This window comes from Terrabacter koreensis (genome assembly GCF_054783315.1).
The window spans coordinates 675,931-732,566 of record NZ_BAAGQU010000004.1 but is presented as its reverse complement, the minus strand read 5'-3'; the positions used below and the strand labels follow the sequence as shown (position 1 = coordinate 732,566).

The 56,636-nt window shown below is 70.4% G+C and carries 51 protein-coding genes, 1 tRNA gene and 2 pseudogenes (2 of these 54 only partly in view); 12 read left to right on the top strand and 42 right to left on the bottom strand.

Translation table 11 applies throughout. From position 1 onward, the window contains the following. The 5 genes from rplD to ACYVNR_RS06130 form a co-directional block, all read right to left on the bottom strand. Positions 1-64, bottom strand: the 5' end (the start) of a protein-coding gene (gene rplD / locus ACYVNR_RS06150) for a 50S ribosomal protein L4 (RefSeq protein WP_045191906.1). Its footprint begins 572 nt before the window's first position; the window shows 64 of its 636 coding nt (coding positions 1-64); the start codon lies at positions 62-64; its stop codon lies beyond the left edge, outside the window. Beyond that, a complete protein-coding gene (rplC, locus tag ACYVNR_RS06145; protein WP_386050631.1) occupies positions 61-714 on the bottom strand; it encodes a 50S ribosomal protein L3 in 654 nt (217 codons plus the stop codon). The genes rplD and rplC overlap by 4 nt, the downstream gene beginning before the upstream one ends. A 13-nt stretch (positions 715-727) precedes the next feature. Further along, positions 728-1,036, bottom strand: coding sequence for a 30S ribosomal protein S10 (rpsJ, locus tag ACYVNR_RS06140; protein WP_009775966.1), 309 nt, complete (start codon positions 1,034-1,036; stop codon positions 728-730). Positions 1,037-1,404: 368 nt separating this feature from the next. Next, positions 1,405-1,818, bottom strand: coding sequence for a thiol-disulfide oxidoreductase DCC family protein (locus tag ACYVNR_RS06135; RefSeq protein WP_458798555.1), 414 nt, complete (start codon positions 1,816-1,818; stop codon positions 1,405-1,407). Positions 1,819-1,905: 87 nt separating this feature from the next. Continuing rightward, the gene (locus tag ACYVNR_RS06130) at positions 1,906-3,210 is read right to left on the bottom strand and encodes a M18 family aminopeptidase (protein ID WP_461047280.1); all 1,305 of its coding nucleotides are present in this window, start codon (positions 3,208-3,210) and stop codon (positions 1,906-1,908) included. Between the two features lie 300 nt (positions 3,211-3,510). On the opposite strand from ACYVNR_RS06130, the gene ACYVNR_RS06125 reads away from it, so the two are divergent. The 3 genes from ACYVNR_RS06125 to ACYVNR_RS06115 are packed head-to-tail and all read left to right on the top strand — an operon-like array spanning position 3,511 to position 6,090. Further along, positions 3,511-4,665: a WXG100 family type VII secretion target gene (locus ACYVNR_RS06125; protein ID WP_461047278.1), complete on the top strand. Its 1,155-nt coding sequence runs from the start codon at positions 3,511-3,513 to the stop codon at positions 4,663-4,665. Further along, on the top strand, positions 4,662-5,165 hold the full coding sequence (locus tag ACYVNR_RS06120; protein ID WP_045191910.1) for a hypothetical protein: 504 nt from the start codon (positions 4,662-4,664) through the stop codon (positions 5,163-5,165). The genes ACYVNR_RS06125 and ACYVNR_RS06120 overlap by 4 nt, the downstream gene beginning before the upstream one ends. Before the next feature lie 4 nt (positions 5,166-5,169). After that, positions 5,170-6,090, top strand: a complete 921-nt coding sequence (locus ACYVNR_RS06115; protein ID WP_461047275.1) for an LLM class flavin-dependent oxidoreductase — start codon at positions 5,170-5,172, stop codon at positions 6,088-6,090. A 165-nt stretch (positions 6,091-6,255) separates the two neighbouring features. On the opposite strand, the gene tuf is transcribed toward ACYVNR_RS06115, so the two are convergent. The 8 genes from tuf to rpoB form a co-directional block, all read right to left on the bottom strand. Continuing rightward, complete coding sequence (gene tuf / locus ACYVNR_RS06110; protein ID WP_045191911.1) at positions 6,256-7,452, bottom strand: elongation factor Tu; 1,197 nt, start codon at positions 7,450-7,452, stop codon at positions 6,256-6,258. A gap of 103 nt (positions 7,453-7,555) precedes the next feature. Beyond that, positions 7,556-9,673 carry an elongation factor G gene (fusA, locus tag ACYVNR_RS06105; protein WP_045191912.1) on the bottom strand — a complete coding sequence of 706 codons (2,118 nt, stop codon included), beginning with the start codon at positions 9,671-9,673 and terminating at the stop codon, positions 7,556-7,558. Positions 9,674-9,806: 133 nt separating this feature from the next. Then, positions 9,807-10,277 carry a 30S ribosomal protein S7 gene (rpsG, locus tag ACYVNR_RS06100; RefSeq protein WP_045191913.1) on the bottom strand — a complete coding sequence of 157 codons (471 nt, stop codon included), beginning with the start codon at positions 10,275-10,277 and terminating at the stop codon, positions 9,807-9,809. Continuing rightward, entirely contained in the window at positions 10,277-10,651 is a 375-nt protein-coding gene (gene rpsL / locus ACYVNR_RS06095) for a 30S ribosomal protein S12 (RefSeq protein ID WP_020143255.1), read from the bottom strand. The genes rpsG and rpsL overlap by 1 nt, the downstream gene beginning before the upstream one ends. A gap of 389 nt (positions 10,652-11,040) precedes the next feature. Beyond that, positions 11,041-11,625, bottom strand: a complete 585-nt coding sequence (locus ACYVNR_RS06090) for a hypothetical protein (protein WP_461047272.1) — start codon at positions 11,623-11,625, stop codon at positions 11,041-11,043. Between the two features lie 35 nt (positions 11,626-11,660). Next, a complete protein-coding gene (dacB, locus tag ACYVNR_RS06085) occupies positions 11,661-13,226 on the bottom strand; it encodes a D-alanyl-D-alanine carboxypeptidase/D-alanyl-D-alanine endopeptidase (RefSeq protein ID WP_461047270.1) in 1,566 nt (521 codons plus the stop codon). Between the two features lie 196 nt (positions 13,227-13,422). Continuing rightward, positions 13,423-17,322: a DNA-directed RNA polymerase subunit beta' gene (locus tag ACYVNR_RS06080; RefSeq protein WP_461047268.1), complete on the bottom strand. Its 3,900-nt coding sequence runs from the start codon at positions 17,320-17,322 to the stop codon at positions 13,423-13,425. Between the two features lie 123 nt (positions 17,323-17,445). After that, positions 17,446-20,928 (bottom strand): DNA-directed RNA polymerase subunit beta, encoded by a 3,483-nt coding sequence (gene rpoB / locus ACYVNR_RS06075; RefSeq protein WP_045191915.1) that lies wholly within the window; start codon positions 20,926-20,928, stop codon positions 17,446-17,448. 488 nt (positions 20,929-21,416) lie between these two features. On the opposite strand from rpoB, the gene ACYVNR_RS06070 reads away from it, so the two are divergent. Further along, positions 21,417-21,968, top strand: a complete 552-nt coding sequence (locus ACYVNR_RS06070) for a DUF4282 domain-containing protein (protein WP_461047266.1) — start codon at positions 21,417-21,419, stop codon at positions 21,966-21,968. An 80-nt stretch (positions 21,969-22,048) separates the two neighbouring features. Here the strand turns inward: ACYVNR_RS06070 and ACYVNR_RS06065 are convergent, their stop codons facing one another. The 13 genes from ACYVNR_RS06065 to ACYVNR_RS06005 all read right to left on the bottom strand — a co-directional run bounded on the left by ACYVNR_RS06065 (position 22,049) and on the right by ACYVNR_RS06005 (position 35,570). Next, positions 22,049-23,059, bottom strand: coding sequence for an agmatine deiminase family protein (locus tag ACYVNR_RS06065; RefSeq protein ID WP_461048286.1), 1,011 nt, complete (start codon positions 23,057-23,059; stop codon positions 22,049-22,051). A gap of 92 nt (positions 23,060-23,151) precedes the next feature. Continuing rightward, a complete protein-coding gene (locus ACYVNR_RS06060) occupies positions 23,152-24,114 on the bottom strand; it encodes a nitrilase-related carbon-nitrogen hydrolase (protein ID WP_045191916.1) in 963 nt (320 codons plus the stop codon). Positions 24,115-24,248: 134 nt separating this feature from the next. Further along, positions 24,249-25,049 (bottom strand): hypothetical protein, encoded by an 801-nt coding sequence (locus ACYVNR_RS06055; protein ID WP_461047264.1) that lies wholly within the window; start codon positions 25,047-25,049, stop codon positions 24,249-24,251. Next, complete coding sequence (locus ACYVNR_RS06050; protein WP_458798566.1) at positions 25,033-25,722, bottom strand: hypothetical protein; 690 nt, start codon at positions 25,720-25,722, stop codon at positions 25,033-25,035. Before ACYVNR_RS06050 ends, ACYVNR_RS06055 begins: the two co-directional genes overlap by 17 nt. Before the next feature lie 4 nt (positions 25,723-25,726). Further along, on the bottom strand, positions 25,727-27,025 hold the full coding sequence (locus ACYVNR_RS06045) for an MCE family protein (RefSeq protein ID WP_458798567.1): 1,299 nt from the start codon (positions 27,023-27,025) through the stop codon (positions 25,727-25,729). Next, the gene (locus ACYVNR_RS06040; protein WP_461047261.1) at positions 27,022-28,242 is read right to left on the bottom strand and encodes an MCE family protein; all 1,221 of its coding nucleotides are present in this window, start codon (positions 28,240-28,242) and stop codon (positions 27,022-27,024) included. Before ACYVNR_RS06040 ends, ACYVNR_RS06045 begins: the two co-directional genes overlap by 4 nt. Further along, entirely contained in the window at positions 28,239-29,453 is a 1,215-nt protein-coding gene (locus ACYVNR_RS06035; protein WP_461047259.1) for an MCE family protein, read from the bottom strand. Before ACYVNR_RS06035 ends, ACYVNR_RS06040 begins: the two co-directional genes overlap by 4 nt. Next, entirely contained in the window at positions 29,453-30,484 is a 1,032-nt protein-coding gene (locus ACYVNR_RS06030) for an MCE family protein (RefSeq protein ID WP_461047257.1), read from the bottom strand. The genes ACYVNR_RS06035 and ACYVNR_RS06030 overlap by 1 nt, the downstream gene beginning before the upstream one ends. Continuing rightward, complete coding sequence (locus ACYVNR_RS06025) at positions 30,481-31,512, bottom strand: MCE family protein (protein WP_461047255.1); 1,032 nt, start codon at positions 31,510-31,512, stop codon at positions 30,481-30,483. The genes ACYVNR_RS06030 and ACYVNR_RS06025 overlap by 4 nt, the downstream gene beginning before the upstream one ends. Continuing rightward, positions 31,509-32,888, bottom strand: a complete 1,380-nt coding sequence (locus tag ACYVNR_RS06020) for an MCE family protein (RefSeq protein WP_461047253.1) — start codon at positions 32,886-32,888, stop codon at positions 31,509-31,511. Before ACYVNR_RS06020 ends, ACYVNR_RS06025 begins: the two co-directional genes overlap by 4 nt. Continuing rightward, on the bottom strand, positions 32,885-33,763 hold the full coding sequence (locus tag ACYVNR_RS06015; RefSeq protein ID WP_045191923.1) for an MlaE family ABC transporter permease: 879 nt from the start codon (positions 33,761-33,763) through the stop codon (positions 32,885-32,887). The genes ACYVNR_RS06020 and ACYVNR_RS06015 overlap by 4 nt, the downstream gene beginning before the upstream one ends. 9 nt (positions 33,764-33,772) lie before the next feature. Next, a complete protein-coding gene (locus tag ACYVNR_RS06010) occupies positions 33,773-34,543 on the bottom strand; it encodes an MlaE family ABC transporter permease (protein ID WP_461047251.1) in 771 nt (256 codons plus the stop codon). A 1-nt stretch (position 34,544) separates the two neighbouring features. Next, positions 34,545-35,570 carry an ABC transporter ATP-binding protein gene (locus ACYVNR_RS06005; RefSeq protein ID WP_461047249.1) on the bottom strand — a complete coding sequence of 342 codons (1,026 nt, stop codon included), beginning with the start codon at positions 35,568-35,570 and terminating at the stop codon, positions 34,545-34,547. A 147-nt stretch (positions 35,571-35,717) separates the two neighbouring features. On the opposite strand from ACYVNR_RS06005, the gene ACYVNR_RS06000 reads away from it, so the two are divergent. Next, complete coding sequence (locus tag ACYVNR_RS06000; protein WP_461047247.1) at positions 35,718-36,188, top strand: DUF4178 domain-containing protein; 471 nt, start codon at positions 35,718-35,720, stop codon at positions 36,186-36,188. Between the two features lie 2 nt (positions 36,189-36,190). Here ACYVNR_RS06000 and ACYVNR_RS05995 read toward each other — a convergent pair whose 3' ends face one another. Next, on the bottom strand, positions 36,191-37,180 hold the full coding sequence (locus ACYVNR_RS05995; RefSeq protein WP_461047245.1) for a hypothetical protein: 990 nt from the start codon (positions 37,178-37,180) through the stop codon (positions 36,191-36,193). Between the two features lie 213 nt (positions 37,181-37,393). On the opposite strand from ACYVNR_RS05995, the gene ACYVNR_RS05990 reads away from it, so the two are divergent. Continuing rightward, on the top strand, positions 37,394-38,776 hold the full coding sequence (locus ACYVNR_RS05990; RefSeq protein WP_461048285.1) for an FAD-binding oxidoreductase: 1,383 nt from the start codon (positions 37,394-37,396) through the stop codon (positions 38,774-38,776). Continuing rightward, the gene (locus tag ACYVNR_RS05985) at positions 38,776-39,903 is read left to right on the top strand and encodes a pyridoxal-phosphate-dependent aminotransferase family protein (RefSeq protein WP_461047243.1); all 1,128 of its coding nucleotides are present in this window, start codon (positions 38,776-38,778) and stop codon (positions 39,901-39,903) included. The genes ACYVNR_RS05990 and ACYVNR_RS05985 overlap by 1 nt, the downstream gene beginning before the upstream one ends. 81 nt (positions 39,904-39,984) lie before the next feature. On the opposite strand, the gene ACYVNR_RS05980 is transcribed toward ACYVNR_RS05985, so the two are convergent. The 3 genes from ACYVNR_RS05980 to rplJ form a co-directional block, all read right to left on the bottom strand. Continuing rightward, positions 39,985-40,806 carry a hypothetical protein gene (locus ACYVNR_RS05980; RefSeq protein ID WP_461047241.1) on the bottom strand — a complete coding sequence of 274 codons (822 nt, stop codon included), beginning with the start codon at positions 40,804-40,806 and terminating at the stop codon, positions 39,985-39,987. A 187-nt stretch (positions 40,807-40,993) separates the two neighbouring features. Continuing rightward, complete coding sequence (gene rplL / locus ACYVNR_RS05975) at positions 40,994-41,380, bottom strand: 50S ribosomal protein L7/L12 (RefSeq protein WP_045191930.1); 387 nt, start codon at positions 41,378-41,380, stop codon at positions 40,994-40,996. Positions 41,381-41,449: 69 nt separating this feature from the next. Then, a complete protein-coding gene (gene rplJ / locus ACYVNR_RS05970; RefSeq protein ID WP_045191931.1) occupies positions 41,450-42,064 on the bottom strand; it encodes a 50S ribosomal protein L10 in 615 nt (204 codons plus the stop codon). 326 nt (positions 42,065-42,390) lie between these two features. Here rplJ and ACYVNR_RS05965 point away from each other — a divergent pair, with 326 nt between their 5' ends. Then, the gene (locus tag ACYVNR_RS05965) at positions 42,391-43,347 is read left to right on the top strand and encodes a DUF3152 domain-containing protein (RefSeq protein ID WP_461047239.1); all 957 of its coding nucleotides are present in this window, start codon (positions 42,391-42,393) and stop codon (positions 43,345-43,347) included. A gap of 117 nt (positions 43,348-43,464) precedes the next feature. Here the strand turns inward: ACYVNR_RS05965 and ACYVNR_RS05960 are convergent, their stop codons facing one another. From ACYVNR_RS05960 to ACYVNR_RS05930, 7 genes are all read right to left on the bottom strand, one after another. After that, complete coding sequence (locus ACYVNR_RS05960; RefSeq protein WP_461047237.1) at positions 43,465-44,718, bottom strand: choice-of-anchor P family protein; 1,254 nt, start codon at positions 44,716-44,718, stop codon at positions 43,465-43,467. Between the two features lie 192 nt (positions 44,719-44,910). Then, positions 44,911-46,791 carry a gamma-glutamyltransferase gene (gene ggt, locus ACYVNR_RS05955; protein ID WP_461047235.1) on the bottom strand — a complete coding sequence of 627 codons (1,881 nt, stop codon included), beginning with the start codon at positions 46,789-46,791 and terminating at the stop codon, positions 44,911-44,913. 249 nt (positions 46,792-47,040) lie between these two features. Further along, positions 47,041-47,757, bottom strand: coding sequence for a 50S ribosomal protein L1 (rplA, locus tag ACYVNR_RS05950; protein ID WP_045191934.1), 717 nt, complete (start codon positions 47,755-47,757; stop codon positions 47,041-47,043). A gap of 125 nt (positions 47,758-47,882) precedes the next feature. Beyond that, positions 47,883-48,314, bottom strand: a complete 432-nt coding sequence (rplK, locus tag ACYVNR_RS05945; protein WP_030194100.1) for a 50S ribosomal protein L11 — start codon at positions 48,312-48,314, stop codon at positions 47,883-47,885. Positions 48,315-48,409: 95 nt separating this feature from the next. Beyond that, positions 48,410-49,285: a transcription termination/antitermination protein NusG gene (gene nusG, locus ACYVNR_RS05940; RefSeq protein ID WP_461047232.1), complete on the bottom strand. Its 876-nt coding sequence runs from the start codon at positions 49,283-49,285 to the stop codon at positions 48,410-48,412. An 82-nt stretch (positions 49,286-49,367) separates the two neighbouring features. Continuing rightward, positions 49,368-49,637 carry a preprotein translocase subunit SecE gene (gene secE, locus ACYVNR_RS05935; RefSeq protein WP_045191936.1) on the bottom strand — a complete coding sequence of 90 codons (270 nt, stop codon included), beginning with the start codon at positions 49,635-49,637 and terminating at the stop codon, positions 49,368-49,370. 115 nt (positions 49,638-49,752) lie between these two features. After that, positions 49,753-49,825, bottom strand: a tRNA-Trp gene (locus ACYVNR_RS05930). A gap of 267 nt (positions 49,826-50,092) precedes the next feature. Here ACYVNR_RS05930 and ACYVNR_RS05925 point away from each other — a divergent pair. The 4 genes from ACYVNR_RS05925 (at position 50,093) to ACYVNR_RS05910 (ending at position 53,993) form a co-directional block, all read left to right on the top strand. Next, a complete protein-coding gene (locus tag ACYVNR_RS05925; protein ID WP_461047230.1) occupies positions 50,093-51,454 on the top strand; it encodes an aminotransferase class I/II-fold pyridoxal phosphate-dependent enzyme in 1,362 nt (453 codons plus the stop codon). Next, positions 51,451-51,966: a DUF5709 domain-containing protein gene (locus ACYVNR_RS05920; RefSeq protein ID WP_458798583.1), complete on the top strand. Its 516-nt coding sequence runs from the start codon at positions 51,451-51,453 to the stop codon at positions 51,964-51,966. The genes ACYVNR_RS05925 and ACYVNR_RS05920 overlap by 4 nt, the downstream gene beginning before the upstream one ends. Before the next feature lie 99 nt (positions 51,967-52,065). Then, positions 52,066-53,148, top strand: coding sequence for an adenosine deaminase (locus tag ACYVNR_RS05915; RefSeq protein WP_461047228.1), 1,083 nt, complete (start codon positions 52,066-52,068; stop codon positions 53,146-53,148). A gap of 512 nt (positions 53,149-53,660) precedes the next feature. After that, the gene (locus tag ACYVNR_RS05910) at positions 53,661-53,993 is read left to right on the top strand and encodes a hypothetical protein (protein WP_461047226.1); all 333 of its coding nucleotides are present in this window, start codon (positions 53,661-53,663) and stop codon (positions 53,991-53,993) included. A gap of 21 nt (positions 53,994-54,014) precedes the next feature. Here the strand turns inward: ACYVNR_RS05910 and ACYVNR_RS05905 are convergent. The 5 genes and pseudogenes from ACYVNR_RS05905 to ACYVNR_RS05885 form a co-directional block, all read right to left on the bottom strand. After that, a pseudogene (locus ACYVNR_RS05905) lies at positions 54,015-54,199 on the bottom strand (integrase core domain-containing protein); the annotation flags it as partial. 13 nt (positions 54,200-54,212) lie between these two features. Then, positions 54,213-55,172 (bottom strand): IS110 family RNA-guided transposase, encoded by a 960-nt coding sequence (locus tag ACYVNR_RS05900; RefSeq protein WP_461048284.1) that lies wholly within the window; start codon positions 55,170-55,172, stop codon positions 54,213-54,215. Between the two features lie 14 nt (positions 55,173-55,186). Further along, positions 55,187-55,342: a hypothetical protein gene (locus ACYVNR_RS05895; protein ID WP_461047224.1), complete on the bottom strand. Its 156-nt coding sequence runs from the start codon at positions 55,340-55,342 to the stop codon at positions 55,187-55,189. 231 nt (positions 55,343-55,573) lie between these two features. Next, positions 55,574-56,382 (bottom strand): annotated as a pseudogene (locus ACYVNR_RS05890) (IS481 family transposase); the annotation flags it as partial. 136 nt (positions 56,383-56,518) lie between these two features. Then, positions 56,519-56,636, bottom strand: the 3' end of a protein-coding gene (locus ACYVNR_RS05885; protein WP_461047222.1) for a UDP-N-acetylmuramate dehydrogenase. It continues 956 nt past the right edge of the window; 118 of the gene's 1,074 nt are visible here — the last part of the coding sequence; its start codon lies beyond the right edge, outside the window; its stop codon occupies positions 56,519-56,521.

The following is a 56,636-nucleotide window of genomic DNA, read 5'->3' as shown; positions in this document are numbered from 1 at the left end:
CGTTCGTCTGCACGTCGAAGATCTCGGCGGGCAGGTTCGGGGTCTTGGTTGCCATGTCGATCATGCACCCTTCGCAGCCGTGCGGATCAGGACGATGCCACCGCGGGGGCCGGGAACGGCACCCTTGATGAGCAGCAGGCCCTTCTCGGCGTCAACGGCGTGGATCTGGAGGTTCTGGGTCGTCTGGCGAACGCCACCCATGCGACCGGCCATGCGCATGCCCTTGAAGACACGGCCCGGGGTCGAGCAGCCGCCGATGGAGCCCGGCTTGCGGTGGTTGCGGTGGGCACCGTGCGAGGACGAGACGCCGGCGAAGCCGTGACGCTTCATGACACCCGCGAAGCCCTTGCCCTTGGTCGTGCCGGTCGCGTCGACGCGCTGGCCCGCCTCGAAGGACTCGGCCGTGATCTCCTGGCCGAGCTCGTAGTCGGCGGCGTCGCTCGTGCGGAGCTCGACGAGGTGACGGCGCGGCGTGACGCCGGCCTTCTCGAAGTGGCCCGACATCGGCTTGTTCACCTTGCGCGGGTCGATCGCGCCGAAGGCGATCTGGACCGCGGAGTAGCCGTCGGTCTCGTCGGCGCGCACCTGCGTGACGACGCAGGGGCCGGCCTTGACGACGGTCACGGGGACGAGCTTGTTGTCGGCGTCCCACACCTGGGTCATGCCGAGCTTCTCGCCGAGCACGCCCTTGACGTTCTTCTGAGCAACAGTCATGTCAGCAACCGCCTCAGAGCTTGATCTCGATGTTGACGTCCGCCGGCAGGTCGAGACGCATCAGCGAGTCGACGGCCTTGGGCGTCGGGTCGATGATGTCGATGAGGCGCTTGTGCGTGCGCATCTCGAAGTGCTCGCGGCTGTCCTTGTACTTGTGCGGCGACCGGATGACGACGAAGACGTTCTTCTCCGTCGGCAGCGGGACGGGGCCCACCACGGTCGCGCCGGCGCGCGTCACTGTGTCAACGATCTTCCGGGCCGAGTTGTCGATGACCTCGTGGTCGTACGACTTCAGCCGGATGCGGATCTTCTGTCCCGCCATCTGATGAACGTCTCTCTCTCGCTTCTGACTTCCGGTTCCCTTGGCATCCGACCCCCGAGGTCGGGCGTGTCGCGCCCGCTTCGCGGCGAAAGTGACGCACTTCCGTGCTACTTCCGGTGTGGATTGCCCGGCCGAACCGGGTGGCTTGCGCTTCCCTCGGGCCTCCGAGAGGAGTCCGGGCGAGTCCCCGTCAGGAGGCTCTCAAGGGGCGGCGCCACCGACATGGGTCAGCGACGCGCGTCAAGCAACCTGAACAGTGTGCCAGAGGCGGCGACGCACTATCAAATCGAGGACGGGCGTCGTCGCAGGCCAGGGGTCCGTGGCGCGTCGGGCGTGCCGACCGAGCCATGCACGCAGGACCCTCGGGGTCACTCCCCCGCCGTCGACGCCGGCCGCGAGCACGCCGGCGTGCCTCCCGGCAGCCGGTGACGGTGCTCGGCGACCCAGCCGTACGCTCGGGAGGCCACCCGTGAGATGCCCGGAGCCATGAGCAGGTAGCCGACCGGTCGCCAGGCCGGCGCCCCGTGGGTGGCCGCGCTCGCGATGGCCCGGTGTCCCGAGCGGATCGAGCCGTCGGCGGTCACGAACTGGGCCGCCTCGTCGCAGTCCTCCGCCGAGAGGCCGACGGACGCGAGGTCGAGCTCCTGCCACGGTCGCACGGCGAAGCGGTCGCGTCGGTCGACCCAGCGCTTGGCGAAGAGGGCGCTGCGCGTGCAGAAGCCGCAGTCCGCGTCGTAGACGAGCGTCGGCCGGTCGGGCACGTCGAGCGCTGGGGCGTCCACGGGCCCATCCTCCCACGCCCGTCCACCCGCCGGCCGTATGCCGTCCCGCCACCCGGGCGGGTGAGCACGCGTGGTGCCGGTCGGCTCTCAGGCGGGGGCGAGGAAGGCGCTCAGCGCGCCGGCATACATGGCCGGGTCGTCGGCGCCCATCAGCTCACGGGTGCTGTGCATCGACAGGGCCGCCGCCCCGAAGTCGACGGTCGTGGCGCCGGTGAGGGACGAGGTGACCGGTCCGACCGTCGAGCCGCAGGGCAGGTCGCTGCGCGTGACGAACGTCTGCATCGGCACCCCGGCCTGCTCGCAGGCCAGCCGGAACGCCGCCGCGCCGACCGAGTCGGTGGCGTAGCGCAGGTTGGTGTTGACCTTGAGCACCGGGCCGCCGTTGACCCTGATCGTGTGCATCGGCTCGTGCCGCTCGGCGTAGTTGGGGTGGGTCGCGTGGCCCATGTCGCCCGAGGCGATGACGGTGGAGGCGAGGGCGCGCCAGTAGTCGTCGCGGGTGCCACCGCCGGCCGCGACGATGCGCTCGAGCACCGACGGCAGCAGGGTCGAGGTGGCGCCGCGCTCGGACGTGCTGCCGATCTCCTCGTGGTCGAAGAGGACGAGCACCGGCACGTGGGTGGGCTCGGTGGCCACGGCGTCGAGCAGGGCCCGCACGCCGGCATACGAGGTGGCGAGGTTGTCGAGGCGGGGCGCCGCGATGAGCTCGCGCGAGCGGCCGAGGCGCGTCGACGGCTGGACCGGGTGGGCCATGACGTCCCACGACAGGACGTCCTCGCGGTCGACGCCGACCTGCTCGGCGAGGTAGCCCACGAAGTCGCCGGGCTCGTCGCCGACGCCCCACAGCGGCTCCATGTGCGCCTGCTTGTTGAGGCTGAGGGCCTCGTTCTGGGTGCGGTCGAGGTGGATCGCGAGCTGGGCGACGCGGAGCAGCGCGTCATGGCCGTGGAAGGTGCGCGACTCGACGCCGTCGCGGCCCCGCACGGCGACCCGGCCGGCGAGGCCGAGGTCGCGGTCGAGCCACGAGCTGAGGATGAGGCCGCCGTAGGGCTCGACGCCGAGCAGCTGCCAGCCGGCCCGGCTGTGGTCGGGGTTCGGCTTGATGCGCAGGTTGGGGCTGTCGGTGTGCGCCCCGACGACGCGGAAGCCCGCCGCGGGACCGGCGCCGGCGCCGTGGGCACCCGTGGTGTCCCAGGCGATGAGCGAGCCCCCACGCACGAGGTAGTGGCGGCCGGGCTCGGTCGGCCACGCGGCACGCTCGTCGACCTCGGAGAAGCCCTCCGCCGAGAGCCTCCGGGCCGCCTGCTCGCACGCGTGGAACGGCGTCGGGCTGGCGTCGACGTAGTCGATGAGCCCCTGGGCTTCGGTGTCGGTGTCGAACGAGTGCGCCATGGCTCCCGACCCTATCCACCGGTGCCCGTCGAGCGCCGCGCGCCCCGGGTTGCGAGGATCGCTCGATGCCCGACGCCGCGCTGCCCCGACTCGTCGACGAACCTCGCCTGGCTCGGGGCGGCCCTGCCCGAGGTGACCCCGCGGTTCTGGAGGCGCGCGGGCGCCTGAGCCGGCCGGGCCCTCGACGTCGCGCGGACGTCGGGGAGTGCTCCCCATTGGCCGACGGTCGGCAGGCTGCCTAGGGTCGTCAGCAGCGGCCGCGCCCCGGTCGCGTCACCGACGCTCGGGGAGGGCACAGCCGTGGTCGTGTACAGGAAGGGCGCCGACCCCGACGCCCTCGAGCGCTCCGCCGGCCGGCTCGACCGTTTCGCCGGCGACTGCCGTGCGGCCCGGTCCGCCGTCGACCACGCCGTCGGATCCCTCGGCTCCGCCTGGGGCGGCGGCGACTTCGACTCCTTCCGGGGCGACTGGCGCTCGTCAGCCCCCGGCATCGACGCCCTCGAGCACGCCCTGACCGGTCTCGGCGCAAGGCTGCGCGAGAACGCCGCCCGGCAGCGCGGCACGAGCGGCGAGGGCGGCAGCGGACCGGGTGCGGCGAACGGCGCCGGTGGAGGCAGCCCGCTGGGCGGTCCCGTGCCGATGTCCTTCGGCGGGACCACGCCCTCGCCGTCGCCCGGCCCCGCTCCCACTCCGACTACTCCCCCGGGGCCCGCCACCACCGGCGTCGGTGGACCCGTCGACGGCTACGACTTCGGCGAGCCCGACAGGCCCGACATCGAGTGGGACGAGGGCTTCGCGTACGACTCCAAGGAGTCGAACTGGCACGACCACCTCGCCAAGCTCGAGTGGATGGCGAAGCTCGAGGCGGGCCGGGCCCTCAAGTCGGACCTCGACGACGCGACGGCGATGTACGCCCACTACTGGGACAACGACGGCGAGCCGGTGCGCTTCGACTACGAGGAGGGCGTGAAGGAGGACCCGTCGATCGCGGCGAACGTCAACGAGGAGGTGGCGCGCACCGCGGCTGCCGTCGACGAGATGGTTCGGGGCGGCAACACCCACTTCAGCACGACGGGCGAGGCCCACCCGGCCACCGCCTACCCCAAGACCGAGAACTGGCAGAAGACGATCGGCGGCTACCAGCAGTGGAGCAGCGCCGACGTCACCGTCGAGAACGGCCAGGTCTCCATGCAGGTGACCGTCCACGCCGAGGACTACTACAACTTCAACCCCGACCAGTCCGACATCGCGAGCGGCGCGGGCGACAACGAGAACGGCCGCTTCACCGAGATCGGCTGGGCCAAGCCGTTCCCGTCGAGCGGTGACGTCACGCGTACGATCACGTGGCCGGTCGGCTCGCCGCCGCCCACCATCGACGTGGGCACGGGCGACGTCGAGCGCACGCCGGGGTTCGGTCGCGAGGACCGAGCCGACGAACGAGGAAGCAGCCGATGAGCCACCGCCGCCGCGCCCTGGCGACCGCCGCCGCCCTGCTGACCCTGACCGCAGCCGGAGCGTGCAGCACCCAGCCCGACCCGTCCACCGACCGCACGAGGAGCACCGTGAGCAGCGCCGCCCCTGGCACCAAGACCGGCACCGGTGAGGTGCGCACCGACCTCGAGCCGTTGACGAAGCGCTTCAGCGCCCTGGGCCAGCCGGTCTCTGCGACGTGGATGTCGGGCACGCTCGGTGGGGACGCGCCCGGTCCCTCCACCTACTGGATCGACGCCGTGGTGGAGGTGACGCCCGAGACCGCCGCCACCCTGCGCGCAGCCGCTCCCCAACCGACCGCCGGGACCCCCGAGGTCGAGGACGGCGTGCGCTCGGCCGTGCCGTCCGGCCGGCTGCTGACCTCGAAGGCGCTCGACGCCCTCTTCGCCCAGGGCTCCTTCCGGGCCACCGCCTACCTCGCGGCCGACTCAGACACCGTCGTCCTCGTCGCCCTCGGCCAGTAGCCCCATGAGTCGGCCGCTGAAGGTTGGCGTCCAGCTGCCCGAGGTCGAGCGGCGGGTCGGCTGGCCCGAGCTGCTCACCATGGCGCGCACCGCCGAGGACGTCGGCCTCGACTCGCTGTGGCTCGGCGACCACCTGCTCTACGACCTGCCCGGCGGAGTGACGCGCGGCCCCTGGGAGGTCTGGACCTCGCTCGCCGCCGTCGCCGCCGTGACGTCACGCGTGGAGCTCGGCCCCTTCGTCGCCTCGACGGCCTTCCACGCCCCGGCGATGCTCGCCAAGATGGCCGCGACCGTCGACGGCATCTCCGGCGGCCGCCTGGTCCTCGGCCTCGGCGCGGGCTGGAACGAGCGCGAGTACGCCGCCTACGGCTTCCCCTTCGACCAGCGCATCTCGCGCTTCGAGGAGGCCTTCACCGTGATCCGGACCCTCCTGCGCGAGGGTCGCATCGACCACCATGGCCGGTTCCACGACCTGACCGACTGTGTGCTCGACCCGCCGCCGACGAGGCCCGGCGGACCGCCGCTCATGCTGGGTTCGACCGGCCCGCGGATGCTGCGCATCGCGCTGCCCCACGTGGACCTGTGGAACACGTGGTGGAGCGACTACGGCAACTCCCCCGACGAGTTCGCCCGGCTCCGTGAGCGCGTCGACTCTGCAGCCGCCGAGGCCGGCCGCGCCCCGAACGAGGTCGGCGCCACTGCCGCCGTCTACGTCCAGCTCGAGGGAGGCACCGGGCGGGTCATGGGCGACTCCGCGTACGCCGCCGCGGTGAGCCCCGTCGCGGGCGACCCCGGCGCCGTGGCCGAGCACCTCCACGCCATGGTCGAGGCCGGAGCCGTCCACGTCCAGCTCGTCCTCGACCCCATCACCACCGACACCATCAAGACCGTCGGCCGGGCCCTGACCCTCCTCGACGCCGACTGACTGCCGGGTGACGCGAGCCACGCCGCGCATCGCGCGGCCGCGGGCCGGCTACGACGGGAGCGCGAGACGTCAGTCGCGGGAGGTACGCGGAAGGGCCCGCCCCGCCGAAGCGGAACGGGCCCTACGCGTACTGCGGTGGATCTGTGCTGCGGAGGCAGCGTCAGGTCACTTGTTGATCTTCGTGACCTTGCCGGCGCCAACCGTGCGGCCACCCTCGCGGATGGCGAAGTTGAGGCCCTCCTCCATGGCGATCGGCTGGATGAGCTCGACCGACATGTCGGTGTTGTCGCCGGGCATGACCATCTCGGTGCCCTCGGGGAGGTGCACGACGCCGGTCACGTCCGTGGTGCGGAAGTAGAACTGCGGACGGTAGTTGTCGTAGAACGGCGTGTGACGGCCACCCTCGTCCTTGCCCAGGATGTAGACCTGAGCCTCGAACTCGGTGTGGGGCGTGATCGAGCCGGGCTTGACGACGACCTGGCCGCGCTCGACGTCCTCGCGCTTGACACCACGAAGGAGCAGGCCGACGTTCTCACCGGCGCGACCCTCGTCGAGCAGCTTGCGGAACATCTCGACACCGGTGACCGTGGTCTTCGTGGCCGGGCCGGTGTGGATGCCGACGATCTCGACGTCCTCGTTGACCTTGAGGACACCGCGCTCGATGCGGCCGGTGACGACCGTGCCACGACCGGTGATCGTGAAGACGTCCTCGACGGGCATGAGGAACGGCTTGTCGATGTCGCGCTCGGGCTCCGGGATGTAGGTGTCCACGGCGTCCATGAGGTCGAGAACCGACTGACCCCACTCGGCGTCGCCCTCGAGGGCCTTGAGCGCCGAGACCTTGACGACCGGCAGGTCGTCGCCGGGGAACTCGTAGCCGGAGAGGAGCTCACGGACCTCCATCTCGACGAGCTCGAGGATCTCCTCGTCGTCGACCATGTCGGCCTTGTTGAGCGCCACGACGATGTAGGGGACGCCGACCTGCTTGGCGAGCAGGACGTGCTCCTTCGTCTGCGGCATGGGGCCGTCGGTGGCAGCGACCACCAGGATGGCGCCGTCCATCTGGGCCGCACCCGTGATCATGTTCTTCACGTAGTCAGCGTGACCCGGGCAGTCGACGTGGGCGTAGTGACGACCCTCCGTCTGGTACTCGATGTGCGCGATCGAGATGGTGATACCGCGCTGGCGCTCCTCGGGAGCCTTGTCGATGTCCTCGAACGCGAACTGGGGGTTCAGGTCCGGGTACTTGTCGTGCAGAACCTTGGAAATCGCAGCCGTCAGCGTCGTCTTGCCGTGGTCGATGTGACCGATGGTGCCGATGTTGACGTGCGGCTTGGTCCGCTCGAACTTTGCCTTCGCCACTGTGGTCCTCCTCAGGACTTTCTAGTGTTACGCCGTACGACCAGGGCAGGACGTGGCGCTGTGGGGTGGTTTCCGATGGAAGAGACTACGGGATGGCCCGTAGTCACTCCCCGCGGGTCTTCTTGATGATCTCCTCGGCGACAGCCTTGGGGACCTCTGCGTAGGAGTCGAACTCCATGGAGAAGCTCGCACGGCCCTGCGTCTTGGAGCGCAGGTCTCCGACGTAGCCGAACATCTCGGACAGCGGGACGAGGCCCTTGACGACCTTGGCGCCGCTGATGTCCTCCATGCCCTGGATCTGGCCACGGCGAGAGTTGATGTCGCCGATGACGTCGCCCATGTAGTCCTCGGGCGTGCGCACCTCGACGGCCATCATCGGCTCGAGCAGGACCGGGTCCGCCTTCTTGATGGCCTCCTTGAGGACCATCGAGCCGGCGATCTTGAACGCCATCTCCGAGGAGTCGACGTCGTGGTAGCCACCGTCGATGAGGGTGGCCTTGATCCCGACGAGCGGGTAGCCGGCGAGCACGCCGTACTGCATGGCGTCCTGGATGCCGGCGTCGACCGACGGGATGTACTCACGCGGGACGCGGCCACCGGTGACGGCGTTGACGAACTCGTACATCGAGCCGTCCTCGGTCTCGCCCAGGGGCTCGAAGGACACCTGGACCTTCGCGAACTGGCCGGAGCCACCGGTCTGCTTCTTGTGCGTGTAGTCGTACTTCTCGACGGCGCGGCGGATCGTCTCGCGGTAGGCCACCTGCGGCTTGCCGACGTTGGCCTCGACCTTGAACTCGCGCTTCATGCGGTCGACGAGGATGTCGAGGTGCAGCTCGCCCATGCCGGCGATGATCGTCTGACCGGTGTCCTCGTCGAGGTGCACCTGGAAGGTGGGGTCCTCGGCGGAGAGCTTCTGGATGGCCGTGGAGAGCTTCTCCTGGTCACCCTTCGTCTTCGGCTCGATGGCGACCTGGATGACCGGGTCGGGGAACGTCATCGACTCGAGCACGATCTGCTCGTTCGGGTCGCTGAGCGTGTCGCCCGTCGTGGTGTCCTTCAGGCCGATCGCGGCGTAGATGTGGCCGGCGAGGGCCTCGTCGACCGGGTTCTCCTTGTTGGCGTGCATCTGGAAGAGCTTGCCGATGCGCTCCTTCTTGCCCTTGGTCGTGTTGATGACCTGCGAGCCGGCGGCGATGCGCCCGGAGTACACGCGGATGAAGGTGAGCGTGCCGAAGAACGGGTGCGCGGCGACCTTGAAGGCGAGCGCCGAGAACGGGGCGTCCTTGCTGGGCTCACGCGTCAGCTCGACGCTCTCGTCGCCGGGCTTGTGACCGACCATGGCCGGCACGTCGATCGGCGACGGGAGGTAGTCCACGACGGCGTCGAGCATCGGCTGCACACCGCGGTTCTTGAAGGCGGAGCCGCAGAACACCGGGTAGATCTCGGAGTTGACGGTGAGCTTGCGGATGCCCGCCTTGAGCTCGTCGACGGTGAGCTCCTCGCCGCCGAGGTACTTCTCCATGAGGTCGTCGTCGGCCTCGGCCACGCGCTCGACGAGAGCCATGCGGTACTCCTCGGCCTTGGCCTGGAGGTCCGCCGGGATCTCGGCGATCTCGTACTTGGCACCCATGGTCACGTCGCCCTTGGCGTCGCCGGGCCACACGAGGGCACGCATGTAGATGAGGTCGATGACGCCGAGGAAGTCGTTCTCGGCACCGATCGGCAGCTGCATGACGAGCGGCTCCGCACCGAGGCGGTCCTTGATCGTCTGCACGGTGAAGTAGAAGTCCGCGCCGAGCTTGTCCATCTTGTTGACGAAGCAGATGCGCGGCACGTTGTACTTGTCGGCCTGGCGCCACACCGTCTCGGACTGCGGCTCGACACCCTCCTTGCCGTCAAACACTGCGACGGCACCGTCGAGGACGCGCAGCGAGCGCTCGACCTCGACCGTGAAGTCCACGTGTCCGGGGGTGTCGATGATGTTGATCTGGGTGCCCTCCCAGAAGGAGGTCACGGCGGCAGACGTGATCGTGATGCCGCGTTCCTTCTCCTGCTCCATCCAGTCGGTGGTCGACGCACCGTCGTGGGTCTCACCGATCTTGTGGTTGACACCGGTGTAGAAGAGGATGCGCTCCGTCACCGTGGTCTTGCCAGCGTCGATGTGCGCCATGATGCCGATGTTGCGGACCTTCTTGAGGTCCGTCAGGACGTCGAGTGCCACGTCAGGTTTCTCGTCTCATTCGTCGTGGAGTGAAATCTCGGGGCCCGGGCCGTCACGGTCGTCCGTGAGGGGCGGGCGTGGCCCGAGCCGTATGCCGCCCAGCGGGCCGGGCGGCATACGGCCGGGACCGCTGTCACCAGCGGTAGTGCGCGAAGGCCTTGTTGGACTCGGCCATCTTGTGGGTGTCCTCGCGACGCTTGACCGCGGCACCGAGGCCGTTGCTCGCGTCGAGGATCTCGTTCATCAGGCGCTCGGTCATCGTCTTCTCGCGACGCTGACGGGAGTAGCCGACGAGCCAGCGCAGGGCCAGCGTCGTGCTGCGGCCCGGCTTGACCTCGATCGGCACCTGGTAGGTCGCGCCACCGACGCGACGGCTCTTGACCTCCATGGCCGGCTTGACGTTGTCGAGCGCACGCTTGAGCGTGGCGACGGGGTCGGTGCCGGTCTTCTGGCGGCAGCCCTCGAGGGCGCCGTAGACGATCGTCTCGGCGATCGACTTCTTGCCGTCGAGGAGGATCTTGTTGACGAGCTGCGTGACGAGCGGGCTGGCGTAGACCGGGTCGACGACGAGCGGGCGCTTCGGAGCGGGTCCCTTACGAGGCATCAGCTCTTCTCCTTCTTCGCGCCGTAACGGCTACGAGCCTGCTTGCGGTTCTTGACACCCTGGGTGTCGAGCGTGCCGCGGACGATCTTGTAACGCACACCCGGGAGGTCCTTCACTCGGCCACCGCGGACGAGCACGATCGAGTGCTCCTGCAGGTTGTGGCCGACGCCGGGGATGTAGGCCGTGACCTCGATGCCCGAGCTGAGGCGCACGCGGGCGACCTTGCGGAGGGCAGAGTTCGGCTTCTTGGGGGTGGTGGTGTACACGCGGGTGCACACACCGCGGCGCTGGGGCGAGCCCTTGAGCGCCGGGGTCTTGGCCTTGCTGGCCTTGTCCTGGCGGCCCTTGCGGACCAGCTGGTTGATGGTAGGCAACCTGGTTACTCCATAACGTTGCTCGTTGTCGGCCGTCCCGGAGGACGGCTCCTTGGCTGTTCGGTTCCTCGACCCCCGAGGTCGGGTGTGTCGGAACCGGTTCTTCCCCCTGCACTTCCCGCTCCTGCCATGGCCTCACGGCGCTCGGAAGGGACGGGTTGCCCGGCGGAAGGTGTGCTCTGGACCCAAGTGGTGTCGCATCCGCTGCGTGCGGTTGGACAGGGCACCGGGGCCGTCATCGCGCATGCCTGAGTGCATGCCTCAGACACAGTGTTCAAGCGTACCGGGGTGCGGCACGCCGACCAAATCGGTTGAACCGGCTCCGCGCCTCCCGATGCGGTATGCCGCCGCGTGGAGCCGGGCGCACCCGGCGCCGTCGCGGGGTGGGCTCAGCCGAGTCGCCAGTCGCCGGCGTACATGTGCAGCACCGGCACGCCGAGCGCCTCGCGGGCCCGGGAGGCCCAGTCGCGGTGGAAGGTGTCCTCGACGGCGTGCGGCTCGGTGACGACGACGACCTCGCGGGCCCCCAGCCTGGCGACCTCCTCGACGAGGGTCGGCATGGGGTCGTCGGAGGTGATCTCACCGGTGGCGTCGACGTCGTGGCGCTCGAACTCGGCCAGGGTCGTCGACAGCGCGGTGTCGGCGTCGGCGTGGGCGCCGGTGCGGTCGACGGGGCGCAGCGCCTCGAGGGCCTCGCGCATCTCGAAGAGGCTGAGGTGGTTGAGGAAGGAGCTGAGCAGGTTGCGCTGGGTGTCGGCGGGCACGAGCACGCGGTAGGTGGGCCGGTCGTCCTCGTGCAGGCCGATGATCTTGGCGACGTCGGCCGGCTTGAGGGCCTCCTCGGTGAGCACGATGATCGTGGGCGTCGGACCGTCGGGGCCGCCGGTCGTCTCCGTCGTCTCCGTCGTCTCCGTCGTCTCTGCGGGCTCGGCGGGGTCGGGCGCGTGCGGCACGTCGGCCGTGGGCTCGGTCATGCACCCACCCTATCGATGCGGCTGCGTGCGACGGGTCAGCGGTTGGTCATGCGCCACCGGGCGAGCAGCACCCCGAGACGGTCCTCGACAGGACGGGGCGAGGTGCCCGAGAAGTTGCTCATCATCACGAAGACGTAGCGGCGCCCGTCGGCGCCCGACACGTAGCCGGCGAGCGACGTGACGCCCGTGAGGCTGCCGTTCTTGGCGCGCAGGTTGCCGGCCGCGGCGGTGCCGCGCATCCGTGAGGCGAGCGTGCCGCCCTGCCAGCGCACGGGGTCGACGCCGGCGACCGGAAGCGCCGCCCGGAAGGTCGCCCACCAGGGCGCGCGCTGGGCCTTGTCGAGCAGCATGGCGAGCTGGTTCGGGGTGAGCCGGTTGGCGCGGGCCAGCCCCGAGCCGTCGACGAAGCGCAGCCCCGTCACCGGGATGCCGATCGACACGGCATACGCCCGGAGCGCGGCCGTGCCGTCGGCCCAGCTGCCGGGCCGGCCCGTCCGCGCACCGAGGGTCTTGGTGATGGCCTCGGCGTGGGAGTTGTTGCTCAGCTTGAGGAAGGGCACGAGCAGCTGCCCCAGCGTCATCGAGGAGTGCCGGGCGAGGAGGGTGCGCGCCCTGGGGGTCGTGCCGCGCACGGCGGTGCCGTCGACCCGGATGCCCGCCGCCAGCAGACGAGCCCGCAGGGCGCGTGCGGTCATGAGGGCGGGGTCGTTCACCGTCACCCACGTGCGGGTGGCCGCGTGCCGCACCGGCACCTGACCGCTCACGGTGATGGTGTTGGTGCCCGCGGCGCGGGTCACCGCGATCGTCGTGGCGGTGCCGGCTGCCGAGGTGCGCGCCCGGTTGACGAGGCGCACGTGCGAGGCCGCGGAGGCCGGCGTCACCGTGAGGCGCGGCACGGCCGTCGTCGAGGTGCCGGGGGTCGCGGTGACGATGATGGTGCCGGCGTCGTAGTCGGTGTTCGGCGACAGCGTCAGCGCCGACACCTGTGCGGCGTAGTACGACGACGCGTACGACGAGGACCAGTACGGGTTGTAGCGCACCTCGTCGAACGCGGAGGCGTCGGCGACCACGTCACCGGCGATGCGCGTGACGCCACGCGACCTCAGCGCGGAGGCGAGCGCGGTGAGGTCCTGCTCGCGCAGCGTGGGGTCGCCGCTCCCGCGCAGGTAGAGGCGCCCCGACACCACTCCCCCGGCCCCGACGGGCGCGCCGGCGTAGACGTCGGTGGGCCAGCGGTAGCCGGCACCGAGGCGGGTGAGCGCCGCCGCAGCGGTGAAGGTCTTCTGGGTCGACGCCGGCGCGAGCGGGGTGTCCGAGCCGCGCAGGTAGATGCTCGTGCGGGTCGACGCGTCCCTGACGACGGCCCCCACCCTCGCTGTCGAGGCGGTGACCCGGGAGTCGGCGAAGACCCTGCTGATCTCGCGACGCAGCGCGGCGTCGCGGGTGTCGTAGACGGTCGCGCCGCTGCCGCGCGGAGCCGACGAGAGGACCGCCGCGACGGCCAGCATGACGACCGCCAGCAGGAAGGGCCAGCGGACGGGTTGCGTGCGTGGGCCGCGGGGGCCGCGCACGATCTTGGACGCTCGTGGAGTACGGACCATGACGACCTCCCGACGGGTGCCGCCGACGGCCCCGAGCGCCGCCGTCCGACCACCTCCCGAGCGAGGCTAGTCCGATTTGTCCGTTTTGGGGAGGGGCGCCGGCCGGCACCTCCCCGCGGACGCCGAGGGCCGGCTCCCCTGACGGGGAGCCGGCCCAGCGGCACACGTGGTCGGGGCGTGTGCCCCGGGAGACCGGTCAGAACTGGTCGAGACCGAGAGCCTCGTCGTCGAGACGGATGGCCTCGCCCGAACCCGAACCGAAGCCTGCGTAGTCGTAGGCGTCGTAGTTCGGCAGCGAGTACATCGCGGCCTTGGCCTCCTCGGTGGGCTCGACCTTGATGTTCCGGTAGCGGGGCAGGCCCGTGCCGGCAGGGATGAGCTTTCCGAGGATGACGTTCTCCTTGAGGCCGAGCAGCGGGTCGGACTTGGCCTCCATGGCGGCCTGCGTGAGCACGCGGGTCGTCTCCTGGAAGGACGCGGCCGACAGCCACGACTCGGTCGCGAGCGAGGCCTTGGTGATGCCCATGAGCTCGGGACGTCCGGCGGCCGGGCGGCCACCCTCGGCCATGACCTTGCGGTTCTCCTCCTCGAAGCGACCACGCTCGGCGAGCTCGCCGGGCAGCAGGTCGGCGTCGCCGGCCTCGATGATCGTCACGCGACGCAGCATCTGGCGCACGATGACCTCGATGTGCTTGTCGTGGATCGACACACCCTGCTGGCGGTACACGTGCTGGACCTCGTCCACCAGGTGCTTCTGCGCCGCGCGCGGGCCGAGGATGCGAAGGACCTGCTTGGGGTCGATCGCGCCCTGGACCAGCTTGGTGCCGACCTCGACGTGGTCGCCGTCGCTCACGAGCAGGCGCGAACGCTTGCTCACGGGGTACGCGTGCTGCTCGGAGCCGTCGTCGGGCGTGAGCAGGACACGGCGCGCCTTGTCGGTGTCCTCGATCTCGACGCGGCCGGTGGCCTCGGCGATCGGGGCGACACCCTTGGGCGTGCGGGCCTCGAAGAGCTCGACGACACGCGGCAGACCCTGGGTGATGTCGTCGGCCGCGGCCGCACCACCGGTGTGGAAGGTACGCATCGTCAGCTGCGTGCCGGGCTCACCGATCGACTGGGCCGCGATGATGCCGACGGCCTCGCCGATGTCGACGAGCTTGCCGGTCGCGAGCGAACGGCCGTAGCACTTCGCGCACGTGCCGACGCGGCTGTCGCAGGTGAGGACCGAGCGGACCCGGACCTCGTCGACGCCCGCGGCGTAGAGCGCGTCGATGACGACGTCACCGAGGTCGATGCCGGCCTCCGCGAGGACGGCGCCGTCCTTGTCGGTGACGTCCTCGGCGAGCGTGCGGGCGTAGACCGAGGCCTCGACGACCTCGCTCGGCGCGCGCGTGCCCGTGACCTCGTTGACCTGCGCGATCGGCAGCTTCAGGCCGCGCTCGGTGCCACAGTCGTCCTCACGGATGATGACGTCCTGCGACACGTCGACGAGACGACGCGTGAGGTAGCCGGAGTCGGCGGTACGAAGAGCCGTGTCGGCCAGACCCTTACGGGCACCGTGCGTCGAGATGAAGAACTCGAGCACCGTGAGGCCCTCACGGAAGTTCGCCTTGATCGGGCGCGGGATGATCTCGCCCTTCGGGTTGGCCATGAGGCCACGCATGCCGGCGATCTGACGGATCTGGAACCAGTTACCACCAGCGCCCGAGGACACCATCCGGTAGATGGGGTTCGTGCGCGGGAAGTTGGTCTCCATCTCCTTGGCGACCTGGTTGGACGCCTGCGTCCAGATCTCGACGAGCTCCTGACGGCGCTCGTCGTCGGTGATCAGACCACGCTCGTACTGGGTCTGGACCTTCGCGGCCTTCGTCTCGTAGCCCTCGAGGATCTCCGCCTTGTTGTCCGGCGTCGTGACGTCGGCGATGGAGACGGTGCAGCCCGAGCGGGTCGACCAGTGGAAACCGGCCTCCTTGAGGGCGTCGAGGGACGCGGCGACCTGGACCTTGGAGTAGCGCTCCGCGAGGTCGTTGACGATCGCCGACAGGCGCTTGCGGTCGACGGCCCGGTTCTCGAACGGGTAGTCGACGGGCAGCGTGTCGTTGAAGATCGCGCGGCCGAGCGTCGTGTCGAGGGTCAGCATCGGCACGAGGCCGTCCTCGCCGGGCTCGACACCCTCGGGCAGCTCGAAGCCGGCCGGGGGCACCGCGTCGGTGAGGCGCAGCTTGATCGCCGAGCCGATCTGGATCTCGCCACGGTCGAAGGCCATGCGGGCCTCCGAGGGCGACGTGAACGCACGGCCCGCACCGAGACCGCCACCGTCGACGGCGTCGGTCAGGTGGTAGATGCCGGTGATCATGTCCTGGGTCGGCATGGTGACGGGGCGACCGTCGGCCGGCTTCAGGATGTTGTTGCTCGACAGCATGAGGATGCGGGCCTCGGCCTGCGCCTCCGCCGACAGCGGCACGTGGACGGCCATCTGGTCACCGTCGAAGTCGGCGTTGAAGGCCGAGCAGACGAGCGGGTGGATCTGGATGGCCTTGCCCTCGACGAGCTGCGGCTCGAACGCCTGGATGCCGAGACGGTGCAGCGTGGGTGCACGGTTGAGCAGCACCGGGTGCTCGGTGATGACCTCTTCGAGGACGTCCCACACGACCGGGCGGGCACGCTCGACCATGCGCTTGGCCGACTTGATGTTCTGCGCGTGGTCGAGGTCGACCAGGCGCTTCATCACGAACGGCTTGAACAGCTCGAGGGCCATCTGCTTGGGCAGACCGCACTGGTGCAGCTTCAGCTGCGGGCCGACGACGATGACCGAACGGCCGGAGTAGTCGACGCGCTTGCCGAGCAGGTTCTGGCGGAAACGACCCTGCTTGCCCTTGAGCATGTCGGACAGCGACTTGAGCGGACGGTTGCCGGGGCCCGTGACCGGGCGACCACGACGGCCGTTGTCGAAGAGGCTGTCGACGGCCTCCTGGAGCATGCGCTTCTCGTTGTTGACAATGATCTCGGGCGCACCGAGGTCGAGCAGGCGCTTCAGGCGGTTGTTGCGGTTGATGACGCGACGGTAGAGGTCGTTGAGGTCCGAGGTCGCGAAGCGGCCACCGTCGAGCTGCACCATCGGGCGCAGGTCCGGCGGGATGACCGGGATCGCGTCGAGGACCATGCCCGACGGGTGGTTCGTCGTCGTCTGGAACGCGGTGACGACCTTGAGGCGCTTGATGGCGCGGGTCTTCTTCTGGCCCTTGCCGGTGGCGATGATCTCCTGGAGGAGCTCGGCCTCGGCCTCGAGGTCGAAGGACTCGAGGCGCTTCTGGATCGCCGCGGCGCCCATGCCGCCCTCGAAGTACAGACCGAAGCGGTCACGCATCTCGCGGTAGAGGATCTCGTCGCCCTCGAGGTCCTGGACCTTGAGGTTCTTGAAGCGGTCCCAGACCTGCTCGAGGCGCTCGACCTGCTGGTCGGCACGCTTGCGGATGTTGTTCATCTCGCGCTCCGCCTGGTCGCGGACCTTGCGCTTCGCGTCGGCCTTGGCACCCTCGGCCTCGAGCTCGGCGACGTTGCGCTCGAGCAGCTGCGCGCGGGCCTCGACGTCGGCGTCGCGGCGGTTCTCGATCTCCTTCTTCTCGACCTGGATCTGCGCCTCGAGCGAGGGCAGGTCGGCGTGACGCTGCTCCTCGTCGACGGACGTGATCATGTACGCCGCGAAGTAGATGACCTTCTCGAGGTCCTTCGGGGCGAGGTCGAGCAGGTAGCCGAGGCGGCTCGGGACACCCTTGAAGTACCAGATGTGGGTGACGGGGGCGGCGAGCTCGATGTGGCCCATCCGCTCACGACGCACCTTGGCGCGCGTGACCTCGACGCCACAGCGCTCACAGATGATGCCCTTGAAGCGGACACGCTTGTACTTGCCGCAGTTGCACTCCCAGTCCCGGGTGGGGCCGAAGATGCGCTCGCAGAAGAGGCCCTCCTTCTCGGGCTTCAGCGTGCGGTAGTTGATGGTCTCGGGCTTCTTGACCTCGCCGTGGCTCCACTGGCGGATGGATTCCGCGGTGGCGAGGCCGATGCGCAGCTCGTCGAAGAAGTTGACGTCGAGCACGTGGTTCCTTCTCTCGTAACTCTCGTTAAGTCTTTGGTCTGAGTGGGATTCGAAGACGTGGGGTGCGTATGCCGCTCGGCGGGCCGGACGGCATACGCACCGTCAGTCGTGTGGTGGCCTTTCTCAGACCTCTTCGACGCTGGACGGCTCGCGCCGGCTCAGGTCGATGCCGAGCTCCTCCGCCGCGCGGAAGACCTCCTCGTCGGACTCCTTCATCTCGATCGTCGTGCCGTCGGAGCTCAGGACCTCGACGTTGAGACACAGCGACTGCATCTCCTTGAGGAGGACCTTGAACGACTCCGGGATGCCCGAGTCGGGGATGTTCTCGCCCTTGACGATCGCCTCGTAGACCTTCACGCGGCCGGGGACGTCGTCGGACTTGATCGTCAGCAGCTCCTGGAGCGTGTAGGCGGCGCCGTACGCCTCGAGGGCCCAGACCTCCATCTCACCGAAGCGCTGGCCACCGAACTGGGCCTTACCGCCGAGCGGCTGCTGGGTGATCATCGAGTAGGGGCCCGTCGAGCGAGCGTGGATCTTGTCGTCGACGAGGTGGTGCAGCTTGAGGATGTACATGTAGCCGACCGCGACGGGCTCGGGGAACGGCTCGCCGGAGCGGCCGTCGAAGAGGCGCGTCTTGCCCGACGCGTCGATGAGGCGGACCCCGTCGCGCGTCTTGAGCGTCGAGTCGAGCAGACCGGTGACGACGTCCTCGGACGCACCATCGAAGACCGGCGTCGCCACGCGCGTGCCCGCGGGGGCCTCGTGCGCGTCGGGCGCGATCTCCTTGGCCCACTCCGGGCTGCCCTCGATCTTCCAGCCGCGCGAGGCGGCCCAGCCGAGGTGCAGCTCGAGGATCTGGCCGAGGTTCATACGACGCGGCACACCGTGCGGGTTGAGCACGACGTCGACCGGCGTGCCGTCCTCGAGGAACGGCATGTCCTCGACCGGGAGGATCTTCGAGATGACGCCCTTGTTGCCGTGGCGGCCGGCGAGCTTGTCACCGTCGGTGATCTTGCGCTTGTTGGCCACGTAGACGCGGACGAGCTGGTTGACGCCGGGCGGCAGGTCGTCGCCCATGTCGGCGCGGAACTCCTTGACGCCGATGACCGTGCCGGTCTCGCCGTGGGGCACCTTGAGGCTCGTGTCGCGGACCTCGCGCGCCTTCTCACCGAAGATGGCGCGCAGCAGGCGCTCCTCCGGGGTCAGCTCGGTCTCACCCTTGGGCGTGACCTTGCCGACGAGCAGGTCGCCGTCGCGCACCTCGGCGCCGACGCGGATGATGCCGCGCTCGTCGAGGTCGGCGAGGACCTCCTCGGAGACGTTCGGGATGTCCCGGGTGATCTCCTCGGGGCCGAGCTTCGTGTCGCGGGCGTCGACCTCGTGCTCCTCGATGTGGATCGAGGAGAGGACGTCGTCCTGGACGAGACGCTGGCTGAGGATGATCGCGTCCTCGTAGTTGTGGCCCTCCCACGACATGAACGCCACGAGCAGGTTGCGCCCGAGCGCCATCTCGCCACCGTCGGTCGCGGGACCGTCGGCGATGACGCCGCCGGCCTCGAGACGGTCGCCCTCGTTGACGACGACGACCTGGTTGTAGCTCGTGCCCTGGTTGGAGCGCGCGAACTTGGCGATGCGGTAGGTCTGGTAGGTGCCGTCGTCGTTGGCGACGGTGACCAGGTCAGCCGACACCTCCTGCACGACACCGGCCTTCTCGGCGCGGACGACGTCGCCCGAGTCGAGGGCGGCGCGGAACTCCATGCCGGTGCCGACGATCGGCGCCTCGCTCTTGACGAGCGGGACGGCCTGACGCTGCATGTTGGCGCCCATGAGGGCACGGTTGGCGTCGTCGTGCTCGAGGAACGGGATCATCGCGGTCGCGGCCGACACCATCTGGCGCGGCGAGACGTCCATGTAGTCGACCTCGTCGCCGGGGACGAGCTCGACCTCTCCACCCTTGGTGCGCACGAGCACGCGGTCCTCGGTGAAGTTGTTCTGCTTGTCGAGCGGCGCGTTGGCCTGGGCGACGACGAAGCGGTCCTCCTCGTCGGCCGACAGGTAGTCGACGTCGTCGGTGACGTGGCCGTCGACGACCTTGCGGTACGGCGTCTCGATGAAACCGAACGCGTTGATGCGACCGTAGGACGCGAGCGAGCCGATGAGGCCGATGTTCGGGCCTTCCGGGGTCTCGATCGGGCACATGCGGCCGTAGTGCGACGGGTGGACGTCACGGACCTCCATCTGGGCGCGGTCACGGGAGATACCACCCGGGCCGAGCGCGGACAGACGACGCTTGTGCGTCAGACCCGCGAGCGGGTTGTTCTGGTCCATGAACTGCGAGAGCTGCGAGGTGCCGAAGAACTCCTTGATCGACGCCACCACGGGGCGGATGTTGATCAGGGTCTGCGGGGTGATCGCCTCGACGTCCTGCGTGGTCATGCGCTCGCGGACGACGCGCTCCATGCGGGACAGGCCGGTGCGGACCTGGTTCTGGATGAGCTCGCCGACGGAGCGCAGGCGACGGTTGCCGAAGTGGTCGATGTCGTCGACCTCGACGCGGACGTCGATCTCCTCGCCGTTCTTGACGCCCTTCATCGAGTCCTGGCCGTCGTGCAGCGTGACGATGAACTTGATCGTCTTGACGATGTCGTCGATCGACAGCGTCGAGTCGTTGATCGAGCCGTCGAGGCCGAGCTTCTTGTTGACCTTGTAGCGGCCGACCTTGGCGAGGTCGTAGCGCTTGCCGTTGAAGTAGAGGTTGTCGAGCAGCGTCTGCGCGGCCTCCTTCGTCGGCGGCTCGCCCGGGCGCAGCTTGCGGTAGATGTCGAGCAGCGCGTCGTCCTGGCCCTGGGTGTGGTCCTTCTCCAGGGTGAGGCGCATCGACTCGAACTCGCCGAACTCCTCGAGGATCTGCGCCTCGGTCCAGCCGAGGGCCTTGAGCAGCACCGTGACGGACTGCTTGCGCTTGCGGTCGACGCGGACGCCGACCATGTCGCGCTTGTCGATCTCGAACTCGAGCCAGGCACCACGGCTCGGGATGATCTTCGCCGTGTAGATGTCCTTGTCGGACGTCTTGTCGGGGGTGCGCTCGAAGTAGACGCCCGGGCTGCGGACGAGCTGCGAGACGACGACACGCTCGGTGCCGTTGATGATGAAGGTGCCGCGCTCGGTCATGAGCGGGAAGTCACCCATGAACACCGTCTGGCTCTTGATCTCGCCCGTCTGGGCGTTCATGAACTCGGCGGTGACGAAGAGGGGTGCGTCGTACGTCTGGTCGCGCTCCTTGCACGACTCGATCGTCTTGCGGGTCTCCTCGAAGCGGTGGTCGCGGAACGACAGCGACATCGAGCCGCTGAAGTCCTCGATCGGGGAGATCTCCTCGAAGATCTCCTCGAGCCCGGACCGGTCCGGGACATCGGTGCGCCCCTCGGCCTTGGCCGCGGCGACGCGAGCCTGCCAGCGCTCGTTGCCGAGCAGCCAGTCGAAGCTCTCCGTCTGAAGCGCCAGGAGGTCGGGGACCTCGAGTGGTTCGCGAATCTTCGCGAAGGACAGACGCCCCGAAGGGGTCTGTGCGGTGGACATGTTCGTCGCAGTACGCGAGGCAGCCAAGGAGGGTCCTTCCACGGGCCTTTTTCGAATCTTCAGATCCGCGTTGCCGCATGGCTCCGCTCGCGGGTCCGATGGTCGGGCCGGATGCCGTGTGGCATGGTGAATGGCCTGACCGAGGTCGCGAAAGGTGGGCATGGGCAGCGCAAAGGCTTAGCCTACCGTCGAAGGGCAGGAGTGTCCAGCCGGGTCAAGAGGCGGAGGTCGTCGACCGAGGTACGTCCCGGTCTCGAACGACCGGACGCCCTCGGCGTGACCTGCTACGCCTCCCGGACCGGGAGCTCGCGATGCGAACGCGACGAATATGGCCCGGCGAGGCCCTGACGTCAAGACCCTCCCCCGTCGTAGGCACGTCGTAGGCGCGTCGGAGGCGCCTCGGAGCCGCCTCGGAGGCGTCTCGGAGGCGCGTCGCGGCCCCTGCTGCAGCACGGTCGGCACCTAGCATGGGCGGGGCAGCCAGTTCCGTAGACGCCACCTCCGAGAGGGAAGCCTTGTCCGACCAGAACCCGCCCGAGCAGCCGTCCTTCAACCGCCCCGCCGGCGACCCGACCACGCCGCTGCCGTCCGGCCAGCCCGGCCAGCCGGGCCAGCCCGAGACGTCCCCAACCGGCAGCGGCAGCACCCCGCCGCCCCCTCCCCCGCCGTCCGACTACTCGAGCGCCCCGACCGACCACTCGACCGGCCCGACCGGCCAGACCGGCCCGTCCGGCCCGTCCGGGCCCTCCGGGATGTCGAGCCTGCCCAACCCGGCCCGCGAGGGCGCCGGGTTCTTCAGCGCCCTCTTCGACTTCAGCTTCACCAACTTCGTGACGCCGATCCTCGTGCGGTTCGTCTACCTGCTCGCGACCGTGGCGCTCGTGGCCACCTGGCTGGTGCTGCTCTTCGCGAGCTTCCTGCGCGGCTTCGGCAGCGGCCTGTCGGTGCTCGTCCTCGGACCGATCTTCCTGGTCATCTACCTCGCGGTGATCCGCATGACGCTCGAGTTCTACCTGTCGGTCGTGCGCATGAGCGAGGACATCCACAAGCGCCTCCCCCAGGCCTGAGCGTCCGTCGAGTGCTCACTTCCGGGCCCTCCCGGGGGCCGTCGCCACGGGCAGGGACGTCCGGAAGTGAGCACTCGACGTCAGAGTGACGGCTGCTGCTGGGTGATGCAGTGGATGCCGCCGCCGCGGTCGAAGAGCGGGCGGGCGTCGACACCGACGACCCGCCGGCCCGGGTAGGCCTCGGCGAGCACCGCCAGCGACGCCTCGTCCTGCGGGTCGCCGAACGTGCACGCGATGACGCCGTCGTTGACGACGAGGTGGTTGAGGTAGCTCCAGTCCACGGGCCCCTCGTCGTCGGCGAGGGTGCGCGGCGCCGGCACCCCGACCACCTCGAAGCGCTCGCCCCGGGCGTCTCGGGCGTCCTCGAGCAGGGCCCGCAGCTCGCGCGAGACGGCATGGTCGGGGTGACTCTCGTCGTGCTGCTCGTGGAGCAGCACGACGCCCGGGCTCGGGATCGCCGCGACGATGTCGACGTGGCCGCGGGTGCCGAACTCGTCGTAGTCGCGGGTCAGGCCGCGCGGCAGCCAGATGCAGGCCGTGGCGCCGATGGTGCGGGCGAGCTCGGCCTCGACGTCGGCACGGGTCAGGCCGGGGTTGCGGCCCGGGTCGAGCTGCACGGTCTCGGTGAGCAGCACGGTGCCGAGACCGTCGACGTGGATGCCGCCGCCCTCGTTGACCAGGGTCGAGCCGACCACCTCGGCGCCGCTCAGGCCGGCGACGAACGAGCCGACGCGCGCGTCGCGCTCCCAGCGGGCCCAGGACTGCGCACCCCAGCCGTTGAACACCCAGTCGACCGCCCCGAGCCGGGAACCGTCGGCCGAACGCACGAAGGTGGGGCCGATGTCGCGCATCCACGCGTCGTCGAGCTCGGCCGGGACCAGCTCGACGTCGGGGTTCAGGTGCTCGCGCGCCACGGCGAGGTCGTCGGGCACGACGACCATGCGCACCGGCTCGAACTCGGCGACGGTGTTGGCGACCGCGGCCCACGTGCGCCGCGCCTTCGTCGCCTCTTCCGCCGTGTCACCGAGCGTGTAGCCCTGGCTCGGCCACGCCATCCACGTGCAGTCGTGGGGGGCGGTCTCGGAGGGCATGCGCCAGCCCGGCGCCGTGGCGCCTGCCACCTCGCCTGACACCGACCCCGACACCGGTGCCGACCCCGACGCCGAGGCCTCGACGGCGTCGGTCACCGGGCCACCTCGCGACGGTGCTCGGCGCGCACGGGGGCGGTCAGGGCGGCATACGAGTCGGGTCGGCGGGTCTCGAGGAACGGGAAGAGCTCGAGCCAGTCACGACGCTGGGCGAGGTCGAGGTCGGCGACCAGCACTGCCGCCTCGTCGCGCGGGGCCTGCACGAGGATGCGGCCGTACGGGTCGGAGATGAACGAGCTGCCGTAGAAGGTGATGAGGCCTTCGGTGCCGAAGCGGTTGGGGACGACCATGAAGAGGCCGTTCGCGATGCCGTTGCCGACGATGACCTGCTGCCACAGCGGCTGCGTGTCGAACTCGGGGTGGTCGGGCTCGGACCCGATGGCCGTCGGGTAGCAGAGCACCTCGGCGCCGCCGAGGGAGTAGAGCCGTGCGACCTCGGGGAACCACTCGTCCCAACACGTCGGCAGGCCGAGTCGCACCGACGGGTCCTGCAGGGACACAACGGGATACGCGTCCTCGGGGGGACCGGGGCGGAAGTACTTGTCCTCGTAGTAGCCGGCCGTCACCGGGATGTGCGTCTTGCGGGTGCGGGCGACCAGCTCGCCGCTCGGGGCGACGACCACGGCGGTGTTGAAACCGAGCCCGTCACCGGCGTCGGCGCGCTCGTACAGGGAGGCGTGGACGTGGACGCCGAAGTCGCGGGCCGCGTCGCGCGCGAAGGTGACGGTGGGCCCCGACTCGAGGTCCTCGGCGATGGCGGAGGGTGTGCCCTCGGGCAGGGTGTCGGCCGGGTAGCGCGACAGGGTCAGCTCGGGCAGGAAGACGATGGTGGCGCCCGCTTGGGCGGCGGCGCGGATGCCGTCGCGCAGGGTCGCGACGAGCGCTCCGGGGTCGTCGACCCACTCGTGCTGGACGACGCCCACCCGCACGGGGGCGGCCTCCGGCTGGTCGACGCGGGCAAGGGACACAGGGACGCCATCGGCCTGGATCAGCTTCACAGCAGGCAGTATGCCGCAGCGCCGGGAGTCGCTCCGACCCGCGCCGAGGTGTCGCCTCGGTCCCGGACGTCGGAGTCGACGCCCGGGACCTTCCCCCAGGTTCCCCTGGTCGGGAGCCGGCCTGGAGCTGCCGGTCAGAACGCGGAGAGCTCGCTCACGAGCCAGCGGTCGCCGACCTTCCGCATCGTGGCGATGACCCGGTTCTGGTCGATCGCCGGGGCCTGCTGCGCCTTGGTGGTCGTGGCCTGGTTGACGAAGGCCATGACGCGCACCGTGGTGCCCTCGCCGCCGTCGCCCGTGGTGTCCATGACGCCGGCCTCGTAGACCTTGGCCTGCACGGTCGCCTCGTTCTTGACGGCCATGGGCTTGATGTCGCTGGCGGCGACCTTGGTGAACTGGTCCTTGAAGGGGGCCGTCAGCTGCGGGGACACCTCGCCGACGTGCTTGTCGAACGTGGAGCCGCTGTAGCTGAGCAGGCTCTCGAGGGTGGTGCGGGCCGAGCTGACCGCTGCCGTGCGGTCGCCGTCGGACACGGTCGGCCGCAGGCCGTAGACCAGTGCGGTGGCGAGCAGGGCGAGAGCCACTGCGGCGCCGATGGCAGACGCCCACAGCGAGCCGCGACGGGTGCGCCGGTCGGCAGGGTCGGCGTTCGCGTCAGGGTCGGCGATCGCGTCAGCGGCGACCGTGGCGTGAGCCGATGCGTCGTCGGTCTCGACGAGGTCGGTGCCACGGGCGAGCTGGGCGTCGCGCTCGACGTCGGTGTCGGCCTCAGCGGTGTCGGCCTCGAGATCGGTGTCGGGCTCGAGGTCGGTGGGTCGGTCGAGCACGAGGGTGCCGGTCGCGGTGTCGCGGCCGCGCCGTCGGGCACCGGCGACACGACGACGCGAGCCTGCAACTGTTGCGGCAGGGCGTCGGGGGTCAGCTGACGAAGTCAAGGGAGCTCACCTTCCACGAGTCGCCGACCTTCACGAGGTCGAGCCGGAGCCGGTAGGTCTTCTTCTCGGCCTTGGGGGTCGAGGCGTTGGTCGTGGGCGCGACCACGCCGACGATGACCTTGGCCGAGTCGGCGTCGCCCGAGACGAGCGAGGCCTCGGCCCGCTCGACGGTCGAGACGGTCTTGTTGGCCGTCACGACCGGCTTCAGCTGGGCCAACGTCGCGCTGTACTCCTTCTGGAACGAGCCCGTGGAGTCGGCGAGGACACGCTTGGTGTCGGCGTCGAACGTCGAGGCGTTCATCGTCACGAAGTTGACCGCGATCTGGCGGCCCGCCGCGAGCGCCGTGTCGCGGGCGTCCGCGGCGCGCTGGGCCTGCCAGGCCGAGCGGCCGAGCGTCGCCGCCACGGCCACCGCCGCGAGGAGCAGCACCGCCGCGAGTGCCCAGAGCAGTCGTGAGGTGGGTCGCCACGTGCGGACACCCCTGAGGCCCGCACGTGGCGCGTCGTCGCGGCCGGGAGCGGCAGTGTCGCGCTCGGCCACGGTGTCGCTGGAGCCGCGGGTGTCGCCGGCAGCCGGGCCGTCGGGTTGGGGTGACCGGTTGGGGAGCTCGGTCTCCGCAGGGGAGGTCGAGCGGGTGGGGGCCATCGTCATCGAGGGGATTCCTTCCGTCACCGGCTCAGCGGAGCGCCTCCTGCATCATCCAGAGCCAGCTCGTGCCGTTGTCGGTCCGTGCGTCGCCACCGGCCGGGACGACCGGCGACTGGACTGACAACGACGCAGGGCTGCCCGAGGTCACGGCCGGGTTGCCCAGAGTCACGGGAGTGGGACCGAACGCCATCGGGTAGCTCTGGCCGCCCTGCCCGGAACGGGAGGGTTTGGGCGCGTTCTGCGCCCCTCGCACGTTGACGCCGGAACCCCGCGAGGCGGCGCAGTGCGCATCGAGGTTGACCGGCGGCAGACCGGCGGTGCGGTGCGGGTCGACCTTCTTCGTGCCCTCGTAGCCCGCCGTGCACGCCTTGGGGTCGTCGGCGTTGAGCACGAGCCCGAAGTGGGCGGTGCCGTCGCCCGGCACGACGGTGAAGCCGCCGTTGACGACGTCGGGGTAGGTGACGAGGAGCTGCTCGATGCCGTCGAGGCGCGCCGTGGTCACGTTGCCGACCGTGATGAAGTTGGCGATGAGCGCCGCGAGGCTCTGCTTGTTCTCGGCGATGAGCGCGTCGAGCTCCTTGGCGGCGACGGCGCCACGGTCGAGCACGACGCGCAGGTCGGGATCGGCCTGACGCAGGGCGTCGGCCACGTCGGCGAAGCCGGAGACGCTGGTGCGGATGTCCTTGCCCGACTTCACCTGGGTGTCGAGGACGATGCGTCCGTCGTCGATGAGCTTCGTCGTCTCGGGCAGGGCCTCGGAGGCGGCCGCGGTCAGGGCGTTGCCCGAGTCGATGAGCCGCTGCAGGTCGGCGCCGCCGCCCTTGAAGGCCTCGGCCAGCTCGTCGACGGTGGTGACGAGCGCGTCCTTGGGCACGGATGCGACGGTGTTGTCGACGTGCTGGAGCAGCTGGTCGATGCGGATGGGGAACGCCGTGCGGTCGCGTGGGATCACGTCGCCGGCCGCGAGGTAGGGCGCGCTCGACGTGCGCGGCTGCAGGTCGAGGTACTGCTCCCCCACCGCGGAACGGTTCTCGACGACGGCCCTCGCATCCTTCGGCACCTCGGTGCCGCGGTCGAGCCGTGCGTCGACGACGACACCGTCACCCGAGAGACGCATCGTCTCGACCTTGCCGACCGTGACGCCACGGTAGGTGACCTCGGCCCCGACGAAGATGCCGCCCGACTGGGCCAGGTCGGCGGACACGACGTAGCTGCCGCCGGCGATCTTGTCGGTCAGCCCGACGTAGTTCGCGGAGAGGACGGCGACGAGGACCACCGAGAGCAGGGCGAACGCGGCGAGCTGGAGCCGCACGGTGCGGGTGATCATCGGGAGCCTCCCGTGGGGAAGAGGGCAGACCACGAGGCCTGGTCGGCCTGGGCGCTGCCCTGCGGCGCACGGAGCAGGCCACCGGGCAGAGTCGTGGGTATGCCGGTGGGCAGTCCGGGCGCGGACGGCACCGGGATGCTCGGGCGCGGCACCGACGGCAGCGGCACCGACGGCAGCGGCACGCCCGGGACGGCGGGCAGGTTCGGCAGCCTGCCGACCCCGAGGTTGCCGGCGATCGTGTCGACGTTGGTGTCGAGGGTGGCCCAGAGGTTGGTGAAGTCACCCTTGATGGTGTTCTGGGCGTTGTTGGGGAACGGATAGGTCAGCAGCAGCTGGAAGCTCTTGGGCAGGTCGTCTCCGGCCTTGTTGAGCTGGCGCAGGATCGGGCTGACGGCCCGCAGGTTGGCCTCGAGGTCGGCTCGCGACCCGCGGATGACGCGGGTGCCGACCTCGCCGAGGTCGCGCAGGGCCGTGAGCATCGCGGTGAGCTGGCGGCGCTGGTCGGCGAGGATCTTGAGACCCTTGGGCAGCTCGTCGAGGGCCTTGGCGATCTTCTCCTGGTTCTTGGCCAGGGTGCCGGAGAGCCGGTCGATGCTGTCGATGGCGCGGACGATCTCGCCCTTCTGGGCGTCGAGCCCGCCGACGAACGTGTTCAGCTGGCCGACGAGGTCCTTGACGTCGCCGGTGCGGCCGCGCAGCGCGTTGTTCAGCTCGACCTCGATGGTCTTCAGCTGCGCCACGCCGCCACCGTTGAGCAGCAGCGACATCGCGCCGAGGACCTCCTCGACCTCGGGGTTGCGGCTCGTGCGGGCCAGCGGGATGCGGTCACCCTCGCCGAGACGGCCCTGCGGCTTCGCGTCGGTGGGGGCGGCGAGCGCGACGTACTTCTCGCCGAGCAGGGAGGTCTGCTTCAGCTCCGCCGTGGCGTTGTCGGGCAGCACCACGGTCGCGGGCAGGCGGAGGCGGACCGTCGCGGTCCACCCGGTGACCTGGATGTCCTCGACCGAGCCGACCGTCACCTGGTTGACCTTGACGGACGACTGCGGCACGAGGTCGAGAACGTCGGCGAACTCGGCCGTGACCGTGTACGAGTTGTCGCCGGTGCCGGCGCCGCCCGGGAGCGGCAGGTCGTAGGCGCTGCAGCCACCGAGGGCCAGGGCGCCGAGCACCACCGCGGCTAGCGCGGCACGTGAGCGGGAGCGGACGGCATACGTCATCGGGAACCTCCGAGGAGTCCGCCGAGGGTCGGGTCGGCACCGCGCAGGTTGACCAGCCCGCCGGGCTGCGGGCTGCCCTGCAGCGCAGCGCCGTTCGGCAGCGAGGGGAGCTGGGGCAGCTTGGGCACCACGGCCTTCTTCAACGAGTCGCACAGGCGCGTGTTGCCGGTGTTGGTGGGTCCGGTGAGGATCGAGCAGACGAGCAGGAGCGGGTCGTCGAAGCCCTTGGCGTTGTTCCGCGTGTCGAGCGTGCCCGTCTCGGGGTGGTAGGCGTTCTGCAGGTTCGACAGGGCCACCGGGGCGTTCTCGAGCACCTGGGCCAGGGCCTGGCGGTTCTTCGCGAACGCGCCCGTCACGGTGACGGCACGGTCGAGGTTGCTCTTGAGCAGGGCCCGGTTGTCGGACACGAACCCGGACACCTCGTCGACCGCGACCCCCAGGCTGCTGAGCGTCGCCTTGAGGTTCTCGCGCTCCTCGCTCAGCTGCACCGCCACGGTGGCGAGGTCGCTGTTGAGCCGACGCACCTGCGCGTTGTTCGTGGCGAGCATCGAGGTGAAGGACTGGAGGTTCTTCACCGTTCCGAAGAGGTCGTCGCGGCTGCCCGAGAGGGTCGACAGGGCCGTCGACAGGTCGCGCACCGTCGAGTTCAGCTTGTCGCCGTTGCCGTCGAGGTTCGCGGCGGAGGTCTGGAGCAGCTGGTTGAGGGCGCCGTCCTTGTTGGCGCCGTCGGGACCGAGCGCGACCATGAGGTCGTCGAGGCTCTGCGACACCCGGTCGAGCTCGACCGGGACAGCCGTGCGCGAGACCGGGATGCGCGTGCCCGCGGCGAGCGCCGGGCCGGCCTCGTAGACGGGGAGCAGCTGGACGTAGCGGTCGGAGACGAGCGACGGGGCCACGATGGCGGCCTTCGCCGTCGCGGGCACGCGGTACTTCTCGTCGTAGCTGAACGTGACGTGCACGTGGTCGCCCTCGGGCACCACCGCGTCGACCTGGCCCACCCTGACGCCGAGGATGCGTACGTCGGAGCCGGGGTAGAGCCCGACGGCCCGGGTGAAGTCGGCGCTGACGGTCGTCTGCTGCTGCCGCGGCCAGAAGAGGAACGCGGCCGCGACGAGGGCGACGACCACGAGGCCGGTGACGACCTTGCCGAGCACCGTCGCAGGCCCGTGGAACCGGCCGAACGGCATACGGCTGCGGGTCTCGGTGACCATCAGCGAGCACCTCCCGTGAGGCCCGGCAGGAGCAGGTCGGGCAGCTGCGTGCCGGGCAGTGCGAGGCCGGGGCTGCCGACCGGCACGACGAGGTTGGACACCCAGGTGTCGAACCAGCGGCCGGTGCCGAGGGTGTTGGCGTAGACGCGGGTGAAGGGTGCCATGGCGCGGATCGTCTTCTGGAGGTCGGTGTCGTGCTTCTGGAGCAGCGCGAGGGTCTTGTCGAGCTCGGCGAGCGCGGGCTTCAGCTGGGCCCTGTTGTCGCGGGCCAGGCCGGTCAGCTGCGTGGCGAGCGCCGACGTGTTGCGGAACAGCGTGCGGATGTCGTCGCGACGCTTCACCAGCTCGACCATGAGCAGGTCGGCATCCTTGATGAGCGTGCCGACCTGCTGGTTGCGGCTGCGCACGAGACCGGTGACGCTGTTGGCGCGCTGCAGCAGCGACCCGAGCTCGGCGTCGCGGCTCGCGACGGTGCGGGACAGGCGCGACAGCCCGTCGAGCGTGGAGCGGACGTACTGCGGGCTGTCCTTGAACTCGGTCGCGATGACCGACAGCGACTGGGCCAGCTGGTCGGTGTCGATGCGCTCGGTCGTGGTCGTGAGGTCCTGGAAGGCGTTGATGACGTCGTAGGAGCTGACCGTGCGCGACACCGGGATCTGGCTGTCGGCGTCGAGCTGCCCGTCGCCCTTGGGGTCGAGCGCGACGTACTTCTCCCCGAGGATCGTCTTCATCCGAATGGAGGCCCCGGTGCGGGTGCCGAAGGAGGCGTCCTCGGTGACGGTGAAGTCGACGCGGACGTGGCCGTCTTCCAGGTCGACCCCGGTGACCTTGCCGACCTTGACGCCCGCGATGCGCACGTCGTCGTCGGGCCGGATGCCGCCCGCCTCGGTGAAGGCCGCACTGTACGAGGTGCCGCCGCCGATGAAGGGCAGGTTCGAGGCGTTGAACGCGAGGAAGAGCAGCAGCCCGAGGATCGCCAGACCGGCGGCGCCGATCGGCACGGGGTTGCGCTCGCGGAAGGGCGTGCTCATGAGTTGCACCTCGCGGACGCGACGGAGTAGGTGGGCGAGACACCGGGCAGCAGGGGGCTCTTGGTGTCGAACCGGCACAGGTAGAAGTTGAACCACGAGCCGTAGGTGGCCGTGCGCGTCAGGGTCGTGATGCGCTGCGTCGCGCTCGAGATGAAGTCCTCGAACTGCTTGACGTTGGCCGGCTTGTTGAGCGTCGTGGCGAGCGTGCGCAGCTGGGCGACGTCGTCCTTGATGAGCGGCCGCGTCGACACCAGAAGGTCGGCCGTCTCGGCGGAGAGCGTGTTGATGCCCGACAGCGAGCGACCGATCGTCTCGCGGTCGGCCGCGAGCCCGCTCGTGAAGCGCTGCAGCTGGTCGATGAGCGAGAGCAGCTGCTGGTCGTGGGCGTCGACCGTGCCCAGCACCGTGTTGAGGTTGTCGATGGTGCGGCCGATGACGGCGTCGCGGTCGGCGATCGTCGAGGTGAGGCTCGCGGTCTTGGCGAGCAGGCTGTTGATGTCGCCGCCCTCGCCCTGGAGGGTCTGGATGAGCAGGCCCGAGAGCTCGTTGACGTCGCTCGGAGAGAGCGCCGCGAAGAGCGGCTTGAAGCCGTTGAAGAGGACGGTGAGGTCCAGTGCCGGGTGGGTCCGGGCGAGCGGGATCGTCGCGCCGTCGGCGAGCGCGGCCGGGTTGCCGGCGCCCTGCGTCAGTGCGAGGTAGCGCTGGCCGACGAGGTTGCGGTACTTGACCGTCACCTCGGTGCCCTGGGTGAGCACCGAGCTCTTGAGCACCGAGAACTCGATCGCTGCGTTCGCGTGGTCGGAGCCGGCCCCGGGCGCGACCCGCACGTCGGTCACCTCCCCCACGCGTACGCCGGCGATGCGGACGTCCTGGCCCGCGATGACGCCGGTGGCGTCGCTGACGAGGGCCGTGTAGGTCGCCTTCGAGCCGAGCTGGATGTTGGCGATCGTCAGGGCGAGGATGCTGGTCGCGAACAGGGTGACGGCCGCGAAGAGGATGAGCTTGACGAGGGAGCCCTTGACCTTCATCGGGTGCTCACCACCGTTCCGCGCATCATCGGTCCGGCGAGCAGCGTGCGTATGCCGTCCGAACCGTCAGTGGTGCCGCCGCTGCCGCCGCTGCCGTGGCGGCCGTCGCCGGCGAAGAGCGCACTCACGACGCGCTGCTCGTCGACCGTGCCCGCCGTTCCCGAGTCGGCCGAGGCGTCGCCCAGCAGGGCCTGCGGCACGCCGGAGAAGGCCTCGCTCGCCGGCTTCGTGCCGTCGTCGAAGTGGTTGCCGGCGAAGGGGTTCGACTGCGACCCGTCGGGGCTCGGCAGCCCGTAGCAGCGCGGCCCGCGCTTGTCGCCCCAGCTGGGCTCCTCGCCGGGCTGGTAGGCCTTGCGCGGCTTCACGACCTCGAGCGTGATGTGGAAGGTGCCTCCCGAGAACGCCTGGTTGGCCCGCGGCAGCCAGTTGACCATGCCCGAGGCGATGCAGGGGTAGATCGGCGAGTACTCGGCGAGGACGGCGAGCGTCGGCCGGCTCACCTGCCCGACCTGGATGATGCGTTCCTCGTTGTCGCGGAGGAACCCGGCCGCCTGGTTGGCGAAGCCAGCGGTGCCGACGAGGAAGGCGGCCAGCTGCTGGTCCTTCTCGACGATGGTGCGGTTCGTGACGCGCAGCGACTCGGTCAGGCGGAAGAAGTCGGGGGCGACCCCGTTGTAGAGGTCTGCGGTGTCGGCGAGCAGGGAGATGTCCTTCTGGATCGTCGGCATGCTGGGGTTGAGCGCCTTGAGGTAGCGGTCGACCAGCACGAAGTTGCGGCCGATCTGGTCGCCGCGACCGTCGAGCGTCGTCGACAGGGCGTTCAGCGTCGTCGCCAGCTTGGCGGGCTGCACCGTGCGCAGCAGGGGGTAGAGATTGTCGAAGACGGTCTCGAGCTCGATGGCGACCTTGCTGCGGTCCTGCGGGATGACGTCGCCGGCCCGGATCGACCGCCGGCTCGGACCCGCCGTGACGAGGTCGACGTAGCGCTCGCCGAAGAGCGTCTTGGGCAGCAGCCGGGCGGTGACGTTGGAGGGGATCTTCGCCACGTCGTCGGGCTGCAGCGCCAGCTGGAGGCGGGCACCGGTGGGCGTCGCCTCGACCGTGCGCACTTCGCCGACGAGCAGGCCGCGCAGCTTGACGTCCGAGCTCTCCTGCATCTGGCTGCCGAGGCGGTTCGTCTCGAGCGTCACCATGACGACGGGCGTGAACCGCTTCTGGAACGACGCGATGCTGAGTCCGAGCAGCAGGGCCAGCACCACGAGGAACACCAGGCCGTAGCCCTTCTGCCCCAGTCGCTTTCGCGTGTGCTGGGTGATGGGGCCCGGCGTCGAGTCGGTGCTGACGTCGTCGGGCGCGGCGGTCTTGGTGGCACTCATCCGGCGATCCGAACACTCGTGGTCGCGCCCCAGATGGCGAGCGACAGGAAGAAGTCGACGATGTTGATGGCGACGATCGAGGTGCGCACCGCGGTGCCGACCGCGACCCCCACGCCGGCCGGGCCGCCCGATGCGGTGTAGCCGTAGTAGCAGTGGATGAGGATGATCACGACCGCGAACACCATGACCTTGGCGAACGACCAGAAGACGTCGCCCGGTGGCAGGAACAGGTGGAAGTAGTGGTCGTAGGTGCCCTCGGACTGCCCGAAGTAGGCGGTGGAGATGAACCGCGTCGCCGCGTACGAGCTGAGCAGCCCGAGCACGTAGAGCGGGATCACGGCGATGAAGCCGGCGATCATGCGGGTGGTGACGAGGAACGGCAGCGACGGGATGCCCATCACCTCGAGCGCGTCGACCTCCTCGGAGATGCGCATCGCGCCGAGCTGGGCCGTGAAGCCGCAGCCGACCGTGGCGGCGAGCGCCAGGCCCGCGACGAGCGGCGCGATCTCTCGGGTGTTGAGGTAGGCCGAGAAGAAGCCGGTGAAGGCGCCCGTGCCGAGCTGGTCGAGCGAGGAGTAGCCCTGGAGGCCGACCTCGGTGCCGGTGAAGAAGGCGAGGAAGGCGATGACGCCGACGGTGCCGCCGATGACCGACAGCGCGCCGGTGCCGAGCGACACCTCGGCGAGGAGGCGCACGACCTCCTTCTTGTAGCGGCGCAGCGTGCGCCCGCTCCAGGCGAGGGAGCGCACGTAGAAGCGCATCTGCTCGCCGAGCGAGTCGAGCGCGCGGGAGGGGCCGCCGGCCAGCTGGAGCAGGCGCTCCGCGCTCTGCGAGCCCTGCGCGCGCGAGGGACGGGTCCGGGTCTTGGTCGCCATGGTCAGTTCTCAGATCTTCTGCGGGACGACTTGGAAGTACACGGCCGTGATGACGAAGTTGACGACGAACAGGAGCATGAAGGTGATGACGACGCTCTGGTTGACCGCGTCGCCGACCCCCTTCGGGCCACCTCCGGCGCCCAGGCCCTTGTAGGCCGCGACCACCGCCGCGATCGCCCCGAAGATGAGCGCCTTGATCTCGGCGGTCCAGAGGTCGGGCAGCTGGGCCAACGCGGTGAAGCTCGCGATGTACGCGCCGGGCGTGCCGCCCTGGACGATGACGTTGAAGACGTAGCCGCCGACGACGCCGACGACCGACACGAGGCCGTTGAGCAGCACCGCGACGAGCATCGAGGCGAGCACGCGCGGCACGACCAGGCGCTGGATCGGGCTGATGCCGAGCACCTCCATCGCGTCGATCTCCTCGCGGATCTTGCGCGAGCCGAGGTCGGCGCAGATGGCCGAGCCGCCGGCCCCGGCGATCAGCAAGGCGGTGACGATCGGGCTGGCCTCGCGCAGCACCGCGAGCACGCTCGCGGCGCCGGTGTAGGACTGCGCGCCGAGCTGACGGGTCAGGGTGCCGAGCTGCAGCGCGATGACCGCACCGAACGGGATCGACACGAGCGCGGTCGGCAGGATCGTGACGCTCGCGATGAACCACGCCTGCTGGATGAACTCCTTGAGCTGGAACGGGCGCTTGGGCAGCGCCCGGAACACGTCGAGCGCGAGCGCGAAGAGCGAGCCCGACTGGCGCAGCGCGCCGGTGAGGGGTGCGGCCACGTCAGCCCACCTCCCCCGCGAACGCGGGCGAGCCGGCATACGGGCCCGGGGTGGCGGCAGCCGGCGACGGCGACGCGATGGCGCCGGCGGCGACGGTCGAGGTCTCGAACGACCCGGGCGGCGGGGTGACGCCGTTCTGGCGGCACCACTCACCCGCGGGGCGCGCCGTGCGCCGCACGGAGCCGTCGCTCGTCGGCAGCTGGAGCGCGATCGGCGGCAGGGGCGGCAGCTCCTGGCCGGACTCGGCCGCCAGCTCGTCGGCGTCCTTCTCCTCGGACATGCCGATGGGCCCGACGCGCTGGGCGTTGAGGAACTGGCGCACGACCGGCTCCTCGGAGCTGAGCAGCATCTCGCGCGGGCCGAACATCGCCAGGTGCCGGTGGTAGAGCAGCCCGATGTTGTCGGGCACCGTGCGGGCGGTGTTGATGTCGTGCGTGACGATGAGGAAGGTCGCCTCGATCTGCGCGTTGAGGTCGACGATGAGCTGGTTGAGGTACGCGGTGCGCACCGGGTCGAGGCCCGAGTCGGGCTCGTCGAAGAGGATGATCTCGGGGTCGAGCACCAGAGCCCGGGCGAGGCCCGCGCGCTTGCGCATGCCGCCGGAGATCTCGCCGGGCAGCTTGCCCTCGGCGCCCTGCAGACCGACCAGGTCGATCTTCTCGCCGACGATCCGCTTGATCTCCGCCTCGGTCTTCTTCGTGTGCTCGCGGAGGGGGAACGCGATGTTGTCGTAGAGGTTCATCGACCCGAAGAGCGCGCCGTCCTGGAAGAGCACTCCGAAGAGCTTGCGCACCTCGTAGAGGTCGTGCTCGCGCAGCCGCGTCAGGTCACGGCCGTTGATGACGATCGAGCCCGTGTCGGGCTTGAGCAGCCCCACGAGCGTCTTGAGGAAGACGGACTTGCCGGTGCCCGAGGGGCCCAGCATGACCGAGATCTCACCCGCGGGAAGCGTGAGGGTCACGTCCCGCCAGATCGTCTGCGACCCGAAGGTCTTGGTCAGCCCGGTGACCGCGATCTCCACACCCATGTGGCATCCACCTATATCTCTCTTGCCGTCTCGACTCGGCTACGGGGGAAACGAGGGCGGCGGGCGGAAGTTACGCGCGAGTTCGGTTTGCCCCTGCGGCGGGTCGGCGGTGGTTACCCTGTGTGCACCGTCACGGAGGAGGGGTGCATGCGAGCGGAGCTGCGCGAGTCGCAGGTCGGTCCCGGCGCCGTGCTCGAGGTCGAGGGCACGCGCCACCGCGTCGTCGGCAGCCTGCGCTTCGACCTCGACGGCATCGTCTGGGGCGAGCACTGCATCACCGCGTCCGGGCCCCGTGAGTGGGTGTCTCTGCGACCGCGCGGTGCCACCTCGATCATCCACTGGCGCCTGCGTGGCGACCTCTTCGGCGACCCCGACCTCGCCGGGATGACGCTCGACGGCCGCGACTGGACCCTCCTCCAGTCCGGCTCGCTGACCTACACCGCCGAGGGCGATACCGGCACCGGCACCCGCGGGACGTGCGACTTCGTCGAGTTCACCCACGGCGACGACCTGCTGCTCGTCTTCGAGAGCTTCGACGGCTCGGTCTGGGAGATCAGCGTCGGCCGGCTCGTCGACCCCTCACAGGTGCGCGGCTACCACGAGGCCGCCCGCGCCTGACGTCAGCGGGTGGCGGTCACCTCGTGGCTCACCGTGTCGCCCTCGACGCGCACCGTGAACGCCGCGACGCCCGGCCCACCCGTGCCGCCCTGGTGGCCCAGGCGCGCCAGCACGTCGGCCAACCGGGTGAAGGTGTCGGGAGTGGGCACCGGGGCCTGGCCGTCCGCGTTGCCGGACAGGCCGGTCAGGCGGTGGTCGGCGTCGAGGGTCAGGGCTGCGGTCAGGCGCTGCACGGACGTGCCGCGCTGGGCCTCGATGCCCTGGCGGAGCACGGCCCCGACCTCGTCGAGCACGGCGCCGACGCCACCGTCGTCGCTCGCACCCGTCGCCGTATGCCGTGTGGCGGCGTCGCCGGGCCGGGTGGAGTGTCCTTCGCTGAGGAAACCGACGGCCGCGAACTCGATCTTGCCGAAGTCGACCTCGGCGTCGCGCGCGAGCGAGTTGTCGATGACGTACGCGAGGTTGACCGCGAGGTCCTTCATGCCCGGGTGCAGCTGCTGCCCGACGAAGCGGGCGCAGAGCAGCATCGCGTGGACCCGCACCATGGGCCGGCCCTTGCGGTCCTCGACCCGCTGCTCCGGCTCGACCCGTCCTACGTCGAAGCCGTCGCCCGGGTAGAAGTGCACGGGCCTCTCGAGCACGAAGAGCGAGTAGTCGGGTCGGTCGGAGCCGGGCATGAGCCGGTAGAGCTCGCCGTTGAGGGGCAGCTGCCACTCGAGCTCGGGCGGAGCCGTGTCGAAGTGGGTGACGCTCACCAGCTGGCCGTAGCGGCCGGCCGCCGTGGAGGACCGGTCGGGTGCCGGTGCCGGCACGGGGTCGGGCGTCGGAGCGGCCCCGGCCCCGGCGGCCACGCCGACGGGCACGGGATGGGGCGCGAGGGGGACGGGCGGACCCGACTGGCCGGCAGGGGACTCGGGGTGCTCCTGCGGCGCAGCCGGCGCGGACGCCGAGGTGTCATCGCCAGACCTGAACGTGCGCGACAGCCATCCCATGCGGGCAAACCTACCCGGCAGCGCAGCAGAATCCTGCGGGCGTCGGTGCGGCGCATCCGGGGTGTCGATGCCTCAAGGTGGCGAGGGGCCGGTCGTGCCCGACCTGCCGCTGGTGGAGGACGGGGCCTGCGCGCGCCTCCGGGTGCGCATGGCCGGCCCGATCCACTGCGGCCCGGGCGGCCCGCTCGTGGTTACGGTGGGTGGGTGACGACAGTGAGCAAGGACGCTCCCGACCTGCCCGCCCTCGACGACCTCGCCGCGACGCTGGCTCCGGGCGCGCTGCTGACCGAGCCCGACAGCACCGCCGCCTACCGCTTCGACTACACGGCCGACGCCGGGGCAGGCACACCGCTCGCGGTGGTGCGGGCCACATCGGCGGCCGACGTGCAGGCGACGGTGCGCTGGGCCGGCGCACACGGCATACCCGTGGTGCCCCGCGGCGCGGGCAGCGGCCTGTCGGGTGGCGCCAACGCCGTCGACGGCTGCATCGTGCTGAGCCTCGAGCGGATGCGCGCCGTCGAGATCGACCCGACGACGCGGACGGCCGTCGTCGAGCCGGGGGCCCTCAACGCCGAGGTCAAGCGGGCTGCGGCGCAGCACGGCCTGTGGTACCCACCCGACCCGTCCTCCTTCGAGATCTGCTCGATCGGCGGCAACGTCGCGACGAACGCGGGTGGCCTGTGCTGCGTGAAGTACGGCGTCACCACCGACTACGTGCTCGGCCTGGACGTCGTGCTCGCTGACGGAACGCTCGTGCGGCTGGGCGGCCAGCGGGTCAAGGACAGCGCCGGCCTCTCGCTCGTCAAGCTCTTCGTGGGGAGCGAGGGCACCCTGGGCGTCGTGACCCGCGCGACCCTGCGGCTCGTCCCCGCGCAGGCACCACCCGCCACGCTCGTCGCCACCTTCGACGACGTCGAGGCGGCCGCACGCGTCGTCGTCGCCATCGGCGCCAGCCTGCGGGCCTCGATGATGGAGCTCATGGACCAGGCCTCGATCAACGCCGTCGAGGACCACCGCAGCATGGGCCTCGACCGCAGCGCCGGTGCGATGCTGCTCGCGCAGTCCGATGCGCCGGGTGCGGCGCGCGGTGAGGAGATCGCCGAGATGGAGCGCATCTGCTCCGCCGGCGGCGCCCGCGAGTGCTTCACCACGACCGACGCCGACGAGGGCGAGATGTTCGTCGCCGCACGCCGGTCGGCGATCGTCGCCATCGAGCGGCGCGGCGCCATCATGCTCGAGGACGTCGGCGTGCCCGTGCCCCGCCTGCCCGAGCTGCTCACCGGCATCGCGGCGATCGCGAGACGGCGCGAGGTCGAGATCCCGGTCGTCGCCCACGCCGGCGACGGCAACACGCACCCGATCGTCGTGCACCCGCCGGGCGACCCCGACGCCAAGGATCGGGCGGCCCTGGCCTTCTCCGAGGTGATGAGCCTCGCGATCAGCCTCGGCGGCACGATCACCGGCGAGCACGGGGTCGGCCGTCTCAAGCGCGCGGCCCTGCCCGAGCAGCTCGGCCCTGACGTCATGGCCCTCACCCACCGCATCAAGAACGCCCTCGACCCGCAGGGCATCCTCAACCCCGGAGCCGCATTCTGATGACGACCACGCCCCCCACCACCTCGCCCCGCCCCGTCGCCGAGCGCCACCTCTTCGGGCCGGGCCCCTGCAACCCCTACCCCGAGGCCACCCTCGCGCTCGCGGCGCCCCTGCTCGGCCACCTCGACCCCGACTTCCTCGCGGTGATGGACGAGACGTGCGACCTGCTGAGGTACGTCTGGGGCACCGACAACCGTCGTACGCTCCCGCTCTCGGCCACGGGCTCGGCCGGTATGGAGGCCGCCTTCGTCAACACCGTCTCCCCCGGCGACGTCGTCGTCGTCGCCGTCAACGGGCTCTTCGGTGAGCGCATGGTCGACGTGGCCGGTCGGCACGGCGCCGAGGTCGTCCGGGTCGACCACGCCTGGGGTACCCCCGTCGACGCCGAGCGCGTCGCCGCCGCCCACCCGTCGCCGAAGATCATCGCCGCCGTGCACGCCGAGACCTCGACCGGCGTCCGCTCCGACATCGCCGCGCTCGGCGCGGTCAAGGGCGACGCCCTGCTCCTCGTCGACGCCGTGACGAGCATCGGCGGCATCGAGCTGCGCGCTGACGACTGGGGCGTCGACATCGGCTACGCCGGCACCCAGAAGTGTCTCGGCGTCGCCCCCGGCCTCGCCCCCTTCACGATCAGCGACCGCGCGTTCGAGCGCCGCGTCGAGAAGCCGTCGTCGTGGTACCTCGACCTCGGGCTGCTCGGCGGCTACGTCGGAGAGGCCTCCGGCGCGGGCAAGCGCACCTATCACCACACCGCCCCGACGGCGATGGTCGCGAGCCTGCACGCCGGGCTGCGCCGCATCGCCGACGAGGGGCTCGAGAAGGTGTGGGACCGTCACGCCGAGGCCGGCCGTCTCCTGCAGGACGGTCTCGAGGAGATGGGCCTCGAGCTGTTCGCGCAGGAGGGCTCACGCCTGCCGGAGCTAACGACGGTGCGGGTGCCCGACGGGGTCGACTCGGCGGCCGTTCGCGGCTACCTGCTCGAGCGGCACAACCTCGAGATCGGAGCCGGCGTCGGCGAGTTCGCCTCCACGGTCTGGCGCATCGGCCTCATGGGCCACAACGCCCGCCCCGACCGTGTCGCCCTCGTGCTGGCAGCGCTCGAGGATGCCCTGGCCCACACGCACTGACACGCGGCGTCTGCACACGGTTCGAGGTGATCCGCGACGGCAAACGGTCGCGGACCACCTCGACCGCGGCGGTGGCCCGGCTCAGGCGATGCCTGACCACCACACGGTCGCCAGCGACGGGTAGAACTGCTCGATCCAGAGCGGTCCGGCGTTGAGGACCGAGTAGCTCGAGCCGGTCTTGCCGCTGCTCCACAGCACGCGGCCGTCGGGGGCGACGACGATCAGCTGGGCCCGGGTGGTCACGGCCGCGTGCGAGCCGGCGACACCGGTGCGCGTCTGCCAGCGCACCGTCGACCCGACGCGGTAGACGAGGTTGCCGTTCGTCTGCATGCTCAGCGTGCGCACCGGCTCGCCCTGCTGGTCGCCCCAGGCGTTCACGAGCCGCGAGTTGCTGCGCAGGATGGAGTTCGCCGGCAGCAGCGTGCTGCCCGAACCGCTCTGCCAGACCACCTTGCCGGCGGAGGTCGTCATGACGAGGTTGCCGCCGCTCGTCAGCGCGAGGGTGGCCGCACCCTTGTTCGCGGTGTTCGAGTGCCACAGCAGCGCACCGTTCGAGTGGCGCAGCGCGAGGTCCCCGTTGCAGTGGAAGGCGAGCAGCGTCGCGTCGGTGTTGGACTGGTAGCGGCCGGTGGGGTCGTCGCGGAACCACGTCCCGGTCGTGGTGTGGTCGCGGCCGCGGGAGCCGCTCATCCAGGCCGTCTCCTCGATCTCGACGAAGTCCGGGCTGACCTGCAGCGTGAACCGACCGTTGGCGAGCCGGTCGGAGGCGGTGCCCGCCTTGAGGTGGGTGCACGCCTTGAGGATCGGGCCCGGGGCTGCGTGGGCGGTGGTGGTGATCGGGCCGAGGATCGCCCCGACGGCAATGGTCAGAGCCGTCGTGGTGACGGCCAGCAGTCGGCGCATGATGTGCGGTTGTCTCCCTGTATTCGATGTGAGTCGCGAGAACCCTAGGGGCACGGAACCGCGCACGACGCCGGAACGCTCGGTGACGTCGGAAGGAGACTTCCTGAGAGACGGCGAAGGCGGGCCCGACCTGGTGGTCGGACCCGCCTTCGCGGTGATGCTGGAGCCCCGGGCTAGCCGGGACGGCTCACTTGAGCTCGACGGTGGCGCCGGCGCCCTCGAGCTGCTCCTTGGCCTTCTCGGCCGCAGCCTTGTCGACACCCTCGAGAACGGGCTTGGGGGCGCCGTCGACGAGGTCCTTGGCCTCCTTGAGGCCGAGGCTCGTGAGCGCGCGGACCTCCTTGATGACCTGGATCTTCTTGTCGCCGGCGGCGGTGAGAACGACGTCGAACGAGTCCTTCTCCTCCTCCTCGACGGCGGCAGCGCCGCCACCGGCAGCCGCGGGGGCGGCGGCAACGGGGGCAGCAGCGGTGACCTCGAAGGTCTCCTCGAACTGCTTCACGAACTCGGAGAGCTCGATGAGGGTCATCTCCTTGAAAGCGTCAAGGAGCTCGTCGGTGCTGAGCTTCGCCATGGTGGCTTCCTTCCTAGATATTGCCGTGAGTGGCGTGTTGTTGAATCGAGCTGGTGCGCAGGTGCGCGATCAGCTCTCGTCGCCACCCTCGGCGACGTCGGTGGTTGCCTCGGCGGCCGGAGCCTCCGTGGCGGGAGCCTCGTCGGCGGCAGCCGGCGTGGCGGGACCCTGCGCCTCGACCTTCTGGCGCAGGGCGTCGACCACGCGGGCCGTCTGCGACAGAGGAGCGACGAAGAGGTAGGCGGCCTTGTTGAGGGAGCCCTTCATGGCACCCGCAAGCTTGGCCAGCAGAACCTCGCGGGACTCGAGGTCCGCGAGCTTCGTGATCTCCTCGGGGGACAAGGCCTTGCCGTCGAGGACGCCGGCCTTGATCACGAGGAGGGGGTGTGCCTTGGCGAAGTCACGCAGACCCTTGGCCGCCTCGACCGGGTCACCGGTGACGAAGGCGATGGCCGACGGGCCCTGGAGGTGGCCGTCGAAGGCCGAGATCCCGGCCTCCTTCGCGGCGAGCTCCGTGAGCGTGTTCTTGACCACGGCGTAGGTGGCGTGCTCTCGGATCGAGTTGCGCAGCTCGGAGAGCTGCTTCACGGTCAGGCCGCGGTACTCGGTGAGAACGGCCGCACCGGACTCACGGAACTTGTCCGCGATCTCGGCAATGGCTGCGCTCTTCTCGGCGTTCGCCATCTGGGCCTCCTTCCCTTGCGTGGTGACGCCGGCGAAGGAGCCCGGAGGGCCTGCACGAGAAGAGCCCCGGCGCAGGGCGCTCGGGGCTCGAAGCGGCATACTCGACGTATGCCGTGAGGCTGAGTGTCCTGCGCTGGCTGCCCGCATCGTGCGGGACCTTCGAGAGATCGTGGTTGCCCACGCCCTCCAACCGGCGGTCATTGGTCGTGGACCAGAGTACGGGCAGTCCCCCGTCCCGACCAAATCGGGGCCGCACGTGCTCGGGCGCCCGCGCGTCACGGGTGCGCTCCTCGCAATACGCGGGTAGGTGACCTAGCGTGACCCGTATGGCGCGAGGCAGCGTGGAACGCCGCCCCACCCCCCGTCAACGGCAGGCGATCCGCCGACGACGCACGTGGGCGGGTCTGGCCGTCATGCTCTGCGTCGCCGCGGACGTCTGGTCGGTGACGGGCGCGGGAGCCCGCGAGCCGGTGACGCCGGCCGGGCTCTTCAGCGTCGACCGGGTGGCCCTGGCCGCGGGGTTCGCCCCGGCCGTCGCCGTCGACCAGGTCGAACGCGTGCCCGACTCGCAGGTCGACTCACAGGCTGGGTCGTCGGGCGAGGAGGCGGCCGGTTCCGGCGCGTCGGCCACCGGGGCGGCCACCACGGGTGCGGCTGCGAAGGCGGCCGCCGGCTCGAGCGCCGGCGCCGCGAACGACGGCAAGGACGCGAAGGGCGCGGTCATCGAGTCGGGCACCGGGCGCTTCACGGTCGTGGCCGTGCCGGCCAAGGCCGTGCGCCCGGCCCCGTCGGGCGGACGTACGGTGCGCTACACGGTCGAGCTCGAGGGCGGCCTCGACGTGTCCGGCGAGCAGCTGGCCACTGTGGTCGGCACCGTCCTGACCGACCCCCGGGGGTGGCAGGCCAAGGATGGCGTTCGGTTCGTCAACATCTCCCCCGCCGCAGCCTCGAAGGGGGCAGGCATCGACCTGCGGATCACTCTCGCCAGCCCGAACACCACCGACAAGCTGTGCGCGCCGCTGCAGACCCGCGGCCAGGTGAGCTGCCACAACACGGGACGCGTCGTGCTCAACCTGCGCCGGTGGGTGCTCGGCGCCGACGCGTACGGCACCGACATCGCCGGCTACCGCACCTACCTCGTCAACCACGAGGTGGGTCACGGCATCGGCCACGCCCACGCGTACTGCGGCGGACCGGGCAAGGTCGCGCCCGTCATGATGCAGCAGACCTACGGCCTCAAGGGCTGCACCGCCTGGCCCTGGCCGACCGCGAAGCCCGCCTGACCGTCAGTGCCTCACTGTCGTCCTCCGGGCGACCGCCAGGCCGGCCGCGACGGCTGTCGCGACCGGCCTGTCCGATGCTGCCTCGCGGAGGGATCGCGCCGGTCGGTGCAGGGAGGGTCAGAGCAGCGACGTGACGGACGAGCCGACCCGCACCACCGACCCCGTCGGCAGGTTGCCGCGCACGCGGTCGGTCACGATCTCGACCATGACCACCTCGATGGACCGCGAGGTGCGGACGACCTTGTGCAGCGTCACCCGGCCGAGCCCCGGCACCGTGAGCACCGTGTTGGGCGGGACGGATGCGGAGATGGCCGGGAGTCCCTGGATGCGCAGTCCCACGAAGCGGGAGGCGTCGGTGAGGACCGGGGCCGCACCCGGGGCGGCCTGGCGGGTCGAGGTCTCGGCGACGATCGCGTCGGCGCTGATCAAGCCACCCAGCACGCGCGGAGCGCTGATCGTGTTGCGCACCCAGGAGCTGCGCTGTGTCGAGCTGACCTTCGAGAGCACATCGGTGGTCGTCGTCCCGGTCGCCACCAGGGTGGGGACGGTGGCCGCAGCGAGGGTCGCCTGACCGGAGCCTCCGGTGCACGGCACCCCCGCCAGCGCGGTACGGCTGGACGATGCGGCGCCGTCGGGGTAGCTGGCGGACGTGGCGTAGCCGTAGCCGCCGACGAGCCCGCTCACCGGGCCGGTGAGCGTCGCGCGCGACACACCGACGTCCATCCGTGAGCCGATGGGCAGCCCGAGGGCGTTCGAGCCGGTGACGACGACCCGCAGCGCCGTGGTGGAGACCCGCAGCTCGTTGCCGACGACCCCGCGGGACTGCTGGTTGAGGTAGACGGTCGCGAAGGCGGCCCCGCTCGACGACCGCAGGGTGATGGCCGAGTTCGGCGCCGGCACGCTGTTGAGCGCCCGGCCGCCGACCTTGAGCCCGACCAGCTGGGACTGGTTCGAGCCGGACAGCGCGCCTGCCAGCCCGCGCGACGCGACGCTCGTGGACGTGACGCTGTCGGCGCGGACCAGACCCTTGAGGAGGTTCACGCCCGAGGTCGTGGACGACCCCCGGCTCGCGTGGCCGGTCGTCGTCCGTGTCGTCGTCGCACTCGTGCGCGTGACGCCGACCGAGCCTGCCGCCCCGTCCACGGCGGCCGCGGACCCCGTCGCCGACCTGCCGAACACGGTCGAGCAGCTGATCGCGGCGTATGCCGTCGGTCCGGAGCGCACCACCCCGCCGATGACGACGTAGCTGCCGTAGGCGGACGCGGCGGCCCCGAGCAGCGGCGTGGCCGCCGTGGCCGGTGCGGCGGTGAGAGGTGCGGCCATCCCCGAGATGGCCGCACCGACGAGGATCGCCGTGAGTTTCCCGTTCATGCTCGTGCTCCTGTCATCGATGCCCTGCCATCGATCCCCTGACCGATGGGCCCGGAAACGAGACCCACCGCCCGCGTGTTATGGGACACATCTGCTGTTTGTGCGGTATGGCCATTTTCGCCGGCGGACAGACGAAGGAGGCCGCCCCGAGGGGACGGCCTCCTTGTCGTCGCGGCGTGTCGCGGTGGGCGGTCAGCGCGGGTGCACGACCATCGCCGAGCCACCGCCGCGGCGCACCGTCTCGGCGGCCGCCTCGAACAGACCGCCGTCGAGGCTGCGGATCGCCGTGACCGCACCGATCTCGTTCGGTGTGCCGGCCGATGCGAGCTTGTGGCCGAGCGCGGTCAGGGCGGCACCGGTGGGCCCGTCGAGGATCGCCGGTTCTGCGCCCTCGGTGCTGCCGTTGCGCGAGCTGAGGCGCGGCGCCGCGATGGCGTCGACCAGCGGCAGCCCACGGTCGAGGTAGCCGAGGATCGTCTGCGACACCGAGGTGATGATGGTGGCCCCACCCGGAGAGCCGACGGCGAGGAACGGCTTGCCGTCCTGAAGCAGGATCGTCGGGCTCATCGACGAGCGCGGCCGCTTGCCGGGGCCCGGGAGGTTCGGGTCGGGCGCGTCGCCCTGGGTCGGGGCGAAGTTGAAGTCGGTCAGCTCGTTGTTGAGCAGGAAGCCATAGCCCGGCACCGTGATGCCCGAGCCACCCGTCTGCTCGATGGTGAGGGTGTACGAGGCGACGTTGCCCCACCGGTCTGCCACGGTCAGGTGCGTGGTCGACTGCCCCTCGCTGGGCTGTGCCGACACAGGTGCGGTGGCGCACGAGGTGTATGAGCCGTCAGGGACGCCCGGCGGGATGGGCCGCGGCGAGTAGGCCTTGGCCGGGTCGAAGAGGCAGGCGCGCTCGCCGGCGAAGCCGGTGCTCGTCAGCTCACCGACGGGGACGCCCGGCACGTCGCCGACGTAGCGGTTGCGGTCGGCGAAGGCCGTGGCCGACGCCTCGGAGAAGCGGTGGAGGTACTGCACCTGGTCGACGTCGCGCGTGGTCACGCCGGTGCGCTGCTCGTAAGCCGTCAGGAGGTTGAGGATCTCGGCGACGGCGATGCCACCCGAGCTGGGGACCGGCATCCCGTAGACGTCGAACCCCTTGTACTGCGAGTGGATCGGCGCCTTGGTCAGCGCCCGGTAGGAGGCGAGGTCGCGCAACGTCAGCTGCCCGCCCATGACGCTCACGCCCGGCGCCGTGTGCGGCGCGTTCGACTCTCGGACGATCGCCTCACCCAGGCGCCCGCGGTAGAGCACGTCGGTGCCCCGCGTGCGCAGCGCGCGGTAGGCCTTGGCCATGTCGGGGTTGCGGAACACGGAGCCCACGACCGGCGGCTGGTTGCCCGGCAGGAAGACCCGCTGGGTCTCGGGGAACTTCCGGAAGCGGTCGGCGTTCTGCGCGGTCTGGTCGCGGAAGGTCTGGTCGACGACGAAGCCCTGCGCCGCCAGCCGCTCGGCCGGCTTGAGCGCGGCGTTGAGCGAGAGCGTGCCGTGGTCGCGCAGAGCCTTGGCCCAGAGGGCCGGCGTGCCCGGGACACCCACTGACAGGCCGGAGCTGACCACCGTCGGGAAGTCGAGCGCATTGCCCGTCGCAGGGTCGGTGAACGTCTTGTCGGTGAACGTCGCCGGAGCCGTCTCGCGCCCGTCGATGGTCGACACCTTCTTCGAACGGGCATCGTAGTAGACGAGGAACCCGCCGCCGCCGATGCCGGCGCTGTAGGGCTCCGTGACGCCGAGTGCGGCGGCTGTCGCGACGGCGGCGTCGGCGGCGTTGCCGCCCCGTGCCAGCACGTCGACGCCGACCTGCGAGGCGTCGCGGTCGACGGAGCTGACCGCCCCGCCGGACCCGACCATGACCGGCGCCTTGGGCAGCGTCGTCGGCTGGCCGTGCCAGCCCCTGTCGCGCTGCGGTGACGGCGCCACCGTGGGCTGGGCTCCCGCGGTCGTGGGGAGCAGTGAGAGCGGGAGGCCGACGACGAGAGCGCCGAGGACCCATCGGGAACGTGTCGTGGTGCGTGCGCTGAGACGACTCATCTTTCGACCGTACCCGCGCAAACCCCGCGGATCGCGTCGAGCACCCCACCGATCCGAGGTGACGGAGTGTTCTCTCGATCTGACTGACGGGGGCGCTCCCGTGCGCGGCGCGGTGACGGAGTGTTCTCTCGATCGGGCTGACAGGGATGGCCCGTGCTCGGCGCGGTGACGAAGCGTTCTCTCGATGGGGGAACGCGAGAGCCCGCCACCCCCAGGGGTGACGGGCTCTCGGTGCGTCGGGTCAGGCGATCAGGCCTGCTCCTCCTCGACGAGGAGGTTGCGCGTCTTGGAGAAGTCGAGCGGGATGCCCGGGCCCATCGTCGTGGAGACGGTGGCCTTCTCGATGTAGCGGCCCTTCGAGCTGGCCGGCTTGAGACGCAGGATCTCCTCGAGGGCAGCGGCGTAGTTCTCGACGAGCTTGGCCTCGTCGAAGGACGCCTTGCCGATGATGAAGTGGAGGTTCGCGTGCTTGTCGACGCGGAACTCGATCTTGCCGCCCTTGATGTCGGCGACGGCCTTGGCGACGTCCATCGTCACGGTGCCGGTCTTCGGGTTCGGCATGAGGCCACGCGGGCCGAGCACCTTGCCGAGTCGACCGACCTTGCCCATGAGGTCAGGGGTCGCGACGACGGCGTCGAAGTCGAGCCAGCCGCCCTGGACCTTCTCGAGCAGGTCGTCGGAGCCGACGTGGTCGGCGCCGGCCTCACGGGCGGCCTCGGCCTTGTCGCCGTTGGCGAAGACGAGGACGCGGGCGGTCTTGCCCGTGCCGTGCGGCAGGTTGACCGTGCCGCGGACGGCCTGGTCGGCCTTGCGGGGGTCGACGCCGAGGCGCATCGCGACCTCGACGGTCTCGTCGTACTTGGCCTTCGCGGTCTGCTTGGCGACGCGGACGGCCTCGAGCGGGGCGTAGACCTTGCCGGGCTGGACGAGCTCGGCGGCTGCGCGGTAGTTCTTGCTGCGCTTCATGGAACTGCTCCTTGCGTGGATTTCGTGGAGTCGTGGTGCGGGCCAGCGCTGGCCCTCCCACGTGGCCGACGGCATACGGTCCGTATGCCGTGCGGCCGGGGTGACGATCGAGCTGAGAGCTGGGCTCAGAGCTCGGTGTCGATGCCCATCGAGCGAGCGGTGCCGGCGATGATGCGCGCCGCCATCTCCTCGTCGTTGGCGTTGAGGTCTTCCATCTTCTGGCGGGCGATCTCGAGGACCTGGTCGCGCGAGAGCTTGGCGACCTTGGTCTTGTGCGGCTCACCCGAGCCCTTGGCGACGCCGGCAGCCTTCTTGATGAGCTCGGCGGCCGGCGGGGTCTTCGTCACGAAGGTGAACGAGCGGTCCTCGTAGACCGTGATCTCGACCGGGATGACGTTGCCACGCTGGGACTCCGTCGCGGCGTTGTACGCCTTGACGAACTCCATGATGTTGACGCCGTGCTGGCCGAGGGCCGGGCCGACGGGCGGGGCGGGGGTGGCCTGACCGGCCTGGATCTGCAGCTTGATGAAGCCGGAGACCTTCTTCTTGGGGGGCATGGGTGCCTACCTTCTTCGTTGTGGGCCGACGCCGTGGGCGATGACCCGGTTGCATGCCGGTGCGGTGTGCCGCACCGAACGTGGTGGGACCTTGCTCAGATCTTGGCGACCTGGGCGAAGGAGAGCTCGACCGGGGTCTCCCGGCCGAAGATCGAGACGAGCACCTTGAGCTTCTGCGTGTCGGTGTTGATCTCGGAGATGGTGGCGGGAAGGGTCTCGAAGGGCCCCTCCATGACGGTGACCGACTCGCCGACCTCGAAGTCGACGACGCGGACGTCCTTCGGGGCGCTGGACTTCGCGCCGGCCGTGCCCTCGGCGGAGGCGGCGGCCTCGAAGGTCGGGGCGAGCATCGTGAAGACCTCGTCGATCGACAGCGGCACGGGCTGGTGCGCGTTGCCGACGAAGCCGGTCACACCCGGCGTGTGGCGCACGGCGCCCCAGCTCTCGTCGGTGAGGTCCATGCGGACGAGGACGTACCCGGGCATCCGGACGCGACGGACCTGCTTCTTCTGGCCGTTCTTGATCTCGGTGACCTCCTCCATGGGGACCTCGATCTCGAAGATGAAGTCCTCCATGTTGAGGGTCTGGATGCGCGTCTCGAGGTTCGCCTTCACGCGGTTCTCGTAGCCCGCGTAGGAGTGGATGACGAACCAGTCGCCGAAGCGGCTGCGCAGGTCGGCCTTGAAGTCGGCGACCGGGTCGCCGCTGCCGGTGGCGACGGGGGCGTCGGCGTCCTCGGCCTCGTCGGCGTCCACGGTCTCGTCGGACTCGTCGGCGTCGGTGGTCTCAGCGGCCTCGTCGGTGGTCTCGTCGGTGGTCTCGACTGTGGTCCCGTCGGTGGCCTCGACGTCCTCAGCACCCGGGGCGACGTCGGAGGCCGAGAGCTCGTCGGACAGGTCCGTGGGGTCGACGACATCGGTCCCGGTGCTCTCGCCGTTCGGGGCGCCCTCGTGGGCGAACTGCTCGGACACGCTCTGACCTACTTCCTTGCTCGTGGACCAGCCGGTGGCGGCTGGCGGTGACATCCCGGGGCGCCGGCGAGGCGCCCGCGCGTCAGATCGTCGCGCCGGTGAGGGCCCACGAGATCAGCTTGCTCAGACCGAAGTCGAGCCCCGACACGAGGGCCATCATGATCACGACGAACACGACCACGACGGTGGTGTAGCGCACGAGCTCGGGGCCCGTGGGCCGCACGACCTTGCGCAGCTCGTCGAGGATCTGGCGAACGAAGAGGCTGATCGCGCCGAGGAACCGCGACACCGGGTTGCCGCCACGGGCCTTGTCAGCCCGGCCGGACCCGCGCTTGGCGCTCGTCTCCGTCACGATTCCTTCTTTCTGCCTGGGTTTCGGCCCGCGACAGCGCCCTGGCTCGTGGGGTGTCCACGTCGGGGCGAGAGCCGCGTGCCGCCTTGCACGACGACCACATCACTGGGATGCGCAGGGCAAGAGGGACTCGAACCCCCAACCGCTGGTTTTGGAGACCAGTGCTCTACCAATTGAGCTATTGCCCTTCGCCGTGACCGTTGGGGCGGTCGCGGCGGGACGGCATGCGTCAGCATGGCCAGCGAAGCCGTCCGAGGGTCGATCATACGGGACGATCCGAGTGCAAAGCCAACCGAGCCGCGCCCGGGCCCGATCGGCGCGCCCGACCCCCTGGCGAGCGCACCACCCGTGCAGCATCCGTGCACTGTCCGTGCACTGTCCCGGGACGACCCGGGCACCACCCGGCATACGGACCGGGCTGCTCGCGAGCACACCCGAGTGGCAGGATCGGGAAGGTGACGAACCCGCGCACCGCCCTCGCGTCCCTGTCCCACGACGACCTGGCCGGCTTCCTCGCCGAGCAGCGTGAAGCCTACGCGGCCCTCAAGGCCCGCGGGCTCAAGCTCGACCTCACGCGGGGCAAGCCGTCGGCCGCGCAGCTCGACCTCTCGAACGACCTGCTGACGCTGCCGTCGACGACGAAGGACCGTGCCGGCGTCGACGTGCGCAACTACGGCGGCCTCGAGGGCCTGGCCGAGCTGCGCGAGATGTTCGCCGAGCTGCTCTGGGTGGAGCCGTCGCAGGTCGTCGCGGGCGGCAACTCGAGCCTGACGATGATGTACTCCACGATCGTCGACTTCCTGCTCTTCGGCGGCGTCGACTCCCCTCGGCCGTGGTCGGAGGAGGAGAAGGTCCGCTTCGTCTGCCCGGTCCCGGGCTACGACCGCCACTTCTCGATGCTCGCGTCGTTCGGCATCGAGATGGTCACCGTCGACATGCACGACGACGGCCCCGACGTCGCCGCGGTCGAGGCGCTCGTCAAGGACGACCCGAGCATCAAGGGCATCTGGATCGTGCCGACCTACGCCAACCCGTCGGGCGCCGTCGTGTCGCAGGAGGTCGCGGCCCGCCTCGCGGCGATGCCCGCCGCGGCCCCCGACTTCACGATCTTCTGGGACAACGCCTACGCCTTCCACCACCTCACCGAGGACGAGGCCAAGAGCGCCGACATCCTCACGCTCGCCGCAGCGTCGGGACACCCGAACCGCCCGATCATGTTCGCCTCGACGTCGAAGATCACGTTCGCCGGCGCCGGCGTCGCCGTGCTCGCGGCCAGCGAGGCCAACGTGAAGTGGTACCTGGGGCACCTGTCGATGAGCTCGATCGGGCCCGACAAGGTCAACCACCTGCGGCACGTCGAGTTCTTCAAGGACGCCGACGGCGTGCGGGCCCACATGCGCGGCCACCGCGACATCATCGCGCCCAAGTTCGCGGCCGTCGACCAGGCGCTGACCGAAGGCCTGGAGGGCCTCGAGGTGGCCGAGTGGACCCGCCCGACCGGTGGCTACTTCGTCAACCTCGACGTGCTCGACGGCACGGCGTCGCGGGTCGTGGCCCTGGCCAAGGAGGCCGGCATCGCCCTCACGCCGGCAGGCGCGTCCTTCCCGCTCGGGCGCGACCCGCGCGACCGCAACATCCGGCTCGCCCCCACCTTTCCCGTGCTCGACGAGGTGCGCACCGCCATGGCCGGCATCGCCACCTGCGTCGCCCTCGCCGCCGCCGAGAAGGTGACCGCCGACCGGTCCGCCGGGGTAGGGGACGTGAGCGACGCCGCAGCGTCGACGACCGAGTCCGCCACCGAAGGAGCCGCCCGATGAGCGAAGACAACGAGAACATCGACGACGACCTCACCAGCTACAGCGTCGACGACGAGGACCAGCTCCAGCCCGAGGACACCCTCGAGGACGGTGAGCTGGAGGACGTCCTCGACCGCGGCTACTCCCCCAACGACCGGCCGCAGGGCGTCACCGCGCACGGCACGACGGCGTACGAGGAGTCGATCGACGAGACGATCGACGAGCGCATCCTCCAGGAGGAGCCCGATCCGAGCTCCGCCTACGGTCGGCCCGACAACGAGAGCGGCCTCGACGACGACCGCATCGGCGGCGACGACCCCGACTCGATCGACGCCGAGGACGACTGGCTCGGTGACAACGAGGTCGGCGACGCGCGCGCCGGACGTCTCGTCGCCGACGACGAGGGCGCCCACGACGACGACGAGAAGCAGGCGTGGGCCAGCGATGTCGGCGTCGACGGCGCCGGCGCCTCGGCCGAGGAGGCTGCGATGCACGTCGTCGACGAGATCGCCGACGAGCCCGACGAGCGCTGAGCGGCTCTCCCCTGTCCCGTATGCCGGGTAGCCGGCCGGGCGGGCCGGCGGGCGCGGCCGGCCGGTCCGGCGCGAGCGCCGGGTGACACACTTGCCCGCATGACGCGTGCGGTGGAGACCCTCCCCAAGGCCCACCTGCACCTGCACTTCACCGGCTCCATGCGCATCCGAACCGTGCGCGACCTCGCGGCGCAACACGGCATCCGGCTGCCCGACGCTCTGGTGAAGGGGTGGCCACCGCGGCTGGCCCGCGCCACCGACGAGCGCGGCTGGTTCCGCTTCCAGCGGCTCTACGACGCCGCACGTGCCTGCGTGCGCACCGAGGCCGACATGCGTCGCATCGTGCGCGAGGCGGCCGAGGACGACGCCGCCGAGGGCTCCCGCTGGCTGGAGATCCAGGTCGACCCAACGTCGTACGCACCCTTCGTGGGCGGCATCACGCCGGCCCTGGAGATCGTCCTCGACGAGGCGCGTGCCGTCTCGTCGGAGGGCCGCATCGGCGTCGGTGTCGTCGTCGCCGCGAGCCGCATGCGCCACCCGCTGGAGGCGCGCACCCTCGCCAGACTGGCCGCCCACCACGCCGGCGAGGAGGCTGGCGACGTCGTCGGCTTCGGGCTATCGAACGACGAACGGCGCGGGCTCGTGGCCGACTTCGCCCCGGCCTTCGCCATCGCCCGCAAGGCCGGGCTCGCGCTCGTGCCGCACGGGGGTGAGCTGCTCGGCGCCCAGTCGGTGATGGAGACGCTGGAGCACCTCGATCCCGACCGCATCGGGCACGGCGTGCGCAGCGTCGAGGACCCGCAGGTGCTCGACGCCGTCGCCGAGGCCGGCGTCACGCTCGAGGTGTGCCCGGGCAGCAACGTCGCCCTCGGCGTCTACGCCGACCCCTCCGAGGTGCCGCTTCGCCGCATCGTCGACTCGGGGATCCCGGTGGCGCTCGGCGCCGACGATCCCCTCCTCTTCGGCTCCCGCCTCGCGGCGCAGTACGCCGCTGCCCGCGTCCTCGGCTTCGACGACGACGGGCTGGCCGGCCTGGCCCGGGGCTCGCTCGAGGGCAGCCGCATGCCGTCCCGACTCCGCGCGGCCGCCCTCGCCGAGGTGGACGAGTGGCTCGCGCAGCCCGGGCAGGAGACCGACCCGGCCGGCACCGGCGACCGGGGGCTGGCCGCCGAGCGTGCCTGAGCGACGGACACCGTGACTCGGGCCACACCGAGGAGTGGGGCACACCGGGGCAAAGCACCCCACGTGCAGGTGGATGTCGGCGTCCGCGCCGGTGCACCGAGTCTGCACCGAGTTTGCTCAGGGTCGGTGCGCCCGGTCATGCTGGTGCGGACATGAAGACTCCTGCCGCCGCCCTCGCCCGCCCCTCGACCGCCTCAGGCGCCCACCTCCGACGACTCGCCGTCGTCGGTCTCGTCGCCCCCGTCGTCGCCCTGGCGGCCTGTAGCGGCGAGTCTCCAATCTCGGCTAACCCCACAGATGCCGTTGGCGGCGCCTCAACTGCCTCGGCCAGCACGACAGCGGCCTCGAGCAGCACGCCCACGAATGTGCCGCCGGAGACGCCCGCTGCCGCGTCCACTGTGGACAAACTAGTGTCTAACCCGATGCTGGCGCGGTTGAAGGACCCCGACCTCGGACATACCATCACGGCCAGCCGTGTCGCACGTCATCTCCCTTGGCCGTCAGGTCAGCCGGTGGGTGCGAAGCAGTTCGAGATCGTGGGCGTCTGGGTCACCCTCACCGCCGGTTCCCGGTACTCGGCGTCGATCGACCCGGCAATGCTGTCGCTTGTTGCCTCCTCGCCATCCCAGACCGTGCTCCCGACGAATGAGTTCGGCGGCAGGTTCGGCGCGACCGTGCTCAAGCCGGTGAAGCGGACGCAGCGTGCGGCCGGTTGGGTGTTCTTCAAGGTCGACCGCGGCACGACGAGCGCGCTCAAGCTCGGCTTCAACCGTCCGGCGTACCAGGTCAGCACGACCGGCAAGAAGCTGCCGGCCAAGACCTTCACCGTCGTCCTGACGAAGTAGTCGCAGACGAGGTGGTCGCGGCTAGATGTGATGCCCAGCCACGTTGTCCAGCCTGGTGATGGGTGCGACTTTCCGATCGCTGAGTGGGGCCGGTGGTGGTTGTACTTGTGGACCCAAGGTGCCAGCGCGGCGAGCCGGCCGGCCTCGGAGGGATAGAACGTCTTGAAGGCCCAACCGTCGGCCAGGGTGCGGTGGAAGCGTTCGATGCTCCTATATTCGTCAAGCGGCCGGGGCGACGGGCGCTGTGACGGCGGAGGTATCCGTGGCGCGGGGCAGGTTGGCGAAGACCTCGCGGGCGATGTAGCGCTTGAGGCAGCGGATGATTTCGCGTTTGCTGAGCCCTTCGGCGGTGCGGCGGGCGACGTAGTCGCGAGTGGGTTGGTGGTGCCGCATGCGCACGATGGTGACGATGTACAGGGCGCTGTTGGCCGCTCGGTCGCCGCCGCGACTGAGCCGGTGTCGGCCGCTGGTCCGGCCGCTGCTGGCCGGCTGTGGCGCGACCCCGCAGAACTTGGCGAAGGCGGCTTCGCTGCGGATCCGTTCGGGGTTGTCCCCCGCGCTGACCAGGAACTGTCCGGCGATCTCGATGCCGACTCCGTGCAGCTGCACGAGCGCGGGAGCAGCGACTCGCACGAGGGCCTCGATCTGCTTGTTGAGCGCCTTGATCTCAGCGTCGAGTGCCTTCCACCGGCGAGCCAGCTCGCGTAGCGCGGTCTTCACGCCAGCGAGCAGCATCCGGTCCGGGGACGCGGACAGCGACAACAGGTCATCGGTTTCGGGACGCAGTCCGTGGCAGCGGTTGACGAGGGTCCGTTTGGTCAAGATGACCAGCTCCCGCAGCGGCGAAGGCGCTCCGATCATCACGCCCCACAGCGTGTTGAAGGTGTTCTTGCGTGCCTTGACCGCGCTGGCACGCGCGACGCGCAGTGTCCGGATCACTTCGACCGTCCCGGACTTGGCCTTCGGGTTTGCGGTGGAGGTTCGTCCGAGCACGGCTCGAGCGATCTGCTCGGCGTCGAGCCGATCGGGCTTGCCGTCCATGTGCCGCGCCAGTCGGTTCGGCCGGTTGACCTCGATGACGTGGACGGCTTGCGTGGTCAGGAAGTGGGTCAGCGTAGCGCCGAAGGAGCCAGTGCTTTCCACACCGATCGCGGCGATCGTGCCGTGGCAGGCAGCCAGCTGAGCAGATCGCGCTATCCCCGGTCGTTGGCGGGAAACTCGCGATGTCCCAGCAGACGGCCGTGGCTGTCGACCGCGGCGGCGTAGTGGGTGTGCTTGTGCGTGTCGACGCCGCCGATGACAGCGAGGTCGGCGCTGGCCGCTGGCGTGGGAACAGACTGGATCGTCATGCTGGACTCCGCTCTTCCGTTAGGGCTGTTCTGACGGCGGAGCGAACCGGCCGGGCGGGCGACAAGTCTGTGACGGGTTTCTAGTCCAAGCTCCTATCAGGTCAGTTCCGCCTGGCCGGCGCGCACCATGACGCTGCACCGATCCGGCCGACAAATCGAACGCAGGACACCGTGGTCATACCTTGGCCGGGGTCAGACCGGGCCGGTGCAGCGTCGCTCTTGATGTTCACAGATCTTGCCGTTGGTCTGAGGCCGGTAGGGGCGGGTGCGTTTCGGGGTGATGCCCAGCTCGGCGCAGGTGTCGCGCCACAGGAACGACCGGTACGCGCCGCCGTTGTCCGACAACACTTTCCGCACCGTGAAGCCGCGCTCGGCGAACCAGGCCACGGCATGGCGCAGCACCAAGGTGGCGGTCTCCTTGGTCTCGTCGTCGTGGGCTTCGACGTACGCGACGCGGGAGTGGTCATCGACGACCGTGTGCAGGTAGCAGGTGCCGATCAGCGGCTGGCGGTACTTGCTCCTCAGGGCGCCGGTGCGAACGGTGGTCGCAGCCCGGTTACGCAACCCTTGTTGGCGTCCGACGTAGCGCCAGCCGCCGCCGTCGGGGACCTTGCCGAGCTTCTTGACGTCCACGTGCAGCAAGTCGCCCGGGTGCTCGTGCTCGTAGCGGCGCAACGGCTCACCGGTGGCGCGGTCGACTTGGCTGAGCCGGTTCAGGCGGCATCGGGACAGCACCCGGTGCCGGTGGAGGGTGCGACGCCGGTCAGGGAGGCCAGCTGGACCGGGCCCAGGCGCTTGCGCAGCCGCAACGCCACGATCCGCTTGGTGGTCGCCCGGCTGGTCTTGGCCGGCATCGACCGCGGCCGGCTGGACCGGTCGGTCATCGCCTCGCCGGCGGCGTACCAGTCGGCCCACCGTTTGACCGTGGGCCAGGCGCACTGGAACCGGGCTGCGACCTCCACGATCGGCACGTGCTGGTCGACGACGAGCTGGGCCACCCGTAGCCGGGCGCGTGGGGTCAGGGCCGCGTTGGAGTGGATAGCGTGGGACACGAAGACCTCCTGGTTGTGAAGTGAGCCGTCAGGCAGCTCCACTCCACACCGGGACGTCTTCATCTGCCATGAAGGTCAGATCGTGTCGTCACACTGACTCGACCAGCGTGACTGGGCCTCTCAGTTAGAGGGTCTCGCCGAGCAGCACGGGCTCGTTGACCAGGGAGACCCCGAAGGCGTCACGCACGCCGTCGCGCACCTGGCGCGCGAGGGCCACGACGTCGCCTGCCGTGGCGCCACCG

Bases quoted from the DNA above. Each gene is read 5' to 3' on its own strand.
- rplC (WP_386050631.1), bottom strand. From the start codon at position 714: ATGACTGTTGCTCAGAAGAACGTCAAGGGCGTGCTCGGCGAGAAGCTC.
- rpsJ (WP_009775966.1), bottom strand. From the start codon at position 1,036: ATGGCGGGACAGAAGATCCGCATCCGGCTGAAGTCGTACGACCACGAG.
- ACYVNR_RS06130 (WP_461047280.1), bottom strand. From the start codon at position 3,210: ATGGCGCACTCGTTCGACACCGACACCGAAGCCCAGGGGCTCATCGAC.
- ACYVNR_RS06120 (WP_045191910.1), top strand. From the start codon at position 4,662: ATGAGCCACCGCCGCCGCGCCCTGGCGACCGCCGCCGCCCTGCTGACC.
- ACYVNR_RS06115 (WP_461047275.1), top strand. From the start codon at position 5,170: ATGAGTCGGCCGCTGAAGGTTGGCGTCCAGCTGCCCGAGGTCGAGCGG.
- rpsG (WP_045191913.1), bottom strand. From the start codon at position 10,277: ATGCCTCGTAAGGGACCCGCTCCGAAGCGCCCGCTCGTCGTCGACCCG.
- ACYVNR_RS06090 (WP_461047272.1), bottom strand. From the start codon at position 11,625: ATGACCGAGCCCACGGCCGACGTGCCGCACGCGCCCGACCCCGCCGAG.
- dacB (WP_461047270.1), bottom strand. From the start codon at position 13,226: ATGGTCCGTACTCCACGAGCGTCCAAGATCGTGCGCGGCCCCCGCGGC.
- ACYVNR_RS06065 (WP_461048286.1), bottom strand. From the start codon at position 23,059: ATGCCCTCCGAGACCGCCCCCCACGACTGCACGTGGATGGCGTGGCCG.
- ACYVNR_RS06045 (WP_458798567.1), bottom strand. From the start codon at position 27,025: ATGATCACCCGCACCGTGCGGCTCCAGCTCGCCGCGTTCGCCCTGCTC.
- ACYVNR_RS06040 (WP_461047261.1), bottom strand. From the start codon at position 28,242: ATGACGTATGCCGTCCGCTCCCGCTCACGTGCCGCGCTAGCCGCGGTG.
- ACYVNR_RS06035 (WP_461047259.1), bottom strand. From the start codon at position 29,453: ATGGTCACCGAGACCCGCAGCCGTATGCCGTTCGGCCGGTTCCACGGG.
- ACYVNR_RS06030 (WP_461047257.1), bottom strand. From the start codon at position 30,484: ATGAGCACGCCCTTCCGCGAGCGCAACCCCGTGCCGATCGGCGCCGCC.
- ACYVNR_RS06025 (WP_461047255.1), bottom strand. From the start codon at position 31,512: ATGAAGGTCAAGGGCTCCCTCGTCAAGCTCATCCTCTTCGCGGCCGTC.
- ACYVNR_RS06020 (WP_461047253.1), bottom strand. From the start codon at position 32,888: ATGAGTGCCACCAAGACCGCCGCGCCCGACGACGTCAGCACCGACTCG.
- ACYVNR_RS06015 (WP_045191923.1), bottom strand. From the start codon at position 33,763: ATGGCGACCAAGACCCGGACCCGTCCCTCGCGCGCGCAGGGCTCGCAG.
- ACYVNR_RS06005 (WP_461047249.1), bottom strand. From the start codon at position 35,570: ATGGGTGTGGAGATCGCGGTCACCGGGCTGACCAAGACCTTCGGGTCG.
- ACYVNR_RS06000 (WP_461047247.1), top strand. From the start codon at position 35,718: ATGCGAGCGGAGCTGCGCGAGTCGCAGGTCGGTCCCGGCGCCGTGCTC.
- ACYVNR_RS05995 (WP_461047245.1), bottom strand. From the start codon at position 37,180: ATGGGATGGCTGTCGCGCACGTTCAGGTCTGGCGATGACACCTCGGCG.
- ACYVNR_RS05985 (WP_461047243.1), top strand. From the start codon at position 38,776: ATGACGACCACGCCCCCCACCACCTCGCCCCGCCCCGTCGCCGAGCGC.
- ACYVNR_RS05980 (WP_461047241.1), bottom strand. From the start codon at position 40,806: ATGCGCCGACTGCTGGCCGTCACCACGACGGCTCTGACCATTGCCGTC.
- rplL (WP_045191930.1), bottom strand. From the start codon at position 41,380: ATGGCGAAGCTCAGCACCGACGAGCTCCTTGACGCTTTCAAGGAGATG.
- rplJ (WP_045191931.1), bottom strand. From the start codon at position 42,064: ATGGCGAACGCCGAGAAGAGCGCAGCCATTGCCGAGATCGCGGACAAG.
- ACYVNR_RS05965 (WP_461047239.1), top strand. From the start codon at position 42,391: ATGGCGCGAGGCAGCGTGGAACGCCGCCCCACCCCCCGTCAACGGCAG.
- ACYVNR_RS05960 (WP_461047237.1), bottom strand. From the start codon at position 44,718: ATGAACGGGAAACTCACGGCGATCCTCGTCGGTGCGGCCATCTCGGGG.
- ggt (WP_461047235.1), bottom strand. From the start codon at position 46,791: ATGAGTCGTCTCAGCGCACGCACCACGACACGTTCCCGATGGGTCCTC.
- rplA (WP_045191934.1), bottom strand. From the start codon at position 47,757: ATGAAGCGCAGCAAGAACTACCGCGCAGCCGCCGAGCTCGTCCAGCCC.
- rplK (WP_030194100.1), bottom strand. From the start codon at position 48,314: ATGCCCCCCAAGAAGAAGGTCTCCGGCTTCATCAAGCTGCAGATCCAG.
- ACYVNR_RS05920 (WP_458798583.1), top strand. From the start codon at position 51,451: ATGAGCGAAGACAACGAGAACATCGACGACGACCTCACCAGCTACAGC.
- ACYVNR_RS05915 (WP_461047228.1), top strand. From the start codon at position 52,066: ATGACGCGTGCGGTGGAGACCCTCCCCAAGGCCCACCTGCACCTGCAC.
- ACYVNR_RS05895 (WP_461047224.1), bottom strand. From the start codon at position 55,342: ATGACGATCCAGTCTGTTCCCACGCCAGCGGCCAGCGCCGACCTCGCT.